Below are 57,671 nucleotides of genomic sequence, written 5' to 3' on the forward strand. Positions count from 1 at the left end.
GACGGCGATCTCGAGGATCTCGAGGACGCCGACCACGCGGTCGAATACGGGGGCGAGGACTTCACCGACGACGACGACTACGTCGAATACGAAGTGCGATGGGACGACGGCGCCGACAACGCGGTGCACGTCGACGAGACCATCACCGAACCCATGAGGTCGCGCGCCGACCACCTGTTGCACGCGCCCGCCGAGGCCTGGCACTCCGCCCCCGTCGAGTCGTGGCAGTCGCTGCGTGAGGACGAGGCGGAGCCCGCCGCAGGGCCGCAGCGCGAGGCGTGGCAGGACATGGTCGACGAGTGGCTCAGCGACCTTCCGCCCGCCAAACCCAAGAGCGAGCGCATCGGCTTTGCGCACAACGGCTTTCACGTCGACGACGAGGAACGGTTCCGGCCGCTGCCTCCGTCTTCGCAGGAGCCGCCCCGGGCGTCACGTCACTACCGTCCCGAGAGCCAACCACAGAAGCGGCCGTTCTGGTTCGAGTCCAACGGCAAGCACTCCGGCGACGACCCCGACGACGCGCCGCGCTACGGCAGGCACTCGGCGCCGGGCCGCGACTAGTCGAACAGCACCGCCGGGTTCAGGTAACCGGTCGGGTCGAACGCGGCCTTGACCGCACGCATCGCCGCGATGTCGGCCTCGGTGCGCGACATCGACACATAGTCGCGCTTGCGGGTGCCGACGCCGTGCTCGGAGCTGACGTTGCCGCCGTACCGGGAGATCAACTGCATCATCGGCGGGTAGAGCGCGCGCTCGGCTTCAGCGCTGCACCGAACCACGTTAAGGTGCAGATTGCCCTCGCCGATGTGTCCGAACAGCACCGGAATGGCCTCGGCGGCATGCCTTCCGACCAGGTCAGCCGACTCCGCGGCGAACCCGGCTATCGCCGACAACGGAAGGGAGACATCGAATTTCAGCGGCGGACCGGATACGCCCAACACCTCGGCGACGGACTCGCGGACCTGCCACAGCCGTTGCTGCGCGCCGGCGTCCACACCGACCGCCGGCTCATCGGACATGCGTGCGTCGTCCAGCGCATCGGCCAACCGCTCGGTTTGGTCCGTGTCGCCTGCCAATTCGATCAGCAGTTGCCACGCGCCGTCGACGGGCGCCGCGGTCAGCGCGCTGGCGCGGGCGTCGATCAACTCAATAGCCGCGATGCCGTCCATGTCGCGAAACCGGCGCCCCGTCTCGACCAGCGCGTCGAGGTCGTCGAATCCGCAGACCGCGGTGACTCGTTGCGGTGGCGTCGGGTGCAGTCGCAGATCGAGCGCGGTGATCACGCCGAGCGTGCCCTCGGCGCCGACGAACAGCGACGCCAGGTCATACCCGGTGTTGTCCCGACGAACTCGGCTGCGCCGGTACACAATTGAGCCATCGGGCAGCGCGACGTCCAGGCCGATGACCTGTTCGCCCATGTTGCCGTAGCGCACTGTGCGCAGCCCGCCCGCGTTGGTCGACGCCATCCCGCCGACCGTCGCCGAGTCACGCGCCGCCAGGTCGACTCCGAACACCAGGCCGGCCGCCGAGGCCGCGCGCTGCACCTCGGCCAGTGTCGCGCCTGCACCCACGTGGACCCGCCGTTCGACGGTGTCGACCTCGTCGAGGTCGCGCAGCCTCTCGGTGGACAGCAACACGTCATCGTGCTCGGGCACCGTCCCGGCCACCAGCGACGTCCTGCCGCCCTGCACGGTGACATACGCGCCCGCGTCGCGGCAGGCGCGCAGCACCGCCGCCACCTCGTCGGCCGAACCCGGCCGCACCAATGCGCTCGCCTTGCCGCGATAGCGGCCGGTGTGGTCGACGCTGCGGCCGTCAAGCACATCGGGATCGGTGATGACGTGCGCTTGCCCGACGATCCCCGCCAGCGTTTCGGTCAGGCTCATCCGGTCTCTGTATCACACGACGCCAGCGACAGGAACGCACCCAACTCGAGCAGGCGGTCCGGCGTCGCGGGCAGGTAGTCGGTCAGCAGCGCCGACCGCACGATGATCGCCGTGTACTTCGCGCGACTCACCGCGACGTTGAGTCGATTCCTGTTGAAAAGGAACGAAACCCCGCGCGGTACGTCGTCCGCCGACGAGGCAGCCATCGAAACGAAGACCACCGGTGCCTGCCTGCCCTGGAACTTGTCGACGGTGCCGACCTCGACGTCGGTGAATCCGGCGGCGTCGAGGCTGCGCCGAAGGGTCACCACTTGCGCGTTGTACGGCGTCACGACGAGGACGTGCTGCTGCGTCAACGGAGTCTCGCCGTTTTCGTCGGTCCACGTGGTGCCGAGCAGGTGGCGGATCTGGTCGACGATCGCGTCGGCCTCCTCCGGGCTGTCGGTGGAGTTGCCGTCATGCTCGACGGTCAACACCCGCACGCCGGGAGGCACCCCGTCGAGGCGACGGGCCGCGCTGACGTTCTCATGTGAGCGCAGCCGGCCGTCGTAGGACAGCCGCGAAACCGGTTCGCACACAGCGGGATGCATCCGGTACGAGTAGTCCAGGAAATAGCCGCGCTCCGTCGGAAGCGTGTGGTGTCCTTCCACCAGCCAGCCGAGCGCGGATTCGTTGACCGGTTCCGGATGCGTGCCCTGGCTGACCTGTGGCAGCTGCTGCGGATCACCGAGCAGCATCAGGTTCCTCGCGCAGGGCGCGACGGCGATGGTGTTGGCAAGGCAGTACTGGCCGGCCTCCTCGACGACGAGCAGATCGAGGGACAAGCGCGGAACCTTGTTGGCGTTGGCGAAGTCCCACGCCGTCCCGCCGACCACGCAGCCGGTCTCATCGCCGGAGTGCCCGGCGATGAAATCGGCGAACTCGGGATTCGTCAGATCGGTCCAGCCCGCATTCACGGTGTTGAGTTTCTTGCCGACCCGTTGCCCGTCGACCCCGGCCCTGAGAACGTCGCAGAACAGGTTCTCGACCACCGCATGCGACTGGGCCACCACACCGATGCGCCAGCCATGCTGGTTGACGAGCCGGGCGATCACGTCGGCCGAGGTGAACGTCTTGCCGGTGCCGGGCGGCCCGTGCACCGCGAGATAGGAGGAGTCGAGGTCCAAAAGCGCCGCGGTGATGTCGTCGGCGATGGCCCCGGTGCGGGGGAGCGGTCCGCCGCTGCGCGTGCGCGGATTGCGGCGCAGCAGGATGTCGGTGATCGCGTCGATGGGGAGGTTCGGCAGCCCGACCGCGATGAGCGCTGCCGTTTCGGCGATGGAGTCCTGCAACGGTTTGGTGTTGATCGGTGGGCCCGGGGTGAGCGCGAACGGCGTCTGCTCGAAAACGTCACCGTCCTTGGGTTGTTTCTCGACGATGACAACCTGTGTCGGCGCTTCCGGGTTGTCACACTCGACGACCGTCACCGAACCGAACCCGCGTCGGTCGGGATCATCGGCCATGCCTGCGGGCGCAGGCGGGTCGTACAGCGCGTACATGTCTTTGCACAGTTCGCCGTTGGCGATCTCGCCGTACAGCCGGACGTGTCGCTGCGGTTTGCGCGCCTTCGGCGGTTGATGCCAGTCATTGATGATCTCGGCACGTTCGGCGATGAACACATCGGAATTGTCCGACCACTCGTCGACGGGATTGTTGACTCGGTCGAAGTGACTCCACCAGTACGGCTTGTCCTCACGTTTGTGAAAGCCGCGGGCCGCGGCGACCATCGCGACGGCGATCTGCTCCGGGGTGCGGTCTTCGACCGTGTCGCCGGCGTATTTGAGCAGCCTGCGTTCGACGTCGTCGGCGAGTTCGATTGGCGCCCCGTCGGATACCGGCTGGGGACCGCGCGGCGGCACGCCGGACTCGATGGCGCGCGCCATCATCCAGTCGCGAAGCCGGCGCGTCGACCGACAGTCGTAGACGTTGTAGTCCTCGATCTCTTTGAGCACCGCCGCCGCCTCGTCGGCCCGCCCGTCGTCGCACAGTGCGCAGTAGCGCGCGTACTGGGTGATCGAGTCGGCGGCGGTGGTCACCTCACCGCTGCGAAGCTCGTTGCCCATGTACAGCGGTTCGAGTGACTTGATGCTGTAGTTCTCGGTGCCGACCCGAATGGTCTTGCGCACCAACGGATAAAGGTCGACGAGGATGCCGTTGCGCAGCAGGTTGTCGACGTCGTTCTCGCCGGCGCCGTAGCGGCCTGCCAGCCGTAGCAGGGTGCTCTTCTCGTAGGCGGCGTAGTGGTAGATGTGCATGCCGGGATAGCGGCGCAGACGCTTGCGCACCATGGCGAGGAAGTCGAGCAGCGCCTGGCGCTCACTGGCCCTGTCGTGCGCCCAGAACGGATGGAACTCGTCGTTGACAGTGAGCACGCCCCACAGATATTCCAGCCCCCACTCGCGGCCGTCGACGGTCCACAACGGGTCGCCCTCGAAGTCGAAGAACAGGTCGCCTTTGTCCGCATCGGGCAACACCATCAGCGGCTGCGCGTCGATCACCTGATACGGCGGCTTGCCGTCAACGCGGTCGGCAACCTGCAGCCGGGCCTGTGCCGTCAGCGTCCTGACGGTGCGGGCCGACAGCTGGTCAACGGCGCCGGTGTGGTCGGCCAGCTGGTGCACGGTGGTGATGCCTGCGTCGACAAGCCGCGCGCGCTGGCTGACCCGCATGCCCGCGACGAGCAACAGGTCGTCGGTGGCGCGGACCTGGATCTCGCATTCGGGGCAACGGAAGCAGGCGCGCACCTTGTCGTCCTGCCAGCTGACCGCCGTGCCGCCGGCCAGATGGTCGTCGAGCAGGCGCTGCAGCGCGGTGCGGCGCGGTAGGTACACCGGAAGCAACTCATCGACGCGGTAGGTGGCGGTGGCGCCGTCGCCGAGCACCAATTCGACCTCGTCGGCGACGGGCACCCCGGCCGCGGAGAGCGTGTGGGCGTAAGCGGCCAGTTGGAGCAGCGCCTCCACCTTGACCGAGCGCGCCAGCTTGGTGTCGCGCAGTGTGTATCGCTCGCCCGCCTCGGAGTGCGACAAGACCAGGAAGTCGGCGAATCCGACGAACCTGCCGTCGAACATGGCGGCCTGATAGATCAGTGGTGCGCGACGCTCGACGGCGCGCATGGTCTGCTCCGCGGCGGCGGTCAGGCCGTCGAAGGTGTACTTCGGCCTGCCGATGATCGCGACGTTGTCGTCGGCCAACTCGCGCAGCGAGTCGAGGTGGCGCTGCTCATGCTCGCCGCCGAGTTTGGCTGTCCGCGCGAGCAGTTCGTCCTCGACGGCGACCGCTGGGCCCCAGCCGAGTTGCGCGTCGAACGAGCGCAGCAGCGCGTACTCGCAGCGCGCCGCGGCGGCGAGATCGGACGCGCTGTAGACGACGCGGGCTCCGGCTTCATGGGAGGCGACGAACACGCCGCCAGCCTATGTGAGCCAACCGACACTTCGACCACGCCGAGACTGCGCACAGATCGTGTTTTCGCCCGTTATCGCGATCTGCCCGCAGTCTCGGCGGCAAGCTACCCGGGCGTGTTGCCGATCAACTCCACCCCGTTGCCGTTCCACCGGAACTTCACCACGCTGTCGAGGCCCGCGATCCCGCCGGAGTACTTCAGCGCGATGGTGTCGCCGGTGGTGGCCGACTCGTCGATGCCGTTGAACCCATAGGTGTCGGGCACGCCGGTCGGGATGAACTTGCCGAGGTGAAACAGCACGGCGCGGGTGTTCGGATTGTCGGAGTTGGTGTTGGCCTTCACGATGACCGCCGACAACTGCGCGCATTCGTTGTAATTGCCCGCCACGGGTTCTGAATTCCACGCCTGATTGCTGCGCGGGTCGCGAGGCAACTCGGACACCGCCTTGGCGATCTCGGGCGCGGCGTTGTTGACCGCGCACGGGTCGGCGGCGGCGGTGACGCCGGGCGCGACGACGGGCGGCGGAGGAGGCAGTGCCGACGGCGCAGGCCGCGCGGTCTCCGGGGCGGGCGACGTGGCCGTCGGCTCCGGCGTCTTGGACACCGTCGAGTCGCTCGACCCGCACCCGGCGACCGCGACCGTCGCCGTCGCAATGAGGGCGGCCAATTTCACGGCGGCCAATTTCACGGCGGCCAATTTCACAAAGGGGCAACCTACCGCCAATCCGGTCGCTCGTCGGACAGGCGCGGCCGGAAACCGCCGCCGCAACCACTAGACTTCCAGCGAGATGACGAGCTCCGAGCCGGATCCGACCGGCACCGATCTGACCTTTGCTGACCTGCAGATTCACCCTGCGGTACTGCAGGCGGTTGCCGACGTCGGATACGAGTCGCCGTCGGCGATCCAGGCGGCCACCATTCCCGCGATGATGGCGGGCTCCGACGTCGTCGGCCTTGCCCAGACCGGCACCGGTAAGACGGCCGCATTCGCCATCCCGATCCTGTCCAAAATCGACCCCGACAGCAAGACCACCCAGGCCCTGGTTCTCGCGCCCACCCGCGAACTGGCGCTGCAGGTCGCGGAGGCTTTCAGCCGCTACGGCGCGCACCGCAACGTCAACGTGCTGCCGGTGTACGGCGGCTCGTCCTACGGCCCACAACTGGCCGGGCTCAAGCGCGGCGCCCAGGTGGTGGTCGGTACGCCGGGACGGGTGATCGACCACCTGGAAAAGGGCACCCTCGACGTCTCACACCTGGATTACATGGTGCTCGACGAGGCCGACGAGATGCTGCAGATGGGATTCGCCGAGGACGTCGAGCGCATCCTCGCCGACACCCCCGAGTACAAACAGGTCGCGCTGTTCTCGGCGACCATGCCGCCTGCGATCCGCAAGATCACCAACAAGTACCTGCACGACCCGGTCGAAGTGACGGTCAAAGCGAAAACGCAGACCGCCGAGAACATCTCGCAGCGCTATCTTCAGGTGGCGGGTCCGCGGAAGATGGACGCGCTCACGCGGCTACTCGAGGTCGAGCCGTTCGAGGCGATGATCGTGTTCGTCCGCACCAAGCAGGCCACCGAGGAGGTTGCCGAACGGCTCAAGGCCCGCGGCTTCGCCGCCGCCGCCATCAACGGCGACATCCCGCAGGCAGTTCGTGAGCGAACGATCAACGCGCTCAAGGACGGTTCGATCGACATCCTGATCGCCACCGACGTGGCGGCCCGCGGTCTGGACGTCGAGCGCATCTCGCACGTGCTGAACTACGACATCCCGCACGATCCCGAGTCGTACGTGCACCGGATCGGGCGCACCGGTCGGGCAGGCCGGTCGGGCACCGCGCTGCTGTTCGTGACGCCGCGCGAACGCCACCTGTTGAACTCGATCGAGCGGGTGACCCGGCAGAAGCTCGTCGAGTCCGAGTTGCCCTCGGTCGACGACGTCAACGCCCAGCGGGTGGAGAAGTTCCGCGATTCGATCACCAAGGCGCTCGGTGAACCGGGAATCGACTTGTTCCGCAAGCTCATCGAGGGCTACGAGCGCGACCACGACGTACCGATGGCCGACATCGCCGCCGCACTCGCGCTGCAGAGCCGCGACGGTGAAGAGTTCCTGATGACCGAACCGCCCCCGGAGAAACGCCGCGAGCGGCCCGACCGTTCGAAGCGCGATGATGGTCCCAACAAGCCCCGCGAGCGGCGCAGCGACCTGGCCACCTACCGCATCTCGGTGGGCAAGCGGCACAAGGTGATGCCGGGCGCCATCGTCGGCGCGATCGCCAACGAAGGCGGGTTGCACCGCAGCGACTTCGGCCACATCACCATCCGGCTGGACCATTCGCTGGTGGAGTTGCCCGCGAAGCTGCCCAAGCAGACGTTGAAAGCCCTTGAGAAAACCCGAATTCAGGGCAATCTGATCAATCTGCAGCCCGACCGGGGCTCGAAGCGGCCGACAGGTAAGCCGAAGCGGAAGCACGAATGACCGCGCCGAAAGGCGTGAAAGACCCCGTCGCACAGGGCGGTCTGGAGTCGGTCGGCAAGGCCGAGCGGGTCGCTTCGCTGACCGGTATTCGGGCGGTGGCCGCGCTGCTGGTGATGGCGACGCACGCCGCCTACACCACCGGCAAATACACCCACGGATACGTCGGCTTGGTGTACTCGCGCATGGAGATCGGCGTGCCGGTGTTCTTTGTGCTTTCGGGTTTCCTGCTGTTCAGCCCGTGGGTGAAAGCCGCGGCGTCAGGCGGTGACCCGCCGTCGGTGCGTCGCTACGCCTGGCACCGGGTGCGCCGCATCATGCCCGCCTACGTCGTCACCGTGCTGATCGCTTATCTGCTCTATCACTGGCGCACCGCGGGACCCAACCCCGGCCACACCGTGATGGGGTTGCTGCGTAACCTGACCCTGACGCAGATCTACACCGACAACTATCTGTATTCCTATCTGCACCAAGGGCTTACCCAGATGTGGAGCCTTGCGGTGGAGGTCGCGTTCTACGTGGCGTTGCCGTTTTTGGCGTATCTGTTGCTGGTGGTGCTGTGTCGCAGGCGTTGGCGGCCGTCGTTATTGCTGATGGGAATTGCCGGGTTGGCGTTGATCACGCCCGCCTGGCTGATTCTGGTGCACACCACCGACTTCCTGCCCGACGGCGCGCGACTGTGGCTGCCGACGTACCTGTTGTGGTTCCTTGGCGGCATGGTGCTCGCGGTCCTGCAGTCGATGGGTGCGCGCGCGTACGCGTTCGCGTGCATTCCGCTGGCCCTGGTGTGCTACTTCATCGCCTCGACGCCGATCGCCGGCGAACCCACCACCTCACCGCACGAACTGCGTGAGGCACTGATCAAGGCGGCGTTCTACGCGGTGATCGCCACGCTGGCGGTCGCGCCGCTGGGCTTGGGTGACCGCGGCCTGTACGCGAAGTTCCTGGCGAGTCGGCCGATGGTGTTCCTCGGCGAGATCTCCTACGAAATCTTCCTGATCCACCTCGTCACCATGGAGTTGGTGATGGTGGAGATCCTGCGCTGGCGCATCTACACCGGCAATGTGGCGATCCTGTGGCTGGCCACCTTCGTGGTGACAGTCCCTGTGGCGTGGCTGCTGCACCGCTTCACGCGGGTTCGCACCACCTGACGCGAACCTGCGCGAGGCTGCGGCGCAGAAATCTGCGCCCCGCTCCGGCAGAGATGCCACGATATCGAGGTGACCGACGGTCGCGGGCACCCGAATCCCGACGGCAGAGACCGCCCGGCGAGTCGGGCGTCCGTAGACGATTTGCTCGATCGGGCCGTCGCGGCCATCAACCGCGGTGATCGTGTCACTGCGCGGGCGCTGGCAGAGCAGGTGCTGGCAGCACGCGGCACGGACGCCGAGGCGGAGGACTTGCTGGCGGCGCCCAGGCAGCCGGGCCTGATCCGGCGGTTGACCATTCTTTTCGCCGATCTGGTCGATTCGACAGCGTTGTCGACTCGAGTAGAGCCCGAAACATACCGAATTCTGGTCGGCCGCTATCGCGACCAAGTGCGGGGCGCAGTTGACCGGTACGAAGGCCACATCGGCTTCACCAAAGGTGATGGACTGCTAGCGGTGTTCGGCCACCCGGTCGCCCACGAAGACGACGCGCGACGGGCCGTGTTGGCCGGTCTGGAGATCACTCGGGAAGTCGCCCGGCTCAGCGATCAGGCGAAGCGCCGCTTGGCAACTGAGGTCAACGTTCGGGTCGGAGTGCACCGCGGGCTGGTGTATCTGGACACCGGCCAAGGCGGCGTGGACGGATTGGCGGCGAATCTGGCTGCGCGAGTCTGCGACCTTGCTCCTGCGGGCGCCGTCGTGGTGTCCGATGCGGTCGAGATGTTGATACGTGACGACTTCGAGTTGAAGGCTTGCCCCGCCGCACTGGTGAAGGGCGTCGAGGAACCGGTCTCTCACTACCGCGTGCTGGGTGAGCGCGGACGAGCGACGAGGCCGGGCCAAGGTCCGCTGGTTGGCCGTGATCGGGAGCTAGCGCAGCTCGAAAGTGCTTGGTCCCGAGCACAATCCGGCACACTGGACGTTCCAGGTATAGCCTTCCGGGGTGAGCCAGGCATCGGGAAGTCTCGGCTCGCGGCTGCGGCCGCCGAGCTGGTCGAGGCTTCCGGGGCCACGGTGCTCGACCTTGTCGGGTCGCCATTTCACACCGAAGCCGGCTTGCATCCTGTGCGCACACTGTTGGAGCGTCGCTGCGGAATTGATCGCAGCACTGGTCAAACCGAGCGACTTCGGCTGCTGGACGTCGAGGTTCGCGCCCGCGGCATGGATCCGCAGAACACAGTGCCGTTGTTGGCGCCGGTGCTCGGAATCGATGCGGAGACCGGGTACCAGCAGGTGGCCGCCGAGGGTCGAAGACTCTACGAGCTGGTCGCGCGGGCGGTGCGGACTTATCTGCTGACGTGTCTTGGCGACGGTGCCGGCTTGGTGGTGGCCGAGGACGTGCATTGGTTCGATCCATCGACCCTCGAGGTGCTCGGCGCGCTGTTGAAAACTGGCCAGGGGAGGCTTCTGGTGGTGATGACAGGTCGGCCCGGTGGCTGGACGCAGAACGATTGGCCGCATGCGGTCCTTGACCTGGCGCCGTTGACAGATGACGAAACGGACGCACTCATCACCGCACTGGATCCGGACCTGCCTGCGGATCAGCGGTCCACGGTGGCCGCGCGCTGCGACGGAGTGCCCTTCTATATCGAACAACTCGTCAATGGGCTTGGCCAGACAGGTGTGCCAGAAACGTTGTATGAGCCGTTGGTGGCCCGGCTGAGGACGACTCCGAAGGCGGTGCCGGTTGTGGAGGCGGCGGCGGTCATCGGACGGCAGTTCGATCGAGGCCTGCTGTACTCGGTAGTCGACCTGCGCGCCGACGAGATCGACGATGCCCTTGCCGAGCTCGGAGATGCGCTGGTGCTCGAATCTTGGCACAGCAGCGACAATTACCGATTCCGGCACGAATTGCTGCGTGAAGTCGCCGCGGAGTTGGCGCCCCCGAGTGTGCGGCGAGCGCTGCACGCCAAGGTTGCCGACGCGCTCGGCGGCGCAGGTGAGCCGGATTGGCAACTCGTCGCGGGCCATTATGACCGTGCCGATGCTTTTCACGAGGCCGCATCGGCCTACCAGCGCGCGTCGACCGACGCTCTCGCTCGCGGCGCGCTGGCGGAGGCCCATGCGTACCTGACCCGGGCCCTCACCGACCTCGATCGAGCCTCGTCAGGCCCCGACCGCGACCGCTTGGAGATGGCATTGCGCCTGGAGCGCGCACGCCTCACCAGGGCGGTCGAGGGATACCAGAGCGGTGATGCGGCCGCGGACTATGAACGGTGCCTGCAGCTGGCCGGAACAGACATGAGCGACCGGGAGCTATTTGCCACCCTTGCTGCCCTCGAGGGGTACTACGTCACCCGCGCCGATCTGCGTCGAGTGGTCGAGGTGCTCGAGGCGCTACGCACCGGCCTCGTGCACGGGCGCGAGTGGTTCGAGCCGGTGATCGAGTCCAACACCGGGCTGGTTGCTTTCCTTCGAGGCGAGTTCGCCTCTGCCACTTCCCATCTCGAAGCGGCGACGGCGGGTCTGGCCGCAGTACCGCAGCACACGGTGAACGCTGGGTGGTTTCTGGTCGATGAACCCCTGGCGTACGCCCATACCCACCTGGCTTGGGCGCGTTTCGTGCGTGGCGATCTCACAGGCGCAGAGACCGAGCTCGCGCGCGCGGCACGCCATGCCAAGAAGCTGGGCTTCCCGCCGCTGGGGCCATACATCATCGGCTACGCGTGCTCAGTGGAGATCGGAATGCGGATCGAGGCCGGCCAGCTCGACCGTGCGGCAGTGCTGGCCCCCGAGCTGAGTGCGCTCGGCGAGCGGCACGGCTTCGATGTCTGGCGGTTGGTAGGCGCCGTCTGGCAGGCCCTCGTTCGCGGCCTTCAATCCGTCGGAACCGACGGTGACCAGACGTCGTTGGCAGCGGACATCGCTACCGTGACCACACTTCTCGACGGCGCGCGCCAGGTGGGCCTGAACCTGTTCCTTACCTTTTACGACGGGATATTCGGGCGATTGCTGCTTGCTGCCGGCCAGTTCGAGACCGCCCGCCACCGTTTTGACACCGGCCTCGCGCTGTCCCGAGAGACCGGGATGCGCTTCTATGACGCCGAACTGTTGCGGCTGCGCGCCCAAACCTTCGACGACTCAGCCACGCGCCGAACCGAGATCGGCGCCGCCCTCGATCTGGCTCGTCGGCAGGGCGCGCCGCTTTTTCAATTGCGTGCCGCGCTGGATGATTTCGACGTCGGCGGCGAGCCTGCGCGAGCCGAACTCGTCGAGGCTCTCGGCCGCATGCCCATTGACTTCGATTGGCCGGAACTCGCTCGGGCGAGAGCCACGCTCTCAACTAGCTGACCCAAACCGGCGATCTCGCCGCCCCGTCGCGGTAGGCCCCACCGCCCGCCCAACTTAGGTTACGGTGCCCTAAGTAGGCGACACGAGGGGCGACGCATGTCCGACACACCATCGCGCGGCTTCCAGGGCGCCGTGCTCAAACTGCTGCGGGCGGGGGATTACCGGCTCACGGTCACCGGTCGACGCGCGGTCACCCCGCACTACCTGCGGCTGAGCTTCGAGGCAGGGGGCATGTTGACCGGTCGGCCAGTGCATCCCACGATGTGGATACGAATGTGGTTCCCCGACGGCGACAAGCTTCATCAGCGCGGCTACACACTGGTCGACCCGAACCCCGACGCCGGCACCGTCGACATCGAGTTCGCGCTGCACGACGGTATCGCGTCGCGGTGGGCGCAGCGCGCACAGCCGGGCGACACCATCGACGTGACCGTGCTGGGCAGCAACTTCACGCTGCCCGCGCCACGGCCCGCGGGCTATGTCATCGTTGGAGACACGGCATCGCTGCCCGCGATCAACTCTCTGCTGACCGCCATCGGCGACAGCCCGGCGCGGGTGTTCCTCGAGGCCGGGCACGACGCGGACAAGCACTTGCCCGTGGCGCGCAGCACCGGTGTGGTGTGGGTGGACCGCAAGAACGGCGGGCAGGCGCTTGTCGAAGCGGTCAGCTCAGGCGCATTCGACGCCGCCGATCACTTCGGTTGGGTCGCGTGCGACAACCGGACCACCCGAGCCGTGGCCAGGACTTTCCGCGAAGATTACAAGATCCCGCGCAAATCGATCAAGGCGCAAGCCTATTGGGTGGCCTGACTTCTCGGCACCACCATGGGCACGACGAATTCCTCGAGCATCGCGCGCTCGTCGGCCTCGTCGTGGCCGGGAAACAGGAACAGTGACGTCATCACCCGCACCAGCCAGCGGGCCCGTTTCGCCACCACGTCCGGTTCGTCTGGGCCAAGGGATATCACGAACGCCTCGGTGAGTGCCCTGATGACCTCCGACTGCTCGGCCATCTCCGCGCCGATCGGTCGTTGGGTCGTCGCGAACCACGATGCGAGCGCAGGGCTTTCGCGCACGTTGCGCATGGAGCCGATCATGCCTTCGATCAGCCGCTCGCGTGGATCTGTCACGGAGTTGATCTGTTCCGTCATCTCGCGATACAGCCGGTGCGCCTCGCGATGCACATACGCGGTGTAAAGCGCCTCGCGGTTCTCGAAGTACCGGTACAGGGTGGCTCTGGAACACCCCGCAGCCGAGGCGATTTCATGCATGCCGACGGTCGCGGCCTCCTGCTGGGCGAACAGTTCACCCGCCGCGTCGAGGATTCGGTCGGCAGCCACCTCGGTGCGCCGCGACGCCAGCCAGTCTCCTGGCATCAGGCCTTCACCTTGATCGGCACCGACAATGGCCGGCGTACGTAACTGCCGCCCGCCCAGGTGATTTTATCCTCGTCGACCTCGAAGTTCGGGCACCGCGCCAGCAATTCGGTCAACGCCACGCGCGACTGCATGCGGGCGGCGGCGGCGCCGAGGCAGAAATGCGCGCCGTGGCTGAACGTCATGATGTTTCGCGGCCGGCGCTGGACGTCGAGTTCAGCGGCGTCGTCGCCGTACTCCCGCTCGTCGCGGTTGGCCGAGCCGTAAAGCAACAGCACCTTGCGCCCGGCGGGAATGGTGGTGCCTTCGATCGTCACGTCGCATGTGGTGGTGCGGGCCAGGCCCTGCACGGGCGACGTCAGCCGCAGGAACTCGTCGATCGCTTCACCGATCAGGTCGGGGTTCTCGACGAGAAGCCATCGCTGGTCAGGCCGCTGATGCAGTAATTGCGTTGTGCCGCCGAGCATTCCGGTGGTGGTGTCGTTGCCGCCCGTCACCATGGTGAAGGTGAACGCCAGAATGGACAGCACTCCCGCGATGTCACCGTCGGCGCCCACACCCGCTGCCACCAGATGCGAAACGGTGTCGTCGCCTGGATCGGAGCGGCGGCGTTCGATCAGCGCGGTGAAATAGGCCATCATCTCGCCGAGCGCGTCGCCGAGGCCACCCAGCGCTGCCGCCACACCGCCCGAGGTGGTGCTGGCGGCCACGATTGCCTCTGTCCAGCCGTCGAATTGGTCCCTGTCCGCGTCTGGAACCCCTAGATAGTGTGCGACCACCATCGACGGCAACGGCTTGAACAACTCGGCGACGATGTCACCGCCGCCGTTGGCACGCAACGCTTCGATCCGCTCGACGACGAACTCGCGCACCTTCGGCTCGACCGCCTCCACCTGCCGTGGAGTGAACCCTCGCGACACCAGCTTGCGGAACTCGGTGTGCACGGGCGGGTCCTGCATCACGAACGGCGGGTTGTCCTGCAGGCCGATCAGCTCGAGCTCGCCGTAGTTGACGGTGAGCCCCTGCGCCGACGAATACGTCTGATTGTCGCGGGCGGCCCGCCAGGTGTCGGCATGCCGGGACAACACGTAGTAGTCGTGATCCGGATTGCTTTCGGGCACCACGCGGTGCACCGGGTCATGATCGCGCAGCGCCTTGTACATCGGCCACGGGTCCGGCCACGTCTCGGCGTCGGCGAGCTGGAATCGGACCGGCGACCCGTGAGACAGAGTGGCTGTCATGTCTCATTGGTACGACAGGACGCTAGGACGTGTCAATAGCGTCTAGCGATTCGCGGTCAAATGGCAGCGCCCGGGTTGAGGATGCCGTCGGGGTCGAGGGCCCGCTTGATCCGCTGGTTGAGCTCCATCGCCTCGGGCCCGAGTTGACCGGCCAGCCACGGCCGTTTCAGCCGGCCGACGCCGTGTTCGCCGGTGATCGTGCCGCCGAGCCCCACGGCGAGGTCCATGATCTCGCCGAACGCCTTCTGCGCGCGCTCGGCCATCGCTTCGTCGGCGGGGTCGAACACGATCAGCGGATGGGTGTTGCCGTCGCCGGCATGCGCAATGACCGAGATCATCAGGTCGTGGTTGGCCGCGATCTTGCCGACCCCGGCCACCAGGTCGGCCAGCGCCGGAAGCGGCACACCGACGTCTTCGAGCAGCAGTGAACCCTTCAATTCGACCGCGGGGATCGCGAACCGGCGCGCCGCGACGAACGCTTCGCCTTCCTCCCGATCAGATGTCGAAAAGACTTCCTTCGCACCATGTTCCGTGAACACCGAAGCCATGAACTCCGCGTCCTCGACGCCGGACGGTCCGCGGTCGTCGGTGGCGGCAACCATCATCGCGGCGGCGTTTCGGTCCAAGCCCATCCGAAGCTTGTCCTCGACGGCGTTGATCGCCGCGGCGTCCATGAACTCGAGCATCGACGGCCGGATCTTTCCGGTGATGGTGACGACGGCGTTGGCGGCGGCCTCCACCGAGTCGAAGGTCGCGACCACCGTGCACGCAATCTGCTGCGGTGGCAGCAGACGCAAGGTCACCTCGGTGATGATGCCCAGCGTGCCCTCGCTGCCGACGAACAGCTTGGTCAACGACAGCCCGGCGACATCCTTCAGCCGCGGCCCGCCGAGCCGCACGACGGTCCCGTCGGCGAGCACCACCTGAAGGCCGAGAACATAGTCGGTGGTGACGCCATATTTCACGCAGCACAAGCCGCCCGCGTTGGTCGCGATGTTGCCGCCGATGCTGCATATCTCGAACGACGACGGGTCCGGGGGATACCAGAGCCCGTACTCGGCGACCGTCTTCTTCACCTCGGCGTTCAGCAGTCCCGGTTGCACGACGGCAGTCCTGGTGACCGGGTCGACGGTGATGTCGCGCATCTTCTCGGTGCTCAACACGATGCCGCCGGTCAACGCCGTGGCACCGCCCGACAGCCCGGTGCCCATACCGCGTGGGACCACCGCGATCTTGTGGGCCGTCGCCCACCGCATCACGGTCTGCACCTCTTCGGTGCGACGCGGCCGGACGACGGCCATCGCCGTGCCCGCATTCGGATCCATCGCGCGGTCCTGCCGATAGGACGCCACGATGTCGGGATCGGTGACGACGACGCCATCAGGCAACTCGGCGATCAAGCCGGTCAGTGCAGACTCCACGTATCCGATCGTACGAGTCGTCGGCCTCGGGGCGGAGAAGCGCTTATCCTGAACCAAACGGGGTGGACCGGCGGAGGTCGGGGGATGACCGCAGCGACGGGCTGTAGCGGGTGCGGCGCCGCGCTGTTGGACGGCGCCCGGTTCTGCCACAAGTGCGGTTCGCCGGTCGCAGCGCCCGAAACGGCCGCCGAATACAAGCAGGTGACCGTTCTCTTCGCCGACGTCGTTCGCTCGATGGATCTCGCAGCGGCGCTGGGGCCGGAACGGCTCCGGGAGATCATGGGCGGACTCGCCCGCACGGCCACCGCCGTGGTGCAACGTTATGGCGGCACGGTCGACAAGTTCACCGGCGACGGCATCATGGCGCTGTTCGGGGCCCCTGTTGCGCTGGAGGATCATGCCATCCGGGCGTGCCTTGCCGCGCTGGACATCCAGCGTGAAGCTCAGGCGCTGGCCGCCGAGATCCAACGGCACGACGGCGTTGCGTTACGGCTGCGCATCGGCCTGAACTCGGGTGAGGTGATCGCAGGTGAACTCGATTCGGGGACAGCGACATACACGGTGATCGGCGAGCAGGTCGGCATGGCGCAGCGAATGGAATCGGTGGCGCCCGAAGGTGGCGTGATGCTCAGCGACTCCACCGCGCGGCTGGTCGAAGACGTCGCCACGTTGGGTGAGCCGGAAACGATAGACATCAAGGGATCTCGTGCCCCCGTCGCTGCTCGTTGTCTTCTCGCCGTGGCGGCGCACCGACACGCGAGTCGGGTCGAACCCACTTTCGTGGGCCGTGAATGGCAACTCAACGCGCTCAGCGGGATCTTGGACCAGGCGATCAAGGGAAAAGGGAGCGTCGTCGGCGTCGTCGGCCCTGCCGGCATAGGGAAGAGCCGCATCGTCTCCGAAACAGTGGCGGTTGCCGCCGGTCGCGGGATGGAAATCTTCACCGCGTATTGCGAATCGCACACCAGCGAGGTCCCCTTTCACGCCGCCACAGAGGTGTTGCGTGCAGTCATCGGACTCAGCGACCTCGACGACGCGGCTGCCCGCGCGCAGGTGCGGGCGCGGCTGCGTGACGCCGACAGTGAAGACCTCGTACTTCTCGACGACCTGCTCAACATCGCCGACCCCAACGTCGTTCCGCCGCAGATAGATCCGGACGCGCGCCGCCGGCGGCTGACGACGATGGTCAACGCTGCGGCGCTGGCCCGCGTGACGCCTGCGGTCCTGGTCATCGAAGACGTTCATTGGATCGACGAGATCAGTGAATCGATGATCGCCGGTTTCCTCTCGGTGGTACCGAGGTCTCGTTGGTTGGTGGTGATCACCTACCGGCCCGAATACGACGGTGCCTTGTCGCGTACCTCACGATCGCAAACCGTGGCGCTCGAGCCGCTGGATGATTCGCAGATATCGTCTTTGACCTCAGAGCTGCTGGGCAATCACACTTCAGTTGAGGTGCTCGCTTCGACGATCGCCAAGCGCGCGGCCGGCAATCCGTTCTTCACCGAGGAGATCGTGCGGGACCTGGTCGAACGTGGTGTGCTGACGGGGACGCGCGGGGCCTATGTGTGCGCCGACCCTGGGACAGAAGTCAGCGTGCCGGGAACGCTGCAGGCAACGATCGCTGCTCGCATCGACCGGCTCCGCCCCAAGGCCAAGCGGACACTGTGCGCCGCAGCCGTGATCGGCTCGCAGTTCAACCCTGGCCTGTTGAAGGCGCTTCAGGTGGATCCGGCCCTCGACGACCTCGTGGCGGCAGAACTCATTGATCAGGTCGTGTTCACGCCGAACGTGGAGTACGCGTTTCGTCATCCGTTGATCCGCACGGTCGCATACGAATCCCAGCTCAGATCGGAACGCGCGCAACTGCATCGGCAGCTGGCCACGACGTTCGAGCCCGACGACCAGAATGCGGCGCTGATCGCCGAGCACTTCGAGGCGGCGGGCGATCTGGGCGACGCGTACCAATGGCATATGCGTGCGGCCGCATGGTCGGCGCAGCGCGACTATCCCGCAGCGAGAGCGAGTTGGTCTCGCGCGCAGCAGGTTGCGGATCGGCTACCTGCTGAGCATCCGAACCGGACGCAGATGCGGATCCAGCCGCGCACGCTGCTGTGTGGCAGCGCGTACCGAAGCGCCGCCGCGCTCGCCGATGCGGACTTCGACGAGTTGCGTGACCTGTGCATGGCAGCGGGAGACAAGGCGGCCTTGGCCACCGGGATGGCAGGGCTGGTCGGAGCGCACGTGTTGAACAACCGCATCCGAGAGGCAGATCAGCTGGCCTCGGAGTACATGGCGCTGCTCGAATCGATCGATGATCCAGCGCTGACAGTCGGGCTGTCGTTCGCCGCCATCGTCGCCAAGATTCAGCGTGGTGACCTCGAGGATGTGCTGCGCTGGTCCCAGCGAATGGTTGACTTCGGCGCGAGCAATCCCATCGAGGGCGGGGTCTTCGCCGGCTCGCCGCTCGCAGCTGCACTCGGCTGGCGCGGAGTCGCTCGATGGGGGCTTGGCATGTCCGGCTGGCGTGACGATTTCGACCGCGCCGAGGCAATGACGCACGAAGCGGGCCCGAGCTCACGAGCCGTCGTCTACGCCTTCACCTACGGCCTCGCGATTCCGCGGGGCGTCGTCCTTGCCGACGACCGGGTGACGCGCGAAATCGACATGGCGCTGCAGGCCGCCGAGCGCTCGACTGACGACATCACGCTGTTTCTGCTGTGGTTCGCTCTCGGGCTCGCGCTGGTGCATCGCGATCGGGACCATCAACGCGGAATGGAGATGCTTGCCGAGCTTCGGGAAAAGTGTGTGACCGAACGCTATGCCGTCAACCTCGTCAATGGGATCGACACCTTCCTGGCGCGGGAGAAGGCCCTGACGGGCGACGTCGACGCCGCGATATCGCAACTGCGTGCGCTCAGCGCCAAGCTGTTGGCCGCCGAGTATTACTGGACTTACGAAGGATCGGCGGCCATGCTTGTCGAAACGCTGATGGAGCGAGCCGCCGAATCCGATCTCGCGGAAGCTGAGTCGTTGATCGAGCAATTGGCATCGCTTCCGTCGCATATCAGCCCGGCCTGGCGCAACATCACGTTGCTGCGACTGAACGCACTGCTGGCACGTGCCCGAGGCGACGAAGCCGCCTATCGCGACTACCGCGATCGATATCGCGAGATGGCCACGTCGCTTGGCTTCGAGGGCCACATCGCGTTGGCCCATGAGATGGCGTGACTACTTCTCAGGGCGGTCGGGCAACACCATCTTGATGAGTTCCTCACGGGTTGCCGCACTGGTTTTCGTCATGGCGCGGTAGATGTGGCCTTCCACTGTGCGCGTCGAGACGCACAACCGCTCGGCGACGTCCTTCGTCGAATAACCGGAACCGAGCAGCCGGACGATCTCACGTTCACGTCCGGTGAGCGGCAAGGGCTCACTGACTTCACGCAGCGCGGGCGTGCTGATGCCGCCGCACCGCCGTGCCAACGCCTCGGCGCGCGCCGAACATCCGAGCGCCGACCCTCGCAGCTCGCCCTGGCGGAAGGCGATGCACGCGTGCGCGGCCGCGTCCACCGCCGCGACGAGGTCGCCAGCCTCCTCGAACTCCTCTGACACTGTGGACATTTCGGCCGCCCTGGACCCCGCGAGCGCCGATGCGAAGCGGGCGGCAAGCGCTGCCCGCGGCCCCTCGACCACTGATGCGAGCTCAGTCAGCCGCGCTGCGACCGATGCATCACCGAACTGGGCCGCCGTTTGCAGACACATCACCTCCGCGGCGAATTGGCCCTTGGCCGCGGCGCTGTGCGCCGCCGACAGCATCGTCGCGATCGCCTCGGTCAGTGCGCCCTGGCTTGCCGCCAGCCATGCGCGCGCCAAGCTCTGCTCGTAGTCCAGCTTGCGGAATGGGCGACGGGTTTTTTCGAGGGCGGTCAGCACCGCGGCGGCGTCGTCGGTCGCGCCACGGATGGCCAGCGCCGTCGCGTAGGGCACGTGATACCGGTATCCCCAACCCATTTCGTTGCCCGACGCGGACAGCGCAGGGGCAGCGGTGCCCAACAGCGTGCATGCCTGGTCCAAGTGGCCCGCGAACAACGCGGCCCTACCGGCGATCGCGGTACCCACCAACTGGGCCGCCCCCGGCATCTCGGCGCCCTGCTCGCGGACACGCTGCGCCACCGCCAGTCCTTCCGCGAACCGACCGGCCAGCAGCAGGGCGCTCACGTGCGCGTCGGCGATGTTGAACCGCATCTGCGGCGAGTCGAAGAACCGGGTCGCGACCTGGTATCCGGTGTCGGCGACGGCCACTGCCTTGGCGGTCTTTCCCGCGTCAGCCAGCACCACCGCCAGCGCCCACGCGGTCTCGGCGCCCGCGACCGCCGGAAGGTCCTCCAGCACAAGGCCTTTGGCCGCCTCGAGCGCTTCGTGCGGTTGATCCACCGCAAACCAGTACACCGTCAGAAAGGCGTCGATCCACAGCCGAGGGCACACGCCGCGTGCGGCTTCGTCGATGATCGCCTTCGCCCTGTCGGCATCCCCGAGGGCCCACAGCATGTTCAGGGCGCGCAGGTAGGCGAGCCGACCGCGGTCGTCGTCGCCGAGCTGCAGCCCAGCCAACTCCGCCAACACGGCATCGGCCTCATCGCCGGCCGGGAACCACGACAACGCATGCGCGCGAAGAAAATATGCGCGCGGGGGGCCGCCCGCCCGGATCGCGGCCTTCGCCAACCGGTCGGCCAACCGGAGGTCGCCGACCCAGACCGCGCCGCCGGCCGCCTTGAGCAGTAGCTCGGTGTCGGGCGTCAGATCGGAGTCGAGGATCAGCGAGGCCCGCCGCACGACCATGCTCATCTCGTCGCTGCCCGGCGTCCTCGCCAGTTCCTCGGCGACCTGGCCGCGAAGTCGTCGGAGCCTGGTCTCCGGCGAGCGGGACCGTCGCACCTCACCGTAAAGCGGATGTGCCAACCGCACTTCGAGTTCACTGTCGAGTTCGTCGACAGTTATCAAACCCCGGACATGCGCTTCCTCTATCGCGCCGGCGTCCGCGATCCGTCGCAGTGTCGACATCCCCAGCGGTTCTCCCACCGCCAACGTGTCGATGACCTCACCGACGGGCTGCGACAGTCCGCTGAACCGGGATTCGATCAACTCGACAAGGCCCCTCGGCATGCACGGCTCGCCGATCCACTGCCAGTAGCCGCTCTGCTGTTTCAACCGGCCGTCGGCGATCTCCTGCTCGACGATGTTGCGCAGGTACAGGGCGTTCCCGCGGGTCAGCTTCCACAACCGCATCGCGGCGTCCGGATCCACCGGGCCGCCAAGCGCCCCGACCAGCAGGTGACCGATGTCGTCGGCCGACAGCGGTTGCAGATCCAGTCGGTCGAACTGGCCGCCCCGCCATATCTCGTAGATCTCGGTCGGCACGCGCTCGCCCTCGCGCACGGTGAGCACGACCTTGGCGGCTTCGCGCTGCACGATCTGATGTAGAACGAACGTCGACAGTTCGTCGAGCAGATGCACATCGTCGACGCCGAGCACGACCTTGATACCTGCCGGCGCCGCGGTCACCGAATCGATGACGCCGCGTACCAGCGCAAGGCGGTCGTTGCTGCCAGATCCGGTCCACGGTGCGAACGCGCCGAGTGGCAATTTGCGCGCCGACATCGTTCCGACCGCCCAGCGCGGCTCGAAACCCCGCGACGCCACCGACGCCAGCCCCTCGCGCACGATCCGGCTCTTACCGACGCCTGCCGGTCCGCTGACCAGGATGCCCGCGAGGCCCGGATCCGTCAGCGCCGCCACGATGGTCTGCATCTCCTCCGAGCGACCGATCAAAGGCCACGTCAACCGCACATCGAGAGCCTAGAACGCAGATCCCGGCGCAACACGGCAAACACGGCGAACGAACTAGGCGACTGGCCGGTCGAGTTCCCGCAGCGCGGGCATGACGATCGCGACCAGCCCGAGTATCAGCATCGGCAGAGACAACGCAAGGAAGGTCGCGTGCAACCCTGCGGCGTCGGCCAGCGGACCGGCCACGATCAGCCCCAACGGGCCCGCCGCGTAGGCCAGCGACCCCATCACGCCGACCACCCGGCCGCGCAGGTGCTGGGGTGCGCGGGTCTGCATGACATAGTTGTAGATCGGCGCGATCGGCCCATACACCAACCCGACCACCGCACACAGCACCAGGATCACGGGCAGGGGCGGGAGGAACGCGATGATCGTCATCGCCACGCCGAGCGTCAGAACCGCGGTCAGCATCACGGTGCGCCTGCGCGCGTATTTCGACAGCACCGCATAACCCAGCGCGCCGACAAGACCGCCGAGGCTCAACGCCATCAACACCCAACTCAGTTGGGCCGGTTCGTTGCGGTCGGTGAAGTATTTCGGGAAAAGAACCGACTCCATCGGCATGTACAGCCCGGTGGCGGTGAGGTCGACGATGGCCAGCGTGCGCAGCACCTTGTTGTGCCACACGAACTTCAGACCTTCGACGATTCCTGCCAACACGCCTTCTGGCAGCGCTGTGCGGTCGGGTCGGCCTGCGCCCTCCAACCGCAGTCCGGCAATGGCCCCGATCGACAACCCGAATGCGGCCGCGGTGACCCACATGGTGTTGACGCCGCCCAGCGTGGCGATCAGCAAGCCGCCGATGCCGGGGCCGACGATGTAGGCCAGATTGAAGACCGCCTCGTAGACGCTGTTGGCATGGTCCAGAGTCCACCCGGCCCGTGCCGATGCCTCGGGCAGCATCGTCTCGCGGGCCGTCATCCCCGCAGGGTCGAACAGTGCGCCAAGCGCCGCCAGCGCTGCAAGCACCGCGACGTTGATCACGCCCACCCCGAATGTCAGTGCCAGCACCGGCACCGCCGCGACCGACAACGCCGAAAGGGCGTCGGAGATCATCGACACCCGCCTGCGACCCAGATAGTCGACGGCGGCGCCCGCGATCAGTGTGGCGGCAAGCAGGGGCAGGGTGCCCGCCATCGCTACGATCGAAGCGTTCAGCGCAGAACCATTGCGCTGCAACACAAGCCAGGGAAACGCGACGATCGAGATGCCGTTCCCGGCGCCAGCCATCAACGCGGCGAACAGGATGAGCAAGATGGGGCCGCGCTTACCGGTCATCATGAGCTATCGCCGCGAATCTAACAGCGGCCAAGCCCCTCGGCCAGGCACTCCGCCGGGCCCGCCCGGCGCCGATTCCGGCCCGCGTGCACAGTGGTGGGATGAAGCTGGCCCATCCGCGTACCGGCGCGCTGTTCGATTCACCCGTGCCTGCCGGCGCGGGCTGGCCCGGTGATCCAGCGACGGCGCGCACCGCGGTGGCGCAGACGCCGGCCCAGGTTGCCTCGTTGGCGGCCGCCGCCAGAAGCGTCGATGAACTGGACGCGGTGCTATCGGTGTGCCGCGCCTGCCCGCGCCTGGTGGAATGGCGGGAAGAGGTGTCCGTCGTCAAGCGCAAGTCGTTCGCCGGTGAGCCGTACTGGGGTCGCCCGATTCCCGGCTGGGGGTCGTCGCGGCCACGCATCCTGATCGTCGGCCTGGCGCCCGCCGCGCACGGAGGCAACCGCACCGGCCGGGTGTTCACCGGCGACCGGTCGGGCGACTTCCTGTTCGCGGCGCTGTATCGCGCCGGTCTTGCGAACCAAGCCGAGAGCGTCGATGCCGCAGATGGGTTGCAGCTGAAGGACACTCGGGTGGCCGCCGCGGTGCGGTGTGCGCCGCCAGGCAACGCGCCGACCCCGGCCGAACGCGCGACGTGTGCGCCGTGGCTGGACGCGGAGTGGCGGCTGATCGGCTCCGAGGTGCGGGTGATCATCGCGCTCGGCGGCTTCGGATGGCGCGCGGCGTTGCACATGGTGGGCGGCGTCCCGTCACCTGCACCGAAGTTCGGGCACGGTGCGACCGCCTCGCTCGGCAGCCAAGATCACGATGTCACGCTGATCGGCTGCTATCACCCAAGCCAGCAGAACACGTTCACCGGCAGGCTGACCCCGCAGATGCTCGATGACATCTTCGGCCAGGCCCGGGAACGAGCGGGGCTGAAGAGGCGTTGAGGTAGCCATGCGACTTTCCGTTCTCGACCTGGTGCCGGTGCGCACCGATCAGACGACGTCCGATGCGCTGGCCGCGACGACGCACCTAGCGCAGACGGCCGATCGGCTGGGCTACACCCGCTTCTGGGTGGCCGAACACCACAACATGCCCGCCGTCGCGGCGACCAGTCCGCCGGTAGTGATCGCACATTTGGCCGCGCAGACGTCGCAGCTGCGACTCGGATCCGGCGGCGTGATGCTGCCCAACCACGCTCCGCTGGCCGTGGCCGAGCAGTTCGCACTTCTCGAGGCCGCGCACCCCGGCCGCATCGATCTCGGCATCGGCAGGGCACCGGGCTCCGACCCGGTCACTTCGCTGGCCCTTCGCGGTGCCGCAGGCCGCGATGACCGAGACATCGAAGCGTTCCCGCAGTATCTAGACGATGTCGTGGCGCTGATGAGCGCGCGCGGCGTGCGGGTGCCGCTGCCGAGGGATCTGATGCGGGACAACTACATCCTCAAGGCGACGCCCGCGGCGGCGACGGAGCCCAAGCTGTGGCTGCTCGGCTCGTCGATGTACTCCGCGCACCTTGCCGCTGCCAAGGGCTTGCCGTATGTGTTCGCGCACCACTTCTCGGGTCAGGGCACCGCCGAGGCCCTCGACGTCTACCGGTCGGAGTTTCGGCCGAGCGACCAGGCGCCCGAGCCCTTGACGTTCTTGACCGTGAACGCCGTGGTGGCCGAAACCCACGACGAGGCAATGGCTTTGCTTCTGCCGAATCTGCAGATGATGGGGCGGTTGCGCACCGGCCAGCCGCTGACCGCCTTGGATCTTGTCGAGGATGCGCAACGTCAGGTGATGACCCCGCAGGCGCAGCGTGTGGTCGAGGGTGCGCTGCAGCGCGCGGTCGTCGGCACCCCAACGGAAGCCGCCGAGCAGGTGCGTGCGCTGGCGCAGGAGTTCGACGTCGACGAGGTGATGGTCAACCCGGTCGCCTCGGCACGGCGCGGAACGGATCCCGCGACGGCACCCGCCCGCGACACCACGCTGGAACTGCTCGCCAAAGAGCTGTTCTAGTGCCAGGCTGGGCGGATGTTCGAGCGCTTCACTGAGGCCGCGCGACAGTCGATCGTCGGATCACAGCGCGAGGCCAAGTCGCTAAATCAAGCGTCCGTCGGGGCAGAGCTTCTTCTGGTGAGCGTGCTGGACCAGCAGGATCCGATACTTGGCCCGATCATGGAGTCACGCGGAGTCTACGTCGGATCGGTGCGTCAGCGGGTCCGGGAAATCTGCGATGTCGAGGGTGCACCACCCGGCGGCCACATCCCGTTCAGTAACGACGTGAAGAGGGCGCTGGAACGTTCGCTACGCGAGACCCTCGACCTCGGTCAAACGGATATCGGTCCCGTTCACCTGCTGCTCGGCCTGTTGGCTGACGGCGACAACACCGGCGTGGGGATTCTGCGCGACCTGAACGTGGACGTCGCGGAGTTGGCGCGCGAGATCAGAGCACACGCCGGTTAAGGCTCGAGCACGACGACCGGGATCGGCCGCGACGTGCGCTTCTGATACCCCTCGTAGCGGTTGGCGTTGTTCTTGTTGACGATCTGCCACAGCCGCGCGTAGTCCGGATCGTCAGGCAGCACCGGCTTGGCCGTCACCGCGAATCGCTGTCGCCCGACATTGATTTCGATCTTGGGGTTGGCCTTCAAGTTGTGGTACCACCCCGGCGCCTTCGGATCGCCGGCCTTCGACGCCACCACCAGATAATTGCCGCCGTCCTTGGCGTACGTCAGCGAGTTCGTCCGCTGGATACCGGTCTTCGCCCCGACGGTGTGCAGCAGCAGGTTCGGCGGCGTGCCCGGCAGAATGCGATGGCCGATCCGGCCGTTCGTGCCCTTGTAGATCTTGTCGTGCAGCATCAGCAACGGAAGGCCGATGTACTTCTCCCACGCCGGCATCGCACTCATGTGGCTCAGTCTTGCGCAGCCGAGTCCAGTTGCGCTAGGGCCGCACGCAGCAGCCTGGCGGACTCTTCCCGGTCCGGGTCCTTGCGCAGCAGCATGCCCTTGGCGAACGACAGCTTGTCGCCGCTGCGCCGTGGCACCACATGCAGATGGATGTGGAACACCGACTGGAACGCGGCCTTGCCGTCGTTGATGACCACGTTGTTGCCGTCGGCGTGCAGCCCGGACCGGCGTGCGGCGCGGGCGATGCGGTGACCGATGCGCACCAGGTCGGCGACCGTTTCCGGCGGCGTGTCCGTCAGGTCGACGGTGTGGCGTTTCGGGATGACCAGGGTGTGGCCGCGGGTGAACGGGCGGATATCGAGGAGGGCCAGGTAGTCGTCGTCCTCGTAGATCCGGATGGCCGGAGCCTCACCGGCGACGATCGCGCAGAAAACACAGGACATTCCGCCACGTTAGCCACCGGTGTTCTGCTCGGCCCACTCGGCCATGCGGCGGTCGCGCTCTGCTGCGGAGATGTTCTCGACGCGGGTCATCACCGTCCAGCGCTGCGCGAACGGGTTCAGGATCGAGGCGAACCGGTCGCCGGTGACGAACGTTTGCGCCGGTTCACGAATGGTCGCGCCGGCCTGCTCGGCCTTGGCGACGACCGCGTCGACATCGTCGCAATACAGGGCCACCGAATGGGTGGCGGCCCCGTTCGGGTCGGGCGCGGCGATCTGATAGGCCTCTGCGGGATCGCCGAGTTGCAGGCGGCCGTTGCCGAAGTCGAGTTCGGCGTGCGCCACCGTCCCGTCGGGGCCATCCATCCGCTCGACGAGCTTGGCGCCGAACACCGAAACGTAGAAGTCGATCGCGTCCGACGCGCGTGCGACGCACAGGAACAGGGTCAGGCTGCTGTAGCCCTCCGGAATTGCTTTGACACTCATATCGTCAGCGTCGCGCGCCTCCGCCCCGCTGTATTGGAGAAACGCGACATCGTCGGCGGTCTAGGCTGATCGGCGTGCTTGACGATGCCGACTTCGACGACGAAATGACAGACGACACAGAAGAGGACGACAACGGCCATACGCTTTCGATCCGCCGGGCAACCGGTGAAGAAGTGTTGACCGTTTTCTCGCCGGGCGACCAGTGGAGTGTCTATCTGACGCCCGGCGGCGGAATGACGAACGCATTCGTCGGCTCACCGGGTGATCCGATCGTCTGGGTCAACGCGAATGACCGGCAGGTCGAGCGTGACGAAGACGGAACGTATGTGATCCGCATCGACTAGTTCGTAGCCTGGTCTTCATGGGTGCTCGGGACGCCACATCGCCGGCCGCACCAGAGCGCGGTGTGGTGGGCCGGGCGGCCACCGCCTCGGTGTTCGACCTCGACCGCTGGGCGCCATCGAGCGACGCCGCCAGGTTCGTCGAGCATTTCTGGTCGGTCAGTTGGGACCTTGACGATCCGTTCGAGAGCACCGTCATCACGTTTCCGGCGGTGCACCTGACGAACGAGTGGGGCACCGACGGCCGCCGTCATGGCCATGTGCTGCCCGCGGTGTTGCTGCACGGGGTGGTGGAGCGGGTTTTCCGCACAACGATTCGCGGCACCGGCACGGTCGTCGGCGCGCGCTTTCATCCTGGTGGTTTCACGGCGCGCTACGGGCGTGCCGCCGGGTCGTTGACGGGCCGGGTCGAGCGCGCAGAGGACCTATTGACCGATGCGCCGCACGACGTCGAAGGCTGTTTGGCAGCAATGGAATCCGCCATCACCGCGCAGATCCCGCGCGATGACACCTATGCGCGGCTGCGCGAATTGGTGGACCGGATCCGCGACGACGACCGGCTGCATCGGGTCGAGCAGGTCATGCAGCATTCGCCGTGGAGCGCGCGCACCACGCAGCGGGTGTTTCGCCGCTACGTGGGCGTACCGGTCAAATGGGTGCTCTGTCGGTACCGGCTGCAGCAGGCCGCGCTGGAAATCGATAGCACACAAGGTATCGATCATGCCGATCTCGCGATCCGGCTCGGCTGGTACGACCAGGCCCACTTCATCAACGATTTCCGCGCCATGCTGGGCGCCACACCCGGTGAATACGCCGCGGCCCACCGACGTTAGGAGATTGCATGGACACTCGCGAACTCGCGTTCGCAGGCGCGGCCGAGCAGGCCCGGATGCTGGCCGACAGCGTCGTCACGGCGCCTGGCCTGCTCGACGTGTACCTCGACCGCATCGGCCGCATCGACCGTGAACTGAGGTCGTATCGGGTGGTGTTGGCCGACAGCGCGCGCAAAGAGGCCGCCGCTGCGCAGGAGCGGCTGCAAGCAGGGGAGCGTCTGCCGCTGCTCGGCGTGCCGATCGCCATCAAGGACGACGTGGACGTCGCCGGCGAGGTCACCACGCAGGGCACCGCCGCGCACGGCCCCGCGGCCTCACGCGATGCCGAAGTGGTGCGACGACTGCGCGACGCTGGAGCTGTCATCGTCGGCAAGACCACGGTGCCCGAGATGATGATCTGGTCGTTCACCGAGACCGTCACGTTCGGCGCCACCCGCAACCCGTGGAACACCGACTACACCCCCGGCGGCAGCAGCGGCGGCAGCGGCGCGGCGGTGGCGGCCGGGCTGGCATCGATGGCGCTGGGTTCCGACGGCTTGGGTTCGATCCGTATCCCTTCGACATGGTGCGGGCTGTTCGGCATCAAGCCGCAGCGTGACCGGGTGCCGATGGCGCCGCACGACGACGCGTGGCACGGGTTGAGCGTGAATGGTCCGATGGCGCGCACGGTGGAGGACGCCGCGCTGTTCCTCGATGTGGCGGCGCCGGGCAACGATTTCGTGGCAGCAGCCAAGCGTCCGCCCGGTCGACTGCGGATCGCGTTGAGCCTCAAGGTTCCCCCGCCGCTGACCGCGCGCGTCGGCAGGGAACAGCGGTCGGCGGTCGATGAGGCGGGGGCGCTGCTGCGGGAACTGGGCCACGAGGTGGTGACCCGGGATCCCGACTATCCACCATCGGGCATGTACGGCCAGGTTCTGCCGCGGTACTTCAAAGGCGTGGCCGACGAAGTGAAGTTGCTGCCGCACCCGGACCGGCTCGACCGCCGCACCCGCGCTTTCGCCAGGATCGGCGGGCTGATCTCGGATCGGCGGATGAACGCCATCCGTGGCGCGGAAAGCGAAGTGGCCGAACGTATCCAGTCGATCTTCGACGATGTCGACGTGGTGCTCACACCCGGTACGGCGACCGGCCCTTCGCGCGTAGGTGCCTACCAACGGCGCGGAGCGATCTCGACGCTGGCCCTCGTGTCGCGGCGGGTCCCGTTCCACGGGCTGTTCAATGTGACCGGTCAGCCGGCGGCGGTGGTGCCGTGGGGCCTTGACGGCAACGGTGTGCCGACCTCAATTCAATTGGTGGGCAGGCCATCCGATGAAGCGACATTGCTGTCGTTGGGCGCGCAGATCGAGCAGGCCCGGCCGTGGGCGCAGCGTCGCCCGCCGGTGTCTTAGTCCATCGCCTCTGCCCACGCCATGTGGCCCTCGAACTCGAGGTCGGCCGCCATCTTCCGATAGCGATGGCGATAGTTGCGGTATGCCGCCTCGTCGCCGTGCGCGCCGGCCAGTAGCGCGCGCAGGCGGAACAGCCAGATGTCATGCAGGACAAAGCCGGACTCAGTGGGATAAGCTGCCAATCGGTCGACAGCAGTGCACGCATCGCGCACGTCGCCGTCGGAACCGCGTTGCAACAGCGACTCGACGAGCACGGAGGTGGCCTTGGCGATCCACTGTGCGGCCTCCGCCCCGTACAGTTCGTCGAGCGCCGCGCCTGCCAGGTCGATCGCCCCGTCGAGGTCACCGGTTCTGGCCTTCTCCCTGGCCAGGTGCACCTGTATCACACGCAGGTTGTTGCTGAAGTGATAGGTGTCCGAGCCTGCGAGCTGTGTGAGTAGTTGGTGGCCTTCGTCGCGCAGCGGCCCTTCTTGGTGAACCACGGTGATCGCCCGTGTCGCCCTGGCCATGTCCAACACGAAATTGTCGCCGAATTGTTCAGCCGCGGACAGGATCTCAGTGGTCTCCCGGAGAGCTACCACATCCGGGAGCAGGATCCCGTTGGCGATCGGGATGAGGCGAACGGTCCACAGCGCACCGGAGCGCATCGCGGGTTCGAGCGTATCGGCTGCCGCGATGGCCTGCGCGAAATCATCCTGCCAGCCGCGCTGGCCCAGCAGACACCTGGTCAGACCGCGATACGAGGTCGCGGTGGTGAGCGGGGACACGGTCAGCATCCTGCCTTTGGTCACGTCACCGTCGGCCAAGTCGATGACGCGTTGCGCCAGTGCCAGCACCGTCGAGAAACGGCCGGCCTCCATGTTGGCCGACATCGGCGGGACGGACAGCGCGACCACCAACGTCGGGTCGTCGATGGCATCGAGAAGGTGTAACAGTTCGGAGGCAAGCCGCGACGAATCTTGCTCGTGGCCAAGACCTTCCAGCTGCCTGGCCATCAGCAGCCCGCACGTCCCGATGGCCAGCGACCGCTGATCGCCCACGGCGCCACAAAGTCGGCGCAGTTCCTCGAAGCCGGTATCGGTACCTTTGACGCCGAGGCGATATGCGTTGGCGCACAACTTTGTCCGTGCGGCGATACGCTTGGTCATGCGCTCAGGGTCGTCGTCAGGCAACCGGTCGGCGACCTGTTTGGCTCGGTTCCAGCTCGAGCGGGCGGCGGCGATGTTCCGCCATGTCGACCAGTCGGCCGCGCGCATGTGCCAACCAAAGGCGCCGGCCAGATCGCCTGCCGCTTCCAGATGCTCGGCGATCAATGCGGCGTTCTCGTCGCCCGATCGTCGAGCTTCGATGGCCGCCGCCAACCGTTGATGTAGCTGGGCGCGATCGGCTTTCAGCTGAGCTTCGTAGGCGACGGCGCGGATGAGCGGGTGACGAAAGCTGTACTCGACCGGCGGGGCGAACCTGACTTGATCGACAAGCTGCGCGTGCATCAACGGGGTCACATCGTGTTCTTCTGTCAAAGCCGCCAACAGGTCGGCATCGAATCGCATCCCGACGACGGCCGCGGCGCCGAGGGTCTTCTTCGCTGATGGTTCGAGGCGGTCGATGCGGGCGCCGATGGTGGCCTGGAGGGTGACCGGCACCTCGATGCTGGTGACACTGCCGTGCATTTCGTACGCCCCCGGGTGCCCCGCAAGCACGCCGCGCTCGACGAGGTCCCGCACCGTCTCTTCGGCGAAGAACGGGTTTCCCGCGGCCCGGTCGGCAACCATCGCCGTCACCCTGCTGACCGAGGGGTGCGTGCCGAGCAATTCGGTCGACAGCGCAGTCACCTGCTCATCGGTCAGCGGCCGTAGCGCGATCGTCTGCGTGCCTTGGGTGCGGGCCAGTGCGCCTTCGTATTCGGGTCGATACGTGATCAGCATCAGCGACCTGGTCTGTGGGATGACCGCGATGAAATCCGCCAGCATCGACTCGCTGGCTCCATCGATCCAGTGCGCATCCTCGACGACGTAAACCGTCGGTTCGGTCCTTGCCGTCGAACTGGCGTTGATGAGGGCGGTCAGCCTGCGGCGACGGGCCTCCGGCGCGATCACGGGAAGCGTCTCGGTCTGGTCGCGGATTCCGAGCAGATCCTCGAGCATTCGCACATCGTCGACACCGACGTGCGGTGTCTGCGCGCGAAGCCGTGCACGCGCGGCGTGTGGCTCCAGACCGTCGACACCCGAGATCGCGCGCATCAGGCGGCCGATCACGTGGAAAGGGACGTCGCTGGTGTGCGATTCGCAGTAGGTGGTGAACACCGGCAACTGATGTGCCGCCGCAACCGTGGTGACCTCACGGACGAGTCGGCTCTTGCCGATGCCTGCGGGGCCGACGATGTTGACGACACCGCCTACACCGCGAGTGGTTTCCGCCATGATCGCGGTGACGGTGTCGAGTTCCCACGTCCGCCCGACAAGTTTCGACTCGGTACGCGCGGCGGGGTGTCGTCCGCCCGCCGCCAGCAGACGCCGCGCGGGTACGGCGGCATCTGCGCCCTTGATCGTGACGAGTTCGGGGCTCGCGAGGTCCACCGCATGCTCGACGAGTCGCGCAGTGGACTCGCTGAGGATCACGCCACCTGGCGGTGCGACGGACTCCATCCTCTGAGCCATGCCGACCTGCTCGCCGATGGTCGTGTAAGGCCCGACGCTGGAACCGATTTCGCCCGCGATCACCTGTCCGGAGTTCAGCCCGATGCGTATTGACAGCGTGGACCCGACGTGCTCCTGGATCTCCAGAGCCGCCATGCATGCCCTTAATGCATGGTCCTCCAACATGATTGGGGCGCCGAACACCGCCATGATGCCGTCGCCGGTGAACTGGCTCAGCGTTCCGCCGTAGCGTTTGACCACCGCCGCCGATCGGTCCAGCAGGTCCGCCATCATCTCACGCAGGCGCTCCGGCCCCTGTGACGCGGCGATGTCCATGGACCGGACGACATCGGCGAACAACACCGTTACCTGCTTGTACTCCGCGGAACGCTGGGCCGACGCGATCGGCGTACCGCAGGCATCGCAGAACCGTGCGCCTTCGCGTGGCTGTCCACCGCACGTGTGGCATGTCACCGCAGCCGACATCTGTAACCCCCATGTCCTGCTGAACTGAGGATAGGGGCCGTGGACTCCCGCCGGACCGTTATCGGTGTGCGGTCATGGCTTCACGCCATGCCGCCAGCTTGTCGGCGTAGCGCATGGTCTGGGCGGGGCTGGTCGACGGGAGCCGCCGGTACCGGTAATCCGGTGCGACACGGACCAATCGGTTGAAATTCTTCTCAGCTGCCGCGCCGTTGAAGTACACCGCGTTGATATCTGAATGATCTGCGAAGAACTGACGAAAGTCGTTGGCCACCATGCTGTCTCGCTCAACGGCAGAATCAAGACTGCCGACCCGGCGGCACGCCAGCAGCACGTCCCACACCGCGACCCCATGCCGCGTCAGCGCCGCGGTGCGAACCTCGTAGGGTGCCTCCGGGTCGAACCCGAAGATGTCGCCGGTGATCCGCCAGAAGGCGTTCTGCGGATTCGCGTAATACTGCCGCGCGCCCAGCGAGATCACGCTCGGCATATTGCCGAGGATCAGTGATCGGGCGCCGTCGCCGACGATCGGCGGAAAGCCGTGGAGGAGATCCGAGGACATGCAGCCGAATATCGCACGTCGGCGGTATACGTTGTGGCCGTGGCCGAAGACTTCGATGTCGAAGCGTCCGGGCTGCTCGACGGTTTGGCGGGCAAGGCCCGCGGTGAGCGGGCCGAACTGATCCCCTGGCTACTTGCGAAGGGGTTCACCGTCGAGCAGATCCGCAATACCTACACGCCTGCGCTTCTGGTTTCTCGGCGCATCCTCGGTGACGACGGCGTTTACGTCTCGGCCAGGGACGCCAGCGAGCAGACCGGCATCGACCTCGACATTCTCGAGCGCATACAGCGCGCGATGGGGTTGCCGAGCGTCGACGATCCAGATGCGCCGGTGCTTCTGCGCGCAGATGCCCAGGCTGCCTCGTTCGCACAGAAGGCGATCGAGTTGGGCATCGACCCCGACCAACTCGTCCAGATCGCTCGTGTGCTCAGCGACGGCCTGTCGCGAGCGGCCGAAGTGATGAGGTACGCCGTCCTTGCGACGCTGGTCGATCCCACGGCGACGGAACTGAAGATCGCCGAGAACTCCGAGGCGTTGGTGCGCGAGATCGCGCCCATGCTCGGGCCGATGATCGAGGAGATGCTGCGCCTTCAGTTGCGCCACTCGATGGAGACAGAGGCCGTGACCGCGAGCGAGCGGGCCGAGGGCCATCGTCTTCCCGGCGCCCGTCTGGTGACGATTGCGTTCGCGGACCTCGTCGGCTTCACCCGGCTCGGTGAAGTGGTGCCGCCGGAGGATCTCGAGCAATTGGCCCATCGGCTCGCCGACCTGGCCCACGAGGTGGCCGTCCCGCCGGTGCGCTTCATCAAGACCATCGGCGACGAAGTGATGCTGGTCAGTCCGGAACCCATCGCGCTGCTCGATGCGGTGCTGGACCTTGTCGATGCCACCGAGGGCGACGACGACCTGCCCCGGTTGCGGGCCGGTATCGCCACTGGCATGGCGGTGAGTCGGGCCGGGGATTGGTTCGGTAGTTCGGTGAATCTCGCCAGCCGCGTCACGGGAGCCGCGCGGCCAGGGTCGATCCTGGTGTCGGAGTCGGCGCGGGAAGCGATCGGTGATGACGACCGGTTCACGTGGTCATTCGCAGGCGCGCGGCGCCTCAAGGGAATCAAGTCGGAGGTCAAGCTGTTCCGCGCACGACGCGCCACCGCGGATGATTGATTTCCCTCCCACTCTCAATCTATAGCGCATACCGGGGCTTGCGGCAAGACCCGGGTGGTGGTCGAAAATCGCTGGCCGAAGCCAAAACTCGGGAAATGGGGCAGCGAAATTGCGTGTGTTGTTGTCGACGTGGGGTTCACGCGGGGACGTCGAACCGCTATTGGGTCTCGCGCTGGAATTGCAGGAACTCGGGGCGACGCCCCGGTTGTGCGCGCCTCCGGACTTCGCGGAGTCGGCCGCGCGCCTCGGCGTGGAAATGGTGCCCGCGGGTCGATCGGTGCGCGCGTTGGTACATGGAACGGACGGAGCCAGACCGTCGACACCTGCCGACGCACCGAGGGTCGCGGCTCAGTTGGTCGCGGCCCACTTCGAAACGGTCGGCGCGGCGGCCGACGGGTGCGACGCGGTGTTGGCGACGGGGTTGATGCCGGCGGGCGTTCGGTCGGTCGCCGAACAGCGGGGGATTCCGTATGTGCTTGCGGCATTCCATTCGGGTTCGTTCCCATCGCCGGATCGTGCACCGCTGCCACGGCCAGGCAAGCCGTTCCCGCCTGGCGAGACGGATTACCGGGTCCTATGGGAGATCGACGCGGAACGTGTGAACGCGTTGTACCGAGAACCGCTCAACGCGCATCGTGCGGCAGTCGGGCTACCGCCGGTGGATAACGTCCGCGACCACGTCTTCACCGACCGTCCGTGGCTGGCGACGGATCCGACGCTGGAGCCATGGCCCGGTTCGCCGTACCTTGACGTCCTGCAGACCGGTGCCTGGATGCTGCCCGACGAACGCCCATTACCTTCCGATCTCGACGGGTTCCTTCAGGCCGGCGAGCCACCGGTGTACGTGAGCATGGGCAGTGTGCGGGCGCCTGCGGACGTCGCCGCCGTGGCGATCGAGGCCATCCGCGAGCACGGGCGCCGCGTGGTTGTCGGGCGTGGGTGGGCCGAATTGGCATTGATCGATGACGGTGACGACTGTCTGGCCGTCGGCGAGGTCAACCATCAGGCGCTGTTCCGGCGGGTGGCCGCCGTCGTGCACCACGGCGGCGCGGGCACGACGACGACCGCCGCCCGCGCCGGTGTACCGCAGGTGGTGGTGCCGCAGATGGCGGACCAACCGTATTGGGCAGGCCGGGTGGCCGAACTGGGTGTTGGTGCGGCCCATGACGGACCGACGCCGACGGTCGAGACGCTGTCAGCGGCGCTGGCGACGGCGCTGGCGCCCCAGACCCGCGCGCGAGCGACAGCAGTGGCGGGCTTGATCCGCACCGACGGAGCGAAGGTGGCCGCGGAGCTTCTGATCGACATGGCCGGTCACCAAGAGCGCGCAGTGTAAACCTGCGCCCCGACAAATCTCGAGATCTATCCCCAGCCGCGATTTCCTCCCCAGCGCGGGCTGAGCTGCTGGGATGCGTCGCTGATTCGAACTAATGTTCGAGATATGAGTTCGGATCAGGTCGCCGTGGCGGCGGCCTACGACGCCCTCGACGCCGCGTTGGACGCGGTGCTCGCGGCGTCGGTCGATGCATTGAGCACCGCCGAGAAGCTGGTACTGCAGGACCGGTTGGAGTACAACGTGCGGCGGCTGCCGACTGTGCAGCATCAGTTGATCAACGCGCTGACTGCCGAGGCGGACCCCAAGGCGCTGGGCGGTAAAAACTGGGCTCAGGTGTTGTCGTATCGATTGCGGATCAGTGAGGCCGAGGCCAAGCGGCGGGTCACTCAGGCGGGGCTGTTGGGGCCGCGCACGGCGATCACTGGTGAACCGCTGGCGCCGGCGTGGCCGGCGGTGGCCGCCGCCCAAGCCCGCGGGCAAATCGGTGCTGAGCATGTCGCGGTCATCGAGAAGTTCTTCACCAAGCTGCCCGCCCGGATCGACGCCCAGACCCGCGGATTGGCCGAGGCCGACCTGGCCCGCATCGGGACCGGATTGGGACCCACCGAATTGCGGGAGGCCGCCAAACGATTGGCCGCGTTGCTCGATCAAGACGGTGAGCTGCCCGATGACGCCGAGCGGGCCCGGCGGCGCTATCTGCGCATCCACAGCCAAAACGCCCAGGGCATGAGCCGCATCGAGGGGCTGCTGGACCCGCAGGCTACCGCCACCCTGGAGGCGGTGTTGGCCACACTGGGCGCACCGGGCATGTGCAACCCCGCCGACGACAACCCATGTGTGGACGGGGAACCCGATTGCGACGCGGTACAGCGCGACACCCGCTCGGTGGGCCAGCGCAACCACGACGCGTTGACCGCGATGGGCCGCGCGGTGCTGGCGTCGGGACAGTTGGGGCAGCACAACGGGTTACCGGCCACCATCATCGTCACCGCCGCACTGCAGGACCTGCAGGCCGCCGCCGGGGTGGGGGTGACCGCCGGGGGCTCGTTGGTGCCGATGCGTGATGTGATCACGCTGGCCTCGCAGGCCCATCACTATCTGGTGATCTATGACAAGCACACCCGCCAAGCGCTGTACTGCGGGCGAGCCAAACGCTTCGCCACACCGGGTCAGCGCGTCGTGTTACACGCAATGGAGCGCGGGTGCACCCGCCCGGGCTGCACCGCCCCGGGGTATTGGTGTCAGGTCCACCACGTCGAGGGCTGGGTCGCCGCTGCCGGTGAGACCAACATCAACACCCTCACCCTGGCCTGCGGGCCGGACAACCGCGCCGTCGAAGAACAGGGCTGGACCACCCGAAAACGCGCCGACGGGCGCACCGAATGGATTCCACCACCACACCTGGACACCGGACAAACCCGAATCAACGACTACCACCACCCCGAGAATTACCTCAAACCCGAAGACGACCCATAGCTAGCGGGATGGGGTGAATCGGCGCAGCCGCAGGCTGTTAGTGACGACGAAGACGGAGCTGAAAGCCATTGCCGCGCCAGCGATCATGGGGTTGAGCAGTCCGGCCGCGGCCAACGGCAGGGCGGCGACGTTGTACGCGAACGCCCAGAACAGGTTGCCCTTGATCGTAGCCAATGTGCTGCGGGACAACCGGATTGCGTCGGGTACAGCGCGTAAATCGTCGCGCACCAAGGTGAGGTCACTGGCCTCGATCGCGACGTCCGTGCCGCTGCCCATCGCGAGGCCGAGGTCCGCTTGCGCGAGTGCCGCGGCGTCGTTGACGCCGTCGCCCACCATCGCCACCACTTTGCCCTCGCTCTGCAGGCGCCTGACGGCAGCGACCTTGTCCGCGGGCAGCACCTCGGCGATGACCTCGTCGATGCCCACCTGCTTCGCGATTTCGCGGGCCGCCGCCTGGTTGTCACCGGTCAGCATGATCGGCGTGAGGCCCATCTCCCGAAGCTGCCCGACCGCTTCGGTGGACGTCGGCTTGACCGCATCCGCGACCACGAGCACTCCGCGCGCCGGGCCATCCCAGCCGACCGCGACAGCCGTCTTGCCCTGGGTCTCGGCCCCCTGCATGGCCTTTGCCAGCGGCTCAGGCAGGTCGAAAAGCCGTCGCCGCCCGACCTTTACCGCGTGGCCGGCCACGCGGCCCTGGACGCCGAGCCCGTCAAGGTTTGTGAACGCTGTCACGGTCGGAAGGTCGCCGACCTTCTCCCGTGCACCGGTCGCGATCGCCTTGGCGATCGGATGTGCCGACGAGTCTTCCAGTGCCCCGGCCAACCGCAACACGTCATCGGGTTGTTCACCATCGAGCGTGATCACGTCCAACAGTGTCATCGCACCCGTGGTCACGGTGCCCGTCTTGTCCAGCACGATGGTGTCGATGCGGCGGGTGGATTCGAGCACCTCAGGTCCCTTGATCAGGATGCCAAGCTGCGCTCCCCGTCCGGTGCCGACCATCAGCGCGGTCGGCGTTGCGAGGCCCAACGCGCACGGGCACGCGATGATCAGCACCGCTACCGCGGCGGTGAACGCCGATGCGACCGAGCCATCCGTGCCGAGCCAGAAGACCAGTGTCGCCGCCGACAGCGCGATGACGATCGGCACGAACACCCCGGAGATCTTGTCCGCCAACCGCTGCGCCTTGGCCTTGCCGTTCTGTGCGTCCTCCACCAGACGTGCCATCTGCGCCAACTGCGTGTCGGAGCCAATGCGGTTGGCCCGCACCACAAGCCGACCGTCGACGTTGACCGTTGCGCCGACCACCTGGAGGCCTGGTCCCACATCCACCGGCACCGATTCGCCGGTGAGCATCGAGGCGTCGACTGCCGATCCGCCGTCGACCACCACACCGTCGGTCGCGATCTTCTCGCCGGGACGCACCACGAACTCGTCGCCCACCGACAGTTGCTCGACCGGAATGCGTTGCTCGACACCATCTCTGAGGACCGCCACATCCTTGGCGCCGAGTTCGAGCAGTGCCCGCATCGCCGCGCCCGCCCGCCGTTTGGCCCGCGCTTCCAGATAACGGCCCGCGAGGATGAACGTGGTCACCCCGGCCGCGGCTTCGAGATAGATGTTGCCGGTGCCGTCGGTGCGCGCGATCGTCAACTCGAACGCGTGCTTCATGCCCGGCATCCCCGCGGTACCCCAGAACAGCGCGTAAACCGACCACCCCAGCGCGGCCAGCGTGCCCATCGAGATCAGCGTGTCCATCGTGGCGCTGCCGTGCCGCAGGTTCGCCAACGCCGCCTGGTGAAACGGCCACGCACCCCACACCACCACCGGCGCGGCCAGCGCCAACGAGAGCCATTGCCAGTACGTGAACTGCAGCGCGGGCACCATCGCCATCGCGACCACGGGCACCGTCAACGCCGCCGAAATCAGCAGCCGCTGTCGAAGCGACGCCGTCGGGTCCGCGACGGCATCTGCGGACTCCTCGGGCAGATGCGCGTGATATCCCGCGTCGTGCACTGTTGCCACCAACTGTGCGGGCGTCACCGGACCGCCGTATTCGACGTGTGCCTTCTCGGTGGCGAAGTTGACCGATGCGGTCACCCCGTCGAGTTTGTTCAGCTTTCTCTCGATCCGATGGGCACACGATGCACACGTCATCCCGTCGATCGAGAGCTCGACTGATGTCATGACGGTTCGCCCTGCTGGCTCATCAGCCCGCCAACTGATAGCCGGCCTCTTCGACGGCGTTCTTGATCGCGGCGTTCCCGACCGGGCCGTCGCTCTTGATGACCACCGTTCCGGTGCCCAGATCCACGTCGACGGCGCGTACGCCGGCGATCTCGCCGAGTTCCTCACGCACCGAAGACACGCATCCTCCGCAGGTCATACCCGAGACGGTCACCGTTGTTGTGCTCATGAGTCCTGTGTACCATACCCCCCTAGGGTATGAAAAGCGGGTAGAAAGGGTTCATGACTGTGCGGAAGCGAACGTCCCTGATCGGAGCAGGCGCCCTGGTGGTGCTGGCCGTCATGACCGGTTGTAGCAACTCCAACGAACCCGAGCATTCGGCGGCACCCTCCTCGCCCGCCAGCGCAGCGGCAGAGGCGCACAACGACGCGGACGTGATGTTCGCCCAACACATGATCCCGCACCATCAACAGGCCATCGAGATGAGCGATATGGTCCTCGCCAAGCACGGCATCGATCCCCGCGTCGCCGAACTGGCCAGTCAGATCAAGGCCGCCCAGGGTCCCGAGATCCAGCAGATGCAGGGCTGGCTGACGCGGTGGGGGAGTCCCGCGATGCCGCCGATGTCGGGGCACGACATGCCGAGTATGCAGGGCATGATGTCGGCCAGCGACATGACCGCGCTGACGAATGCGCAGGGTGTCGAGGCGTCCAAATTGTTCCTGACGCAGATGATCTCGCATCACGAGGGCGCAATCACCATGGCGCAGAACGAGATCAAGGACGGTCAGTATCCTGCGGCGATCGAACTGGCGAAAGCGATCGTCACTGCCCAGCAGAAGGAGATCGACACGATGCGCAGCATCCTGTCCACTCTTTGATCCCGAGGGCCTACGTCTGCCCGAAGCGGGCGATCAGGCCGCGCTTGTCGACCTTCTCGCCGGCGAGTGTCGGCAGCGGTTGGGTCCGGATCTCCCAGCGTGTCGGTATCGCGAAATAGGCCACCACCCCGTCGAGGTGGTCGCGTAGTTCGCTTTCGGTGGGCGGGCGAGTCCCCGGCCTGTGCACGACAACGGCGGCCAATTCTTCGCCGAGGTCGGGATGAGGCAGGCCGATCGCGGCGACCTCGACGACCGATGGGTGGGTGGCCAGTGCCGCCTCGACATGCGGGCACGCGATGTTTTCTCCACCGCGGATCACGACGTCCTTGCTTCGACCGTCGATGAACAGGTAGCCCTCGTCGTTGAGGTGCCCGAGATCGCCGGTGTGCAGCCAGCCATCGGAATCGACGGTGCCGTCGTCGATGCCTACGTAGCCGAGCATGACGGAGGGGGACCGGGCGAGCACTTCCCCGACGCCATCGTCGTCGGGCCGGTCGATCCTGAGTTCCACCACGGGATAGGGCCGACCGACCGTTCCCGGGTAGCGCTCCAGATCGCTGCCGACGGCCATGGTCAGAAAGCCGCCGGCCTCGGTCATGCCCCATGTGTTCGCCAGGCCGCGACGGCGCAGTCCCGGCATCTTCGCGCGGATCCGGTCCAGCAGCGCGGCCGTGACCTGCGCTCCGCCGAGCGGCCATGACCGGAGGCTGGACAAGTCGTAGGCGTCGAAGTCGGGGTGCTCGAGCACCCGGATGGCCATCGTCGGCACGGCGCCCCACGCCTGCACCCGCTCGGTCTGGATCAGGCCGAGAATCTGTTTCGGGTCAAACCGGCCTTCTGTCAACACAATCCGCCCACCGGTGAGGAACTGGGTGATCAGATTCGACAGGCCGCCGACATGAAACATCGGCGTGCTGGCCAGGCTCACCACTTGTGGTGAGCTCTGCTCCAGCTCGTCGGGTAACCGGTTGCTGCGCAGCAGGATGCTCTGTTGATTGCAGATCACGGCGCGGCGGGACAGCTCAACGGCTTTCGGCATACCCGAGCTACCGGAGGTGAACAGGATCACGGCCGCCGAATCCTCGTCCTGCTCGTCGATCGGATCATGGCCACTGGCACCAAAGCACGCCCTGAGCGCGTCGATGCCCGTGACCTTCAACGAGGGGACGTCGGTGTCGCAGAGGCCATGTGCGGGTGTCAGCAGTTCGACGGCGTGTGCGATCTCCGCGCTGCTCCACCACCGATTGCCAAGCACCGGTACGGCGCCGATGGTCCACAGCGACCACAGCGCCAGCGCCCACTCGGGACTGTTGTAGCCAAACAGCAGCACGCGGTCGCCGCGCGCTATTCCCATCTGGCGCATGTAGTGCCGCGCGGCGCCGATCGCGGCGTTGAACTCGCCGTACGAAATGCGTCGGTTCCGCTGGACCAGGAAGGTGCGTTCGCTCCAGCGCCCAGTGCCGTCGAGCAGTTCGGCGAACGTCGTCGGACGCGGTTCATAGAGCAGGCCGGGATGGCCCGCGTAGTGCCCATCGACGACGTTGCTACCCCACACTGGCACGCCCGACACGCTAGTCGTCTGGCAGCATCTGCGGACATGCGCATCCTTGTCCAGCGAGTGACTTCGGCGTCGGTGACAGTCGACGGTGAGCGCGTCGGCGCCATCGACCCGGACGGTCAGGGGTTGGTCGCTCTGGTCGGTGTCACGCATGACGACGACCCGGCGAAGGCGCAGCGGCTGGCCGAAAAGCTCTGGCAATTGCGCATTCTCGATGACGAGAAGTCCGCGTCCGACGTCGGTGCGCCGATTCTCGTCGTCAGCCAATTCACGCTCTATGCGAACACCGCGAAGGGTAGGCGACCGACCTGGAACGCCGCCGCGCCGTCCGCCGTCGCCGAGCCGCTGGTGACGGCCTTCGCCGACGTGCTGCGCGGACAAGGTGCCCACGTCGAAACCGGTGTGTTCGGCGCCGACATGCAGGTCGCCCTCGTGAACGACGGCCCTGTGACGGTGCTCTTGGAGGCTTAGGCGCTTTGGAGGTCCTAAGCCGTCGTCACCTGTGGCACGCCCTCGGACGGCTGGACGATGACGAAGCCCTGGCCGTAGAACGACACCTGAACGGCCTCACCGGAGCCCCGGCCGATGAGCGAGCCCGCCTTGAAGCTCGTCTTCAGTTGCGTCTGCAGATTGGCCGACCATGCGACCACCGCGTTGGTGTCAGCGAAGGTCGGCGCCTCCGCGGCGTTGAGCACGACCGGTGGGCCATCGGTGGTCAGCGCGACCCACCCGGTGCCGCGCAACGTCGTGTTGAACAACCCGCCCGCCACCATGCTGCCGCCTCGCACCCGCTCGATGTTCCAGTCGAGATTGGAGGAGAAGGCCAACACGTTCTTGCCGCTGATCGACAGGCCGGAGTTGTTGAGGGTCAACAGGTGCACGTCGTAGGCCCGTTCGGCGAGAAAGACATCGCCATGGCCCTGGCACCGCATCAAGGGCAGACCCTCGCCGGTCAGGGCCTTCTTGATGAACCTCGAGGCGCCGCCGCCCTCGAACGCGAAGTCCACGTTGCCCTGATAGGCGACCATTGATCCCTGACGCGCCATGAACGGTTCGCCGAGGCGCACCCGCAACAGCTTCGAGTTCTGGTTGCCGATCGGTTTGGCTTCCTTCTCGCTGAAGCGTCCGTCGACCAGATCGCCGGTGATACCCGAGAATCCGTCACCGACCGGGGCGGCTTGCGGCGGGGCGGCTTGCGGCAGGGACGCCATCGGCGCTCGGCTGACCTGACCGCGGTGCGACACCTGATCCGTCCAGCGTTGCCCGTCAAACCACCGGAATTCGAACCGACCCTCCGGGTCGGGTTGCCAACTTCCGGGTCCAGTTCCTGTCATGTCGTCCAAATTAGTCGGATGACGCTGGCATCCTTGAGCCATGGCAAAGGAAATCGACCGGGTGCGCGCACAGAGCGCACTCGCGGTCATCAAGCAACACCCGGGCATGGTGTTGTTCGCCGTATCGCCGGTGCTCATCGGCGTCGGACTGGTCTGGTGGCTGGTCAGCCCGGCGTTGGCAGTGCTGCTGCTGATCGGTGCGGTGGTCGGTGGCGCCGCGGTACTCCTCAGGAAACGTTAGGCACCGCTCTGCCGCGCTCGGCGGCGAGTTGCTCGACGGTGGCGCCGCCGAGACGCTTGTCGAGGACATCGATCATGTTCGCGCATTCGTCCACAGGATGGTCGGCGGGACAGGCCAACGCATGCTCGAGAAAATCGCGTGCGCCCTCGGCCCTGGCAATCAGATCGTCGAGCGCTGCGATCTGCTTCGCGACAACGTCGCGCCATTGGTCGCTTGGGCCGTCGAGCACCGCAGACGCCGCGTCCAACCTGACACCGAGACGCTGCATCAGCTGGACAAAAGCCAAGCGGCGCAACTGTTCACGGCTGTACACGCGCTTTCCGCCGCGGCGCCCGGGTGAAACCAGGCCCCGGTCCTCGTAGTACCGCAGCGCCGACGTGTTGAGGCCGAGAAGTCGGGCCGCTTCGCCGATTGTCATCGGGTCCATGTCTCCATTTGACTTCAACCCTGCTTGAAGTGCCACCGTCGAGGCATGGGCAACCCGTTCGCGAATCCCACGGGCCTGCTCGGCAGGCTGGCGGGCCGGTTCATGCTGTGGACCAACAAGCACGACGACCTGATCGACGTCCTCGACGTGCAACCGAACCATGACGTTCTCGAAGTCGGCTATGGACCAGGCGGTCTGATCAGGCTGCTCGCCGAGCGCACGGACGCGGCGAGCATCCGTGGGGTCGACCCGTCGCCGGAGATGCGCGACCAAGCCTGTCGGTACAACCGAAAGGCCTTGCGCGACCGCCGCGTTCGGCTCGATCTGGGCAGCGCCGAACACACCGGTCTCCCCGACGCCAGCGTCGATCGCGTGGTCTCGGTGCGCAACGTGGCGATATGGCCGGACCTCGAAGCCGGGGCCGCCGAGTTGTATCGAGTGGTCCGGCCCGGCGGCGTGGTCGTGATCGCCTGGCACGGCGGGACGGCGCCGAACCGGACGGCCAAGCCGTTGCGCCTGCCCGAGGAGACGCTGGATCGCATCGAGCAGGTGCTGCGCCAACGCTTCGGTGAGGTGACTCGGAGGCAATCCACAAGCCTCGACATCTTCACGGCCGTTCGCTCGTCGTGAAAGGGTCGCGATCGGAGGTGTAACGGTGTAAGCATGTAATCATGCGACACCATCACATCCATGGCCGACGGTCCGGCCGCCCAGGCGGCTGGCAGCAGGCCGAACAACCCGACGCAAGCGACGCCGCCGACTGGTTCGCCGGTCGGCTTCCCGACGGCTGGTTCGCCGGCGACCCGACGGTCGTCGTCGACCGCGAAGAGATCACCGTCATCGGCCGCCTCCCGGACGCGGCAGGCGAGGAGAGCGAGGCCCGCGCCTCAGGCAGAGCCGCCCGCTTCCGTGAGGAGACCCGCGCGGAACGCATGCGGATCGCCGACGAAGCCGAAGCCCGCTACGGCCGCAAGGTCGCCTGGGGCATAGAAATAGGGGCAGTCGGCGACGATAACTATGAGCGAATCCTGTTCACCAACATCGCGGTACCGGTGATGACGCGACTGCGGCAACCGGAACGCCAGGTGCTCGACACGCTGGTCGACGCCGGCGTCGCGCGGTCACGCTCCGATGCGTTGGCGTGGTCGGTCCGGCTTGTCGGCGAGCACGCCGACGAATGGCTCGGCAAGCTGCGCGACGCGATGAAAAACGTCGACGATCTGCGCGCCGAGGGGCCTCAGCTCTGAACCCGTTCGATGCCTACATAGGACGAACTGAGCGCCGCCGTCTGCGACAACGGATCGACCGGTGCACTGTCGACGAGCAGATTGCGGTTGGCGCCGTAGGATTCCGGGCGCGAGCCGCCGCGTGGATCGAAAATTCTTGAGCCCCAGCCGTGGTCGACGACAACCACGCCGGGACGGGGCAGCTCGTTGACTGCCGCGGCCAATTCGATCGCACCGACGCGCGAGTACACCCTGACCTTGTCGCCGTCGCCGATGCCGAGTGCGGCGGCATCGGCGGGATGGATGACCACCTCGTTGCCTTTTCCGGACGGATGCAGGCCGGGCAGTTCGTTGAGCCACGAATTCATTGAATGCCGGTTGCGCCGGTTCGCCAGCTGAAACGGATACCCGGCCGGCGGTCGAGGGCCGGGTTCGGCGAGCAATTCGCGTGCCCGCTGCACGAACTCCGGTGGCGCCGCGTGCACCTTGTTGTCATCGGTCCGCAGCGCCTTCCTGAAGTGGCCGAACTCCCGCGAACCCAACACCCAGCCGTGCGGATGCGACATCACGTCACGCCATTTGATCCTGCGGCCGTTGATTTTCCGGCTTGTGGCCACGACCAGTCGGTCGATCCAGTGCGGACCGAATTCGACAGCCGGCTTGCCTGTCACCCGGGACAGCACGCGGGTCGCCTTGACGAACTGGTTGACGCCCTTGGCGCCGAACAGTGGTTTACCCATCGCGATCGCGAGGTCGGCGAAGATCCGCCATTCCTGCCGTACACCGGGTGGTGGCTCGACGGCCCGTTGTCCGTACTGCAGATACGGCTGGTCGTGCATGTTGCTGGTGAACGCGAGCAGATCGTCACGCTCCAGCCAGTGCGCGGCGGGTAGCAACCAGTGCGCATGCCGGTGGCTCTCGCGCTGCACCAGGTCCACGGCCACCAGTAGATCCAGTTGCGCCAGTGCGGCATCCAACTTGGCGCCGTCGGGTCCGGACACCACGGGGTTACCGCAGTTGATCAGCATCGCCTTGATCTGCCCTGGCCCGGGAGTGGTTATCTCGTCGGGCAGTTCGCTGAGTGCATGCGCGCCCGCCACCATGCCGCGGCCCGCGATGCGGCTCGTGTGACCCGTCTCTTTGACCATGGCCGACAATCGGATTGCGTCGACATAGCCGGGCTCGTATCTGCGCCCGCCCGGCCTGTCCATCCGGCCGGTGATCACGTTGAGCACATGACCGAGCCACTCCGCGACCGTTCCCGCAAGGTGCAGAGACACCCCGGTGCGGGTGACCACCATCGCGCCGCGCGCAGCGGCGAAATCCCGGGCCACCTGCTGGATCTGGGCGCGGGGGATATCACACCTGGATGCCAGCTCGTCGAGATCGGCGTCGGCGACCAGATTTCGCAGATCGTCGACCCCCGTTGTTAATTCGGTGCAGTCCTGCCGGTGTTCGAGTCCTTCGTCGAGGATCACCTTCACCATGCCGAGCAGCAACGCCCAGTCCTGTCCCGGACGGACGGCGAGGTGCACATCGGCTTTCTCGGCGGTCTCGGTGTGCAGCGGGTCGACCACGATGATACTGGCGCCCTGCTTCTGGCGTTCCAGCGCGCGGCGCCACCCGCCGGGAACGGTTTCCAGCCAATTCCACGCGCTGACAGCGGGATTGGTGCCGACGAGCAGGAAGTAGTCACAATTGTCGATGTCCGATACCGGGGCCATCAGTATCGACCCGTACATGGCCGCCGCGACGACGTGCATGGCGTTCTGGTCGACCGACCCGACGAAGTATCGGTTGCGGGTGCCGATCGCGTCGAGCCAGGCGTTCATGAAGATGATGTTCGACGACGAGAAGCCCGACGGGTTGCCGTAATAGACGCCGATGGCGTCCGGGCCGTCCGCATCGATGAGGGCGTTCATCCTGGCGGCGATGTCACTGATCGCCTCGTCCCAACTTGCCTCCACGTAGCTGTCTGTGCCGTCTCCTACGCGCCGCATCGGGTTCAGGACCCGTCGCGGATGCTCGACCAGTTGGTTGGCGGTTCGACCCTTGGCGCAGAAGTCCTGCCAGGTGTGGGGGTTCTGCTTGTCGGCCGAGATCTTGACGACTCGGTTGTCCTCAACCGTCACTTCCAACCCACACGATGCCAGGCAGTACCGGCAGAATGTATGCACGGTCTGGACGGGCTGGACGGGCAGGGTCATGAACCGCACCCTAGTCCGGCTAGGCCTGCGTCATATCCCAATAAGCGCCATGCTTAGCGAGCAGTTCCTGGTGGCTGCCGCGTTCGACGATACGGCCCGCGTCCATCACCAGGATGACGTCGGCGTCCCGGATCGTCGAAAGCCGGTGCGCGATGATGAAACTCGTGCGGTCGCGGCGCAGCTCGCCCATCGCGTGCTGGATCAGCAATTCCGTCCTGGTGTCCACCGAACTGGTGGCCTCGTCGAGCACCAGCAGCTGCGGGCGGGCCAGGAACGCGCGTGCAATGGTGATCAGCTGCTTCTCGCCCGCGCTGATGTTGCCGCCGTCATCGCTGACCACGGTCTGGTAGCCATCAGGCAGCGTGTGCACGAACCGGTCGACGTAGGCCGCTTTGGCCGCCGCGATCACTTCGTCCTCGCCTGCATCCGGTTTGCCGTATGCGATGTTGTCGTAGATCGTGCCGCCCAGTAGCCAGGTGTCCTGTAACACCATCCCGATCCGTGAGCGAAGGGACTGCCTGCTCACCGACGAGATGTCCTCCCCGTCAATCAGAATCCGCCCCGAGTCGACGTCATAGAAGCGCATCAGCAGATTAACCAGCGTCGTCTTGCCTGCGCCGGTGGGGCCGACGATCGCCACCGTGCTGCCCGGTTCCGCGACCAACGACAGGTCCTCGATCACCGGCGTCCCGGCTCGGTAGCTGAAGTCGACATGCTGGAACTCGACCCGGCCCTCGTTGCCGGACGGCAGAGCCGCGTCGGGGTCCTGCGACTCCTCCTCGGCGTCGAGCAGATCGAAAACACGTTCTGCGCTGGCGATCCCGGACTGCAGCGTGTTGTACATCGCCGCCACCTGGGTCAGCGGCTGGTTGAACTGCCGGACGTATTGGATGAAGGCCTGAATGCTGCCCAGCGTGATCTGGCCGGTTGCGACCTGGACACCGCCGACCACTGCGACCGCGACATAGCTGAGGTTGCCGACGAACGTGGTGGCCGGTCCGACCAGTCCGGAAAAGAACTGCGCGCCAAAGCTGGCGCGGTAGACGTCGTCGTTGGCTTCGGAGAACTGCGCCATCGCGCCTGCCCGGTGGCCGAACGTCTTGACCACCGTGAACCCGCTGTAGGTCTCTTCGATGTGGGCGTTGAGCTTGCCCGTATTCGCCCATTGCGCAACGAACAGCCGCTGGGAGCGGCGGGCGATCGCGCGTGTCACCAACAGTGACAGCGGCACGGTGATGACCGTGAGCAGCGTCAGCAGCGGTGAGATCGTCAACATCATCACCAGCACCGCCACCACGGTCAGCACCGACGTCACCAGCTGGGAGATCGTCATCGACAGCGACTGCTGAATGTTGTCGACGTCGTTGGTGACCCGGCTCAGCACCTCGCCGCGCCGACGGGAATCGAAGTAGCTCAACGGCATCCGGTGCACTTTGTTCTCGACATCCGCGCGCAACGACACCATGGTGCGCTGGACCGCGACGTTGAGTAGCCGTGCCTGCAGCCAAACCATCAGCGCGGCAACCAAATACAGCCCCAGCGCGAGCAACAGCGTGCGGCCGACGGCGCCGAAGTCCACGCCGCGGCCCGGCACCACGTTCATGCCCGACAGCAGATCGGCGAAGGTGTTGTCACCACGCGCCCGTGCCGCCGCAACTGCCTGCTCTTTCGTCAGGCCGGCAGGCAGTTGCCGCCCGATCACACCATTGAACAACAGGTCCGTGGCGTGGCCGAGGATGCGCGGGCCGATCACCCCGATCGCGATCCCGCCGATACCGAGCAGCATCACCGTCGCCGTCAACCCGCGCTGAGGGGTGAGTTGCTTGACCAACCGGATCGCCGAGCCCTTGAAGTCGCGAGACCGCTGCGTCGGCGCCTGCACGACGCCGCGGACCGGACGTGTCATCGGCCCGGCGGTCATCCGCCCGCTCCAGCGCCGAGCGACTGCGAGTCGGCGAACTCGGCGTAGGTGGGGCAATCTGCCAGCAGGGACTCATGGGTGCCGATGCCCACCACCTCACCATCGTCGACCACCACGATCTGGTCTGCCTCGGCGACCGTGGAGATGCGTTGCGACACAATGACCACCGTCGCACTGGCCGACACGTCGCGAAGCGAGGCGCGGACCCGTGCGTCGGTGTGCACGTCGAGGGCTGAGAACGCGTCGTCGAAGAGATAGATGGCGGGTCGGCGGATGACCGCCCGCGCAATGGCCAACCGCTGCCGCTGTCCGCCGGAGAAGTTGATGCCGCCCTGCGCGACCGGCATCGCAAGGCCATCGGGGTGCGCAAGGACGAAATCATCCGCCGCGGCCACCCGCAGCGCATCCCACATCTCCTCGTCGGTGGCGTCGGCCTTGCCGTACCGCAGGTTGTCGGCGACGGTCCCGGAGAACAGGTAGCCCCGTTGTGGCACAAGGCCGATTGCCGACCACAACTGTTCGGTGTCGTAGTCGCGAACGTCGATGCCGTCGACGTACACCGCGCCGTCCGTCACGTCGTAGAGGCGGCAGATCAGCGATATCAGCGTCGACTTGCCGGACCCGGTGGAGCCGACGATGGCCGTGGTGGTGCCGGACTGCGCGGCCAGCGAAACGGCCTTCAGCACTGGGCGGTCGGCTCCGGAATAGCTGAATGTCGCACGTTCGAGCCGGATTTCGCCGCGGGTGGTGTCGGGACGTGCTGGTCGCTCGGGACTGACGATGGCGGGTGTGGTCGCCAGCACTTCGGTGATCCGCTCCGCGCACACCGACGCCCGCGGCAACAGCACCAGAAGGAACGTCGCCAGCAGCACCGCCATCAGGATCTGCATGAAGTAGGACAAAAACGCGATCAACGAGCCCACCTGCATGTGTCCGGCGTCAATCCGCAAGCCGCCGAACCAGATCAGCGCGACGCTGGAAATGTTGATCACCAGCGTGGTGACCGGCAGCATCAGCGCCTGCAACCGACCCGCTTCCAGTGCGGAGTCCGCGAGGGCCTGGTTCGCGACGCCGAATCGGTTCCGCTCGAACGGTTCGCGGGCGAACGCCCGGATCACCCGGATGCCCGCGAGTTGTTCGCGCATCACCCTGTTGATGCCGTCGATCTGACGTTGGACGCGGCGAAAAATCGGCAGCAGGCGCGACACGATCAGATAATTGGCCAGCGCCAGCACCGGCACGCTGATCAGCAGCAGCCACGACAGCCCGGCGTCCTGATGCACCGCCATGAAGATTCCGCCGATCGACATGATCGGCGCAGTGATCAACATCGTGCAGGTCAGTTGGACGAACTGCTGGATCTGCTGGACGTCGTTGGTGGTGCGGGTGAGCAGCGAAGGGGCGCCGAAGCGCGCGGTCTCTTCCGCCGAGAAGCGCGTCACGTGGCCGAACATCGCCGAGCGCAGGTCGCGTCCCACGCCCATCCCGGCCCGCGACCCGAAGTAGACCGCGCCGACGGCGCACAGCACCTGTAGCCCGGTGACGCCGAGCATCACGGCGCCGAGTTCGATGATTCGGCGCAGATCGCCTTGCGCGACCCCGTCGTCGATGATCGCCGCGTTGACGGTGGGCAGGTACAGCGAGGCGAGCGTGCTGATCAGCTGGAGGCCTGCGACAGTCGCGAGCAGCGAGCGATACGGACGCGTATACCGCCGCAGCAACGCCCAGAGCATCCCGTTACTGTCGCACACCGTCCCGGCCGAAGTCGTGTTCGGCAGGGCCACCTGAGAATTCGCTAAATTCGCTGGTCAGTCGGCATGTCGGTGGTTGAGTGTTTGGGCTGACGCTACAGTGCATGGCGTGATCCCCAGCAAGTGCGTGACCGGCAGGACGCGGTCCGCGAAGGTGCTGGCCGTGGCGGCCGCGGCCATGATCGGTGTGGTTGCGGCCTGCTCCGACGGATCCGGTGGGGCCACTTCGCCCAGCGTGCCGCAGTCGCCAGGCCCGTCGCAGAGCGCATCGCACGGGCCGATGTTCCCTGAATGCGGCGGCATCTCCGATCAGACCCTGGCCGAACAGACCCGGGTCACCGGGCTGGTCAACACGGCGAAGAACTCAGTGGGCTGCCAGTGGCTGCAGGGCGGCGGCATCCTGGGGCCGCACTTTTCGTTCACCTGGTACCGCGGCAGCCCGATCGGGCGAGAGCGCAAGACCGAGGAACTCTCGCGCGCCAGCGTGGAGGACATCAACATCGAGGGACATAGCGGGTTCATCGCGGTCGGCGAGGACCCCACGCTCGGCAACAACCTGTGTGAAATCGGCATTCAGTTCTCCGACGACTTCATCGAGTGGTCGATCAGCTTTTCCCAGCAGCCGTTCCCGGACCCCTGCGATGTGGCCAAGGAACTGACCCGTCAATCGATTGTGAACGCGAAATGAGCCGCTACGGCCGACGCGCCATGGCCGGCCTGGTCGCCGTCCTTTCTGTGCTGACACTGCTGACCGGATGCACCAAGACGGTCGAGGGCACCGCGGCCAAATCCGGATCCGGCGACGTGCCCCGCAATGACGACTCGGCCAAGCAGTACCCCAACCTGTTGAAGGAATGCGAGGTGCTGACCGAGGACATCCTCGCCAAGACGGTCGGCGCCGACCCGCTCGACATCCAGAGCACGTTCGTCGGCGCGGTGTGCCGCTGGCAGGCCGCCAACCCGGCGGGCCTCATCGACATCACCCGGTTCTGGTACGAGCAGGGCAGCCTGGACAACGAGAAGAAGGTCGCGCAGAGCCTGAACTATCAGATCGAGAACCGCTCGATCGCCGGCGTCCCTTCGATCGTGATGAAGCCCAACGACCCCAACGGGGCATGCGGGGTCGCCAGCGACGCGGGCGGTGTCGTCGGCTGGTGGGTGAACCCGCAGACGCCCGGCATCGACGCCTGCGGCATGGTCATCAAGCTGATGGAGCTGACGCTGGCCACCAGCAGCTAGCGGGCCACGTGGAAGCCGACCAGGGCGGCGCTGTTCAGCGTCAGCCGGTCCCATGGCTCGCCGGTGCGCAGCACGGCGATGGCCGACGTCGGAAACTTCGCCGAGATGCGCTCGGCCGCAGTGCTGTTGCTGCCGTCGGCCGTGGCCAGACCGAGCGCAAGCGCCGACATCGCAGGCTCGTGTCCGATCACCAGTAACGTCTCGACTCCGGCGTCGACCCGATTGATCTCCTCGATCACCGTGCCCGGCGTCGCGTCGTATAGCCGGTCGAGGTAGTCCACCGGTGCGTCGATCCTGGTCCGCGCCAGGGTCTGGCGGGTGCGGGTGGCAGTCGAACAGAGCACCGCGTCCACTGCCGGCGCGTGGGCACGCAACCAGTCGCCCACCAGCGCGGCTTCGCGTTCGCCCCGCGGGGCCAGCGGCCGCTCGTGGTCGGCCACGCCGGGCGGATAGTCCGATTTGGCGTGCCGAAGCAGCAGCAGCGTGCGGTACCGGTCGGTCACGGTGTCCACCGTAAGCCCCCGCACACCTGCCGACGCTACGGTTTCTGATGCGTTTCGGGCTTGTTCTCATCACAAACCGTAGGCTCGGCGCTCCGTCCGGTTGGCGTCGGACCTGCCGACCGAGGTCCACCGACTTGTCGGCGCCCGGACCTACACTCGCGATGCCGAACAGATACGGGACAACTGAAGGGAGCCGAGATGCGATTCGTGCACACCGCCGACTGGCAGCTCGGCATGACCCGGTACTTCCTCAACGGTGAGGCGCAGCCGAGGTATTCGGCCGCCCGACGCGACGTCGTCGCGGGCATTGGGCCGCTGGCTGTCGACGCAGGCGCGGAATTCGTGGTCGTCGCGGGCGATGTGTTCGAAGACAACCAACTCGCACCGCGTGACGTCAGCCAGTCGCTGGAAGCCATGCGCGCCATCGGAATTCCGGTGTATCTGCTGCCGGGCAACCACGATCCGCTCGATGCGGCGTCGGTGTACACCAGCGCGCTGTTCACCGCGGAATGCCCGGACAACGTCACCGTTCTCGACCGCGCGGGTGTTCACCAGGTGCGCCCCGGCCTGCAGATCGTCGCCGCACCGTGGCGCTCGAAGAAGCCGACCACCGACCTGGTGGCAGAGGTGCTCGACGGGCTCGAAGCCGACGGCGTCACGCGAATTGTGGTGGGGCACGGCGGTATCGACATGTTCGAACCCGACAAGGACAAGCCGTCGCTCATTCGACTCGGTGCGTTGGAGGCCGCCATCGACCGCGGTGCCGTGCACTACATCGCCTTGGGGGACAAGCATTCTCGCACCGAGGTCGGCGCCACCGGCCGCATCTGGTATTCGGGCTCACCGGAAGTCACCAACTACGACGACATCGAACCCGACCCCGGGCACGTGTTGCTCGTCGACATCGACGAGGACGATCCGCGCAGGCCCGTGCGAGTCAACGCCCGTCGCGTCGGTCGGTGGCGCTTCGTCACACTGTGTCGCACGGTGGACAGCAGCCGCGACGTGGCCGACCTCGACATCAACCTCGATCTGATGCCGGACAAGGACCGCACCGTCGTGCGCCACGGGCTCAGCGGTTCGTTGACTGTCACCGACAAGGCCGCGCTCGACGCGTGCCTCGACAAGTACGCCAGGTTGTTCGCCGCGCTGGTGCCGTGGGACAAGGAGACCGACATCGCGGTGATTCCCGCCGACGGTGAATTCGACGACCTCGGCATCGGCGGGTTCGCCTCGGCCGCCGTCGACGAATTGGTGGACACCGCGCGGTCCGACGGTGAGGACGCCGACGACGCCCGCGCGGCGCTGGCGTTGCTGCTGCGTCTGGTGGATAAGGGCATCGATGAGCCGCTTGGGCGAAGAGACAAAGGCATCGCATGAAGCTGCACCGCCTCGTGCTCACCAACTATCGCGGCATCACGCACCGCGAGATCGAGTTTCCCGACCGCGGTGTGGTCGTGGTCAGCGGCGCCAACGAGATCGGTAAGTCATCGATGATCGAGGCGCTCGACCTGCTGGTGCATTCCAAGGACCGGTCGAACAAGAAGGACGTCAAGCAGGTCAAGCCGACGCATGCCGACGTCGGCGCCGAGATCACTGCCGAAATATCGACGGGCCCTTATCGTTTCGTGTACCGCAAGCGTTTCCACAAGCGATGTGAAACCGAGCTGACGGTAGTGGCGCCGCGGCGCGAGCAGCTCACCGGCGACGAGGCTCACGAGCGGGTGCTGGCAATGCTGGACCAGACCGTCGACATGGACCTGTGGCAGGCGCAGCGGGTGATGCAGTCGACGTCGACCGCGGCGGTGGATCTGTCGGGGTGTGACGCGCTGTCGCGGGCGTTGGATGTGGCTGCCGGAGAAGCGGTGACACTGTCGGGGGTCGAGCCTCTGCTGGTGGACCGCATCGACGCCGAGTATCTGCGTTACTACACACCGACCGGCAGGCCTACCGGCGAATGGGCCGCCGCCGTCAAGCGGTTGCAGTCGGCCGAAAACGAGGTGGCGCGGTGTGCAGCCGCGGTGGCCGAGGTCGACGACGCGGTGCGCAGACATGGCGCGCTCACCGACAACCTGGCGCTGCTTGCCGGTCAGCGGGCCGAGGCCGCCGAACGGCTGACCGAAGCACGAGCGGCAGCCGACGCCGTCGCGGCGCTGACCCAGCAGCTCGAGCAGGCCGAGGTGGTCGCCGCGGCGGCAGATGCCACCCACAGCGCCTCGGTCGCTGCGCTGACGGAGCGTCGTAGGCTGCGTGCCGACATCGAGCAGCGGACCGCCGCGATCACCCAGCTGCAAGCCGTTGCCGACGACGCACGTGAGCAATTCGCCACCGCGGCCGAAGTGCAGGAGGCGGCGGAGGTCGCCGCAGACCAGGCACGCGCCGCCGTCGAAGCGTCGCAGAATCTGGTCGACGCCGCGCGCTGCGTGGTCGACCGTGCGTCCGACCGTGACGAGGCCAACCGGCTGGAGGCCAGGCTGGCCAAGCTCGATGCCGCGCGGCGTGAACTCGACCTGGTGGTGCGTGAGCTGGCGGGTATCACGTTGACCGAGGCCGCCATGCGGGCCATCGAAACGGCCGCCATTGCAGTCGAGCGGGCAGCGGGCCAGGCCGAATTGGCTTCCGCTCATCTCGAATTCGTCGCGATCGCCGACGTTGAGCTGCACGTCAACGGTCAGCCTGTGGCCATCGGATCCGGTGACAGTTGGGCGGCCAACGTCAGCTCACCCACCGAATTCGCACTGCCCGGCCTGCTGCGAGCGCGCGTGGTGCCCGGCGCTCCTGCCTCGGAGTCACACGCGAAACTCGAAGCGGCTCAGGGGCTTCTGGCCGCGGAACTGGCGAAGGCCAAGGCGGCCGATGTCGAGGAGGCGCGGCTTCTGAACGACCGCCGTCGTGAGCTGAGTGCCTCGCGCGCCCAGCTGCGCGCGACGTTGGAGGCGCTCGTCGGCGACGACACCGTCGACGAATTGCGAACTCGGCTCGTCGAGTTGCGCGGAGCCGAGCCTGCGGAGCCGGGCCTGTGGGACGACGTCGATCCTGCGGCGGCGCGCGCCGAACTGAACACCGCGGTGCAGGCCCACAAGCAGGCGGTCGCCGACTGCGAGACACATCGCAAGGTCGCACAGGCCGCGGCCAGCCGGTTGGCGGAGCGGGCGTCGGCGGCCGACGTGGCGCGCGAGAAGCTGACCGCGGCGCAGGCAGAGCTGACCAACGCACACGAGAGGTTGCTCCAGCTGCGCTCCATCGTCAGCGATGACGAGCTCGCCGTGAAGGCGGAGGCCGACGGCGAGCAGGCCCGGCGCGCCACCGCGCTGGTCGCCGAACTGGGTGCTGAGTTGGCGCAGCGTGGGCCCGACACGGTGCATGCCGCGCTCAACGACGCGGTCCGGCGGGCCGAGTCGGTGGACAGTCGCCATCGAGAGGCGTCCGACGCGCTGCGGGAGGTGACGGCGCAACTCACGGTGTACGGCACCGAGGGGCGCAAAGGGCAGCTCGATGCGGCGCAGACAGAACGGCAACACGCGGAGGCGGACTACCTGCGGATGCATCGACGCGCGCGCGCTGCACAGCTGCTGCGTTCGGTGATGGCGCGGCACCGTGACGCCACCCGCCAGCGTTACGTCGACCCATTCCGCAGTCAGGTGGAGCGGTTGGGCCGCATTGTTTTTGGCGACAGCTTCGAAGTGGAGATCGACAGCGCACTGCGGATCTGCAGCAGGACGCTGGCGGGCCGCACGGTGCCGTATGAGTCGTTGTCGGGCGGGGCCAAGGAGCAGATGGGCATCGTCGCACGGCTGGCCGGTGCGGTGTTGGTGGCCAAGGAGGACAGCGTTCCGGTCGTCATCGACGATGCGCTCGGCTTCACCGACGCTGAGCGGCTGACCAAGATGGGCGCGGTGTTCGACGCCGTCGGCGGCGACGGCCAGGTGATCGTGTTGACATGCAGCCCGGAGCGCTATGCCAGCGTGACGGGAGCCCACCACATCGAGCTGACGGCTTAACTCGCCAGCAGACCTGGGTCGCCGGACAGCGCGAACACCCGGCGCATCGCGGCGACCTCACCCGCGTCGCCGTCGAACGTCACCCGCCTCAACGCCGCCTTGCGTTCAGCGGCGGTCCCGCCCATCCGGGCGGCGATCAGATCGCCGGCCGTTGCGGTGACGGTGACCGCGGGCGGTCCCTGCGCTGCGTTCAGTCCATCGCTGTTGACGGCGAACTCAAACCGGCGGTCGTCGATGTCGACTCGATACGAGGCGCGTACGTCGCCGATGCTGCCGGGATCGATGCCCAGCAGGATGCCTGCGAGGAACCCGTTGAGCGGGGTCAGCGCGCTGTCGTCCGGCACCACCATGTCGAGGCCGAACGTCGCGATCGCCTTGACCACGGGCAGCACCTTGCGCCAGCCCGCCTCGCTCAGCGTGTACACGGTCCTCGCGATCGGCGGCGGTAGTTCCTCGCGGTCCACCAGACCCGCTTCCTCCAACTCGCGAAGGCGGTCGGCCAGCAGATTGGTGGCGATGCCCGGCAGCTCACCGCGCAGGTCACCGTACCGGCGAGGTCCGCCGATGAGCTCGCGCAGGATCAGCAGCGTCCATCGTTCACCGAGCACGTCGAGGCCCTTGGCGATGGGGCAGTTCTGCTGATACCTCCTGGGCACGGGAATAACCCTACCACTTAGACAAGTAGTTAGTCATATAACTTGAAAAACTTGTCTAAAAGGTTTACGGTTCTGCCCATGCGTACCCCCGTGTTCAAGACC

At 66.7% G+C, this 57,671-nt stretch carries 48 protein-coding genes (2 of these 48 running past the window's edge); 25 read left to right on the plus strand and 23 right to left on the minus strand.

What is annotated here, in order from left to right; genetic code table 11:
* Positions 1-561: the 3' end of an MFS transporter gene (locus ACGFK1_RS11110; RefSeq protein WP_393428301.1), read on the plus strand. 1,527 nt of this gene lie to the left of the window's left edge; the window shows 561 of its 2,088 coding nt (coding positions 1,528-2,088); its start codon lies beyond the left edge, outside the window; the stop codon is at positions 559-561.
* Here ACGFK1_RS11110 and ACGFK1_RS11115 read toward each other — a convergent pair.
* The 3 genes from ACGFK1_RS11115 to ACGFK1_RS11125 all read right to left on the minus strand — a co-directional run bounded on the left by ACGFK1_RS11115 (position 558) and on the right by ACGFK1_RS11125 (position 6,024).
* On the minus strand, positions 558-1,880 hold the full coding sequence (locus ACGFK1_RS11115) for an FAD-binding oxidoreductase (RefSeq protein ID WP_393428482.1): 1,323 nt from the start codon (positions 1,878-1,880) through the stop codon (positions 558-560). The genes ACGFK1_RS11110 and ACGFK1_RS11115 overlap by 4 nt on opposite strands.
* 2 nt (positions 1,881-1,882) lie before the next feature.
* On the minus strand, positions 1,883-5,329 hold the full coding sequence (locus ACGFK1_RS11120; protein WP_393428302.1) for a TM0106 family RecB-like putative nuclease: 3,447 nt from the start codon (positions 5,327-5,329) through the stop codon (positions 1,883-1,885).
* A gap of 104 nt (positions 5,330-5,433) precedes the next feature.
* Complete coding sequence (locus ACGFK1_RS11125; protein ID WP_393428483.1) at positions 5,434-6,024, minus strand: LppP/LprE family lipoprotein; 591 nt, start codon at positions 6,022-6,024, stop codon at positions 5,434-5,436.
* 91 nt (positions 6,025-6,115) lie between these two features.
* Between ACGFK1_RS11125 and ACGFK1_RS11130 the strand changes: the two genes are divergently transcribed.
* From ACGFK1_RS11130 to ACGFK1_RS11145, 4 genes are all read left to right on the plus strand, one after another.
* Positions 6,116-7,807: a DEAD/DEAH box helicase gene (locus ACGFK1_RS11130; protein ID WP_393428303.1), complete on the plus strand. Its 1,692-nt coding sequence runs from the start codon at positions 6,116-6,118 to the stop codon at positions 7,805-7,807.
* Entirely contained in the window at positions 7,804-8,955 is a 1,152-nt protein-coding gene (locus ACGFK1_RS11135) for an acyltransferase family protein (RefSeq protein ID WP_393428304.1), read from the plus strand. Before ACGFK1_RS11130 ends, ACGFK1_RS11135 begins: the two co-directional genes overlap by 4 nt.
* Positions 8,956-9,024: 69 nt before the next feature.
* Entirely contained in the window at positions 9,025-12,243 is a 3,219-nt protein-coding gene (locus tag ACGFK1_RS11140) for an ATP-binding protein (protein WP_393428305.1), read from the plus strand.
* A 96-nt stretch (positions 12,244-12,339) separates the two neighbouring features.
* Positions 12,340-13,053, plus strand: a complete 714-nt coding sequence (locus tag ACGFK1_RS11145) for a siderophore-interacting protein (RefSeq protein WP_393428306.1) — start codon at positions 12,340-12,342, stop codon at positions 13,051-13,053.
* Here the strand turns inward: ACGFK1_RS11145 and ACGFK1_RS11150 are convergent.
* The 3 genes from ACGFK1_RS11150 to ACGFK1_RS11160 are packed head-to-tail and all read right to left on the minus strand — an operon-like array spanning position 13,038 to position 16,281.
* The gene (locus ACGFK1_RS11150) at positions 13,038-13,619 is read right to left on the minus strand and encodes a TetR/AcrR family transcriptional regulator (protein WP_393428307.1); all 582 of its coding nucleotides are present in this window, start codon (positions 13,617-13,619) and stop codon (positions 13,038-13,040) included. The two genes, ACGFK1_RS11145 and ACGFK1_RS11150, sit on opposite strands and share 16 nt — an antisense overlap.
* A complete protein-coding gene (locus tag ACGFK1_RS11155) occupies positions 13,619-14,860 on the minus strand; it encodes a cytochrome P450 (protein ID WP_393428308.1) in 1,242 nt (413 codons plus the stop codon). Before ACGFK1_RS11155 ends, ACGFK1_RS11150 begins: the two co-directional genes overlap by 1 nt.
* Before the next feature lie 56 nt (positions 14,861-14,916).
* Complete coding sequence (locus ACGFK1_RS11160; RefSeq protein ID WP_393428309.1) at positions 14,917-16,281, minus strand: FAD-binding oxidoreductase; 1,365 nt, start codon at positions 16,279-16,281, stop codon at positions 14,917-14,919.
* 84 nt (positions 16,282-16,365) lie between these two features.
* On the opposite strand from ACGFK1_RS11160, the gene ACGFK1_RS11165 reads away from it, so the two are divergent.
* Positions 16,366-19,512 (plus strand): AAA family ATPase, encoded by a 3,147-nt coding sequence (locus ACGFK1_RS11165; protein WP_393428310.1) that lies wholly within the window; start codon positions 16,366-16,368, stop codon positions 19,510-19,512.
* Here ACGFK1_RS11165 and ACGFK1_RS11170 read toward each other — a convergent pair whose 3' ends face one another.
* Together ACGFK1_RS11170 and ACGFK1_RS11175 are read right to left on the minus strand one after the other, a co-directional pair.
* Entirely contained in the window at positions 19,513-22,089 is a 2,577-nt protein-coding gene (locus tag ACGFK1_RS11170) for a LuxR C-terminal-related transcriptional regulator (protein ID WP_393428484.1), read from the minus strand.
* A gap of 93 nt (positions 22,090-22,182) precedes the next feature.
* Positions 22,183-23,409 (minus strand): MFS transporter, encoded by a 1,227-nt coding sequence (locus ACGFK1_RS11175; RefSeq protein ID WP_393428311.1) that lies wholly within the window; start codon positions 23,407-23,409, stop codon positions 22,183-22,185.
* A 98-nt stretch (positions 23,410-23,507) separates the two neighbouring features.
* On the opposite strand from ACGFK1_RS11175, the gene ACGFK1_RS11180 reads away from it, so the two are divergent.
* Genes ACGFK1_RS11180 through ACGFK1_RS11190 form a run of 3 tightly spaced genes read left to right on the plus strand, consistent with a single transcriptional unit; the run spans position 23,508 to position 25,842 of the window.
* Positions 23,508-24,338, plus strand: a complete 831-nt coding sequence (locus tag ACGFK1_RS11180) for a uracil-DNA glycosylase (protein ID WP_393428312.1) — start codon at positions 23,508-23,510, stop codon at positions 24,336-24,338.
* Between the two features lie 7 nt (positions 24,339-24,345).
* Positions 24,346-25,395, plus strand: coding sequence for an LLM class flavin-dependent oxidoreductase (locus tag ACGFK1_RS11185; RefSeq protein WP_393428313.1), 1,050 nt, complete (start codon positions 24,346-24,348; stop codon positions 25,393-25,395).
* A gap of 15 nt (positions 25,396-25,410) precedes the next feature.
* On the plus strand, positions 25,411-25,842 hold the full coding sequence (locus ACGFK1_RS11190; RefSeq protein ID WP_393428314.1) for a Clp protease N-terminal domain-containing protein: 432 nt from the start codon (positions 25,411-25,413) through the stop codon (positions 25,840-25,842).
* Here the strand turns inward: ACGFK1_RS11190 and ACGFK1_RS11195 are convergent.
* The 3 genes from ACGFK1_RS11195 to ACGFK1_RS11205 are packed head-to-tail and all read right to left on the minus strand — an operon-like array spanning position 25,839 to position 27,214.
* Positions 25,839-26,288, minus strand: a complete 450-nt coding sequence (locus ACGFK1_RS11195) for a nitroreductase family deazaflavin-dependent oxidoreductase (RefSeq protein ID WP_393428315.1) — start codon at positions 26,286-26,288, stop codon at positions 25,839-25,841. The two genes, ACGFK1_RS11190 and ACGFK1_RS11195, sit on opposite strands and share 4 nt — an antisense overlap.
* Before the next feature lie 5 nt (positions 26,289-26,293).
* Positions 26,294-26,731 (minus strand): HIT family protein, encoded by a 438-nt coding sequence (locus tag ACGFK1_RS11200; protein WP_393428316.1) that lies wholly within the window; start codon positions 26,729-26,731, stop codon positions 26,294-26,296.
* A 9-nt stretch (positions 26,732-26,740) separates the two neighbouring features.
* Complete coding sequence (locus ACGFK1_RS11205) at positions 26,741-27,214, minus strand: VOC family protein (protein WP_393428317.1); 474 nt, start codon at positions 27,212-27,214, stop codon at positions 26,741-26,743.
* Positions 27,215-27,288: 74 nt separating this feature from the next.
* On the opposite strand from ACGFK1_RS11205, the gene ACGFK1_RS11210 reads away from it, so the two are divergent.
* From ACGFK1_RS11210 to ACGFK1_RS11220, 3 genes are read left to right on the plus strand one after another with little or no spacing between them, the layout of a single operon-like run.
* A complete protein-coding gene (locus tag ACGFK1_RS11210) occupies positions 27,289-27,558 on the plus strand; it encodes a hypothetical protein (RefSeq protein ID WP_393428318.1) in 270 nt (89 codons plus the stop codon).
* A 17-nt stretch (positions 27,559-27,575) separates the two neighbouring features.
* Positions 27,576-28,388 carry a DUF6597 domain-containing transcriptional factor gene (locus tag ACGFK1_RS11215; RefSeq protein ID WP_393428319.1) on the plus strand — a complete coding sequence of 271 codons (813 nt, stop codon included), beginning with the start codon at positions 27,576-27,578 and terminating at the stop codon, positions 28,386-28,388.
* An 8-nt stretch (positions 28,389-28,396) separates the two neighbouring features.
* Complete coding sequence (locus ACGFK1_RS11220; RefSeq protein WP_393428320.1) at positions 28,397-29,776, plus strand: amidase; 1,380 nt, start codon at positions 28,397-28,399, stop codon at positions 29,774-29,776.
* On the opposite strand, the gene ACGFK1_RS11225 is transcribed toward ACGFK1_RS11220, so the two are convergent.
* A complete protein-coding gene (locus ACGFK1_RS11225; RefSeq protein WP_393428321.1) occupies positions 29,773-32,898 on the minus strand; it encodes an ATP-binding protein in 3,126 nt (1,041 codons plus the stop codon). The genes ACGFK1_RS11220 and ACGFK1_RS11225 overlap by 4 nt on opposite strands.
* Positions 32,899-32,956: 58 nt before the next feature.
* A complete protein-coding gene (locus tag ACGFK1_RS11230) occupies positions 32,957-33,457 on the minus strand; it encodes a DNA-deoxyinosine glycosylase (RefSeq protein ID WP_393428322.1) in 501 nt (166 codons plus the stop codon).
* 39 nt (positions 33,458-33,496) lie between these two features.
* Between ACGFK1_RS11230 and ACGFK1_RS11235 the strand changes: the two genes are divergently transcribed.
* From ACGFK1_RS11235 to ACGFK1_RS11245, 3 genes are all read left to right on the plus strand, one after another.
* A complete protein-coding gene (locus tag ACGFK1_RS11235) occupies positions 33,497-34,621 on the plus strand; it encodes an adenylate/guanylate cyclase domain-containing protein (protein WP_393428323.1) in 1,125 nt (374 codons plus the stop codon).
* Positions 34,622-34,730: 109 nt separating this feature from the next.
* The gene (locus ACGFK1_RS11240; protein ID WP_393428324.1) at positions 34,731-35,957 is read left to right on the plus strand and encodes a glycosyltransferase; all 1,227 of its coding nucleotides are present in this window, start codon (positions 34,731-34,733) and stop codon (positions 35,955-35,957) included.
* Between the two features lie 105 nt (positions 35,958-36,062).
* Positions 36,063-37,433, plus strand: a complete 1,371-nt coding sequence (locus ACGFK1_RS11245) for an HNH endonuclease signature motif containing protein (RefSeq protein ID WP_393428325.1) — start codon at positions 36,063-36,065, stop codon at positions 37,431-37,433.
* On the opposite strand, the gene ACGFK1_RS11250 is transcribed toward ACGFK1_RS11245, so the two are convergent.
* A complete protein-coding gene (locus tag ACGFK1_RS11250; RefSeq protein WP_393428326.1) occupies positions 37,434-39,623 on the minus strand; it encodes a heavy metal translocating P-type ATPase in 2,190 nt (729 codons plus the stop codon).
* A gap of 22 nt (positions 39,624-39,645) precedes the next feature.
* Complete coding sequence (locus tag ACGFK1_RS11255; protein WP_393428327.1) at positions 39,646-39,852, minus strand: heavy-metal-associated domain-containing protein; 207 nt, start codon at positions 39,850-39,852, stop codon at positions 39,646-39,648.
* A 53-nt stretch (positions 39,853-39,905) separates the two neighbouring features.
* Here ACGFK1_RS11255 and ACGFK1_RS11260 point away from each other — a divergent pair, with 53 nt between their 5' ends.
* The gene (locus tag ACGFK1_RS11260; RefSeq protein ID WP_393428328.1) at positions 39,906-40,505 is read left to right on the plus strand and encodes a DUF305 domain-containing protein; all 600 of its coding nucleotides are present in this window, start codon (positions 39,906-39,908) and stop codon (positions 40,503-40,505) included.
* A 10-nt stretch (positions 40,506-40,515) separates the two neighbouring features.
* On the opposite strand, the gene ACGFK1_RS11265 is transcribed toward ACGFK1_RS11260, so the two are convergent.
* Positions 40,516-42,066, minus strand: coding sequence for a class I adenylate-forming enzyme family protein (locus tag ACGFK1_RS11265; RefSeq protein WP_393428329.1), 1,551 nt, complete (start codon positions 42,064-42,066; stop codon positions 40,516-40,518).
* A 36-nt stretch (positions 42,067-42,102) separates the two neighbouring features.
* Here ACGFK1_RS11265 and dtd point away from each other — a divergent pair, with 36 nt between their 5' ends.
* Positions 42,103-42,534 carry a D-aminoacyl-tRNA deacylase gene (gene dtd / locus ACGFK1_RS11270; RefSeq protein ID WP_393428330.1) on the plus strand — a complete coding sequence of 144 codons (432 nt, stop codon included), beginning with the start codon at positions 42,103-42,105 and terminating at the stop codon, positions 42,532-42,534.
* A gap of 14 nt (positions 42,535-42,548) precedes the next feature.
* Here dtd and ACGFK1_RS11275 read toward each other — a convergent pair whose 3' ends face one another.
* The gene (locus ACGFK1_RS11275) at positions 42,549-43,397 is read right to left on the minus strand and encodes an AIM24 family protein (protein ID WP_393428331.1); all 849 of its coding nucleotides are present in this window, start codon (positions 43,395-43,397) and stop codon (positions 42,549-42,551) included.
* A gap of 40 nt (positions 43,398-43,437) precedes the next feature.
* Between ACGFK1_RS11275 and ACGFK1_RS11280 the strand changes: the two genes are divergently transcribed.
* Positions 43,438-43,638: a hypothetical protein gene (locus ACGFK1_RS11280; RefSeq protein WP_393428332.1), complete on the plus strand. Its 201-nt coding sequence runs from the start codon at positions 43,438-43,440 to the stop codon at positions 43,636-43,638.
* On the opposite strand, the gene ACGFK1_RS11285 is transcribed toward ACGFK1_RS11280, so the two are convergent.
* Positions 43,625-44,065 carry a MerR family transcriptional regulator gene (locus ACGFK1_RS11285; RefSeq protein ID WP_393428333.1) on the minus strand — a complete coding sequence of 147 codons (441 nt, stop codon included), beginning with the start codon at positions 44,063-44,065 and terminating at the stop codon, positions 43,625-43,627. The two genes, ACGFK1_RS11280 and ACGFK1_RS11285, sit on opposite strands and share 14 nt — an antisense overlap.
* Before the next feature lie 45 nt (positions 44,066-44,110).
* Between ACGFK1_RS11285 and ACGFK1_RS11290 the strand changes: the two genes are divergently transcribed.
* Together ACGFK1_RS11290 and ACGFK1_RS11295 are read left to right on the plus strand one after the other, a co-directional pair.
* Positions 44,111-44,695: a class I SAM-dependent methyltransferase gene (locus ACGFK1_RS11290; RefSeq protein ID WP_393428334.1), complete on the plus strand. Its 585-nt coding sequence runs from the start codon at positions 44,111-44,113 to the stop codon at positions 44,693-44,695.
* Positions 44,696-44,736: 41 nt separating this feature from the next.
* Positions 44,737-45,312, plus strand: coding sequence for a hypothetical protein (locus ACGFK1_RS11295; protein ID WP_393428335.1), 576 nt, complete (start codon positions 44,737-44,739; stop codon positions 45,310-45,312).
* On the opposite strand, the gene ACGFK1_RS11300 is transcribed toward ACGFK1_RS11295, so the two are convergent.
* The 3 genes from ACGFK1_RS11300 to ACGFK1_RS11310 are packed head-to-tail and all read right to left on the minus strand — an operon-like array spanning position 45,303 to position 51,152.
* Complete coding sequence (locus ACGFK1_RS11300) at positions 45,303-47,498, minus strand: molybdopterin-dependent oxidoreductase (protein ID WP_393428336.1); 2,196 nt, start codon at positions 47,496-47,498, stop codon at positions 45,303-45,305. The genes ACGFK1_RS11295 and ACGFK1_RS11300 overlap by 10 nt on opposite strands.
* 19 nt (positions 47,499-47,517) lie before the next feature.
* Positions 47,518-49,419, minus strand: coding sequence for an ABC transporter ATP-binding protein (locus ACGFK1_RS11305; protein WP_393428337.1), 1,902 nt, complete (start codon positions 49,417-49,419; stop codon positions 47,518-47,520).
* A complete protein-coding gene (locus ACGFK1_RS11310) occupies positions 49,416-51,152 on the minus strand; it encodes an ABC transporter ATP-binding protein (protein WP_393428338.1) in 1,737 nt (578 codons plus the stop codon). Before ACGFK1_RS11310 ends, ACGFK1_RS11305 begins: the two co-directional genes overlap by 4 nt.
* A 196-nt stretch (positions 51,153-51,348) precedes the next feature.
* Between ACGFK1_RS11310 and ACGFK1_RS11315 the strand changes: the two genes are divergently transcribed.
* Both ACGFK1_RS11315 and ACGFK1_RS11320 read left to right on the plus strand, forming a co-directional pair.
* Positions 51,349-51,858, plus strand: coding sequence for a DUF3558 domain-containing protein (locus tag ACGFK1_RS11315; RefSeq protein ID WP_393428486.1), 510 nt, complete (start codon positions 51,349-51,351; stop codon positions 51,856-51,858).
* Positions 51,859-51,878: 20 nt separating this feature from the next.
* Positions 51,879-52,409, plus strand: coding sequence for a DUF3558 domain-containing protein (locus ACGFK1_RS11320; RefSeq protein WP_393428488.1), 531 nt, complete (start codon positions 51,879-51,881; stop codon positions 52,407-52,409).
* On the opposite strand, the gene ACGFK1_RS11325 is transcribed toward ACGFK1_RS11320, so the two are convergent.
* Positions 52,406-52,912, minus strand: coding sequence for a SixA phosphatase family protein (locus tag ACGFK1_RS11325; RefSeq protein WP_393428339.1), 507 nt, complete (start codon positions 52,910-52,912; stop codon positions 52,406-52,408). The genes ACGFK1_RS11320 and ACGFK1_RS11325 overlap by 4 nt on opposite strands.
* A gap of 198 nt (positions 52,913-53,110) precedes the next feature.
* Between ACGFK1_RS11325 and ACGFK1_RS11330 the strand changes: the two genes are divergently transcribed.
* A complete protein-coding gene (locus ACGFK1_RS11330) occupies positions 53,111-54,292 on the plus strand; it encodes an exonuclease SbcCD subunit D (RefSeq protein WP_393428340.1) in 1,182 nt (393 codons plus the stop codon).
* The gene (locus ACGFK1_RS11335) at positions 54,289-56,913 is read left to right on the plus strand and encodes an AAA family ATPase (protein ID WP_393428341.1); all 2,625 of its coding nucleotides are present in this window, start codon (positions 54,289-54,291) and stop codon (positions 56,911-56,913) included. The genes ACGFK1_RS11330 and ACGFK1_RS11335 overlap by 4 nt, the downstream gene beginning before the upstream one ends.
* On the opposite strand, the gene ACGFK1_RS11340 is transcribed toward ACGFK1_RS11335, so the two are convergent.
* A complete protein-coding gene (locus ACGFK1_RS11340; protein ID WP_393428342.1) occupies positions 56,910-57,569 on the minus strand; it encodes a winged helix-turn-helix transcriptional regulator in 660 nt (219 codons plus the stop codon). The two genes, ACGFK1_RS11335 and ACGFK1_RS11340, sit on opposite strands and share 4 nt — an antisense overlap.
* Before the next feature lie 78 nt (positions 57,570-57,647).
* On the opposite strand from ACGFK1_RS11340, the gene ACGFK1_RS11345 reads away from it, so the two are divergent.
* A protein-coding gene (locus tag ACGFK1_RS11345) for a DHA2 family efflux MFS transporter permease subunit (protein ID WP_393428343.1) crosses the window boundary here: on the plus strand, positions 57,648-57,671 show its start. 1,524 nt of this gene lie beyond the right edge of the window; the window shows 24 of its 1,548 coding nt (coding positions 1-24); its start codon is at positions 57,648-57,650; its stop codon lies beyond the right edge, outside the window.

This window comes from Mycobacterium sp. NPDC048908, assembly GCF_043197955.1.
Taxonomy (GTDB): Bacteria; Actinomycetota; Actinomycetes; order Mycobacteriales; family Mycobacteriaceae; genus Mycobacterium.

Bases quoted from the DNA above. Each gene is read 5' to 3' on its own strand.
- ACGFK1_RS11130 (WP_393428303.1), top strand. From the start codon at position 6,116: ATGACGAGCTCCGAGCCGGATCCGACCGGCACCGATCTGACCTTTGCT.
- ACGFK1_RS11135 (WP_393428304.1), top strand. From the start codon at position 7,804: ATGACCGCGCCGAAAGGCGTGAAAGACCCCGTCGCACAGGGCGGTCTG.
- ACGFK1_RS11145 (WP_393428306.1), top strand. From the start codon at position 12,340: ATGTCCGACACACCATCGCGCGGCTTCCAGGGCGCCGTGCTCAAACTG.
- ACGFK1_RS11150 (WP_393428307.1), bottom strand. From the start codon at position 13,619: ATGCCAGGAGACTGGCTGGCGTCGCGGCGCACCGAGGTGGCTGCCGAC.
- ACGFK1_RS11155 (WP_393428308.1), bottom strand. From the start codon at position 14,860: ATGACAGCCACTCTGTCTCACGGGTCGCCGGTCCGATTCCAGCTCGCC.
- ACGFK1_RS11165 (WP_393428310.1), top strand. From the start codon at position 16,366: ATGACCGCAGCGACGGGCTGTAGCGGGTGCGGCGCCGCGCTGTTGGAC.
- ACGFK1_RS11170 (WP_393428484.1), bottom strand. From the start codon at position 22,089: ATGCAGACCATCGTGGCGGCGCTGACGGATCCGGGCCTCGCGGGCATC.
- ACGFK1_RS11175 (WP_393428311.1), bottom strand. From the start codon at position 23,409: ATGATGACCGGTAAGCGCGGCCCCATCTTGCTCATCCTGTTCGCCGCG.
- ACGFK1_RS11180 (WP_393428312.1), top strand. From the start codon at position 23,508: ATGAAGCTGGCCCATCCGCGTACCGGCGCGCTGTTCGATTCACCCGTG.
- ACGFK1_RS11185 (WP_393428313.1), top strand. From the start codon at position 24,346: ATGCGACTTTCCGTTCTCGACCTGGTGCCGGTGCGCACCGATCAGACG.
- ACGFK1_RS11190 (WP_393428314.1), top strand. From the start codon at position 25,411: ATGTTCGAGCGCTTCACTGAGGCCGCGCGACAGTCGATCGTCGGATCA.
- ACGFK1_RS11195 (WP_393428315.1), bottom strand. From the start codon at position 26,288: ATGAGTGCGATGCCGGCGTGGGAGAAGTACATCGGCCTTCCGTTGCTG.
- ACGFK1_RS11200 (WP_393428316.1), bottom strand. From the start codon at position 26,731: ATGTCCTGTGTTTTCTGCGCGATCGTCGCCGGTGAGGCTCCGGCCATC.
- ACGFK1_RS11205 (WP_393428317.1), bottom strand. From the start codon at position 27,214: ATGAGTGTCAAAGCAATTCCGGAGGGCTACAGCAGCCTGACCCTGTTC.
- ACGFK1_RS11215 (WP_393428319.1), top strand. From the start codon at position 27,576: ATGGGTGCTCGGGACGCCACATCGCCGGCCGCACCAGAGCGCGGTGTG.
- ACGFK1_RS11220 (WP_393428320.1), top strand. From the start codon at position 28,397: ATGGACACTCGCGAACTCGCGTTCGCAGGCGCGGCCGAGCAGGCCCGG.
- ACGFK1_RS11225 (WP_393428321.1), bottom strand. From the start codon at position 32,898: ATGTCGGCTGCGGTGACATGCCACACGTGCGGTGGACAGCCACGCGAA.
- ACGFK1_RS11230 (WP_393428322.1), bottom strand. From the start codon at position 33,457: ATGTCCTCGGATCTCCTCCACGGCTTTCCGCCGATCGTCGGCGACGGC.
- ACGFK1_RS11245 (WP_393428325.1), top strand. From the start codon at position 36,063: ATGAGTTCGGATCAGGTCGCCGTGGCGGCGGCCTACGACGCCCTCGAC.
- ACGFK1_RS11250 (WP_393428326.1), bottom strand. From the start codon at position 39,623: ATGACATCAGTCGAGCTCTCGATCGACGGGATGACGTGTGCATCGTGT.
- ACGFK1_RS11255 (WP_393428327.1), bottom strand. From the start codon at position 39,852: ATGAGCACAACAACGGTGACCGTCTCGGGTATGACCTGCGGAGGATGC.
- ACGFK1_RS11260 (WP_393428328.1), top strand. From the start codon at position 39,906: ATGACTGTGCGGAAGCGAACGTCCCTGATCGGAGCAGGCGCCCTGGTG.
- dtd (WP_393428330.1), top strand. From the start codon at position 42,103: ATGCGCATCCTTGTCCAGCGAGTGACTTCGGCGTCGGTGACAGTCGAC.
- ACGFK1_RS11275 (WP_393428331.1), bottom strand. From the start codon at position 43,397: ATGACAGGAACTGGACCCGGAAGTTGGCAACCCGACCCGGAGGGTCGG.
- ACGFK1_RS11280 (WP_393428332.1), top strand. From the start codon at position 43,438: ATGGCAAAGGAAATCGACCGGGTGCGCGCACAGAGCGCACTCGCGGTC.
- ACGFK1_RS11285 (WP_393428333.1), bottom strand. From the start codon at position 44,065: ATGGACCCGATGACAATCGGCGAAGCGGCCCGACTTCTCGGCCTCAAC.
- ACGFK1_RS11290 (WP_393428334.1), top strand. From the start codon at position 44,111: ATGGGCAACCCGTTCGCGAATCCCACGGGCCTGCTCGGCAGGCTGGCG.
- ACGFK1_RS11295 (WP_393428335.1), top strand. From the start codon at position 44,737: ATGCGACACCATCACATCCATGGCCGACGGTCCGGCCGCCCAGGCGGC.
- ACGFK1_RS11300 (WP_393428336.1), bottom strand. From the start codon at position 47,498: ATGACCCTGCCCGTCCAGCCCGTCCAGACCGTGCATACATTCTGCCGG.
- ACGFK1_RS11305 (WP_393428337.1), bottom strand. From the start codon at position 49,419: ATGACCGCCGGGCCGATGACACGTCCGGTCCGCGGCGTCGTGCAGGCG.
- ACGFK1_RS11310 (WP_393428338.1), bottom strand. From the start codon at position 51,152: ATGCTCTGGGCGTTGCTGCGGCGGTATACGCGTCCGTATCGCTCGCTG.
- ACGFK1_RS11315 (WP_393428486.1), top strand. From the start codon at position 51,349: ATGATCGGTGTGGTTGCGGCCTGCTCCGACGGATCCGGTGGGGCCACT.
- ACGFK1_RS11320 (WP_393428488.1), top strand. From the start codon at position 51,879: ATGGCCGGCCTGGTCGCCGTCCTTTCTGTGCTGACACTGCTGACCGGA.
- ACGFK1_RS11330 (WP_393428340.1), top strand. From the start codon at position 53,111: ATGCGATTCGTGCACACCGCCGACTGGCAGCTCGGCATGACCCGGTAC.
- ACGFK1_RS11335 (WP_393428341.1), top strand. From the start codon at position 54,289: ATGAAGCTGCACCGCCTCGTGCTCACCAACTATCGCGGCATCACGCAC.